This is a genomic window from Sphingobium psychrophilum (genome assembly GCF_012927105.1).
Lineage (GTDB): Bacteria > Pseudomonadota > Alphaproteobacteria > Sphingomonadales > Sphingomonadaceae > Sphingobium > Sphingobium psychrophilum.
Genome location: NZ_JABBFV010000007.1, coordinates 1 through 56924, shown reverse-complemented (window position 1 = coordinate 56924; position 56924 = coordinate 1). Strand labels below are relative to the sequence as shown.

51 protein-coding genes, 5 tRNA genes and 3 pseudogenes (1 of these 59 running past the window's edge) are annotated in these 56924 nt (G+C 64.5%); 33 read left to right on the top strand and 26 right to left on the bottom strand.

Translation table 11 applies throughout. The features are described 5' to 3' along the window. From lon to HHL08_RS11430, 6 genes are all read left to right on the top strand, one after another. Positions 1-63 carry the end of an endopeptidase La gene (lon, locus tag HHL08_RS11455; protein WP_169573305.1) on the top strand. The gene continues 2334 nt to the left of window position 1, outside the view, so only the last 63 of its 2397 coding nucleotides appear in the window; its start codon lies beyond the left edge, outside the window; its stop codon occupies positions 61-63. A gap of 182 nt (positions 64-245) precedes the next feature. Then, complete coding sequence (locus HHL08_RS11450) at positions 246-518, top strand: HU family DNA-binding protein (RefSeq protein ID WP_024019962.1); 273 nt, start codon at positions 246-248, stop codon at positions 516-518. Positions 519-739: 221 nt separating this feature from the next. After that, positions 740-1306, top strand: coding sequence for a septal ring lytic transglycosylase RlpA family protein (locus HHL08_RS11445; RefSeq protein ID WP_169573303.1), 567 nt, complete (start codon positions 740-742; stop codon positions 1304-1306). Positions 1307-1398: 92 nt separating this feature from the next. Beyond that, positions 1399-1475, top strand: a tRNA-His gene (locus HHL08_RS11440). 120 nt (positions 1476-1595) lie between these two features. Next, positions 1596-1985, top strand: coding sequence for a phosphoribosyl-AMP cyclohydrolase (gene hisI / locus HHL08_RS11435; RefSeq protein ID WP_169573301.1), 390 nt, complete (start codon positions 1596-1598; stop codon positions 1983-1985). Next, entirely contained in the window at positions 1972-2502 is a 531-nt protein-coding gene (locus HHL08_RS11430; protein WP_169573299.1) for a hypothetical protein, read from the top strand. The genes hisI and HHL08_RS11430 overlap by 14 nt, the downstream gene beginning before the upstream one ends. Positions 2503-2506: 4 nt before the next feature. On the opposite strand, the gene HHL08_RS11425 is transcribed toward HHL08_RS11430, so the two are convergent. The 3 genes from HHL08_RS11425 to HHL08_RS11415 all read right to left on the bottom strand — a co-directional run bounded on the left by HHL08_RS11425 (position 2507) and on the right by HHL08_RS11415 (position 5624). After that, positions 2507-3121 (bottom strand): YitT family protein, encoded by a 615-nt coding sequence (locus tag HHL08_RS11425; protein WP_206377837.1) that lies wholly within the window; start codon positions 3119-3121, stop codon positions 2507-2509. A 99-nt stretch (positions 3122-3220) separates the two neighbouring features. Continuing rightward, complete coding sequence (locus tag HHL08_RS11420) at positions 3221-4360, bottom strand: aspartyl/asparaginyl beta-hydroxylase domain-containing protein (protein ID WP_169573296.1); 1140 nt, start codon at positions 4358-4360, stop codon at positions 3221-3223. Positions 4361-4400: 40 nt separating this feature from the next. After that, positions 4401-5624, bottom strand: coding sequence for an MFS transporter (locus HHL08_RS11415; RefSeq protein WP_408021771.1), 1224 nt, complete (start codon positions 5622-5624; stop codon positions 4401-4403). 170 nt (positions 5625-5794) lie between these two features. Between HHL08_RS11415 and HHL08_RS11410 the strand changes: the two genes are divergently transcribed. Next, positions 5795-6685, top strand: a complete 891-nt coding sequence (locus HHL08_RS11410; protein WP_169573292.1) for an EamA family transporter — start codon at positions 5795-5797, stop codon at positions 6683-6685. A 10-nt stretch (positions 6686-6695) separates the two neighbouring features. On the opposite strand, the gene HHL08_RS11405 is transcribed toward HHL08_RS11410, so the two are convergent. From HHL08_RS11405 to HHL08_RS11395, 3 genes are all read right to left on the bottom strand, one after another. Continuing rightward, positions 6696-7391: a L,D-transpeptidase family protein gene (locus tag HHL08_RS11405; protein ID WP_169573469.1), complete on the bottom strand. Its 696-nt coding sequence runs from the start codon at positions 7389-7391 to the stop codon at positions 6696-6698. Between the two features lie 74 nt (positions 7392-7465). Further along, positions 7466-9733, bottom strand: coding sequence for an NADP-dependent malic enzyme (locus HHL08_RS11400; RefSeq protein WP_169573290.1), 2268 nt, complete (start codon positions 9731-9733; stop codon positions 7466-7468). Between the two features lie 11 nt (positions 9734-9744). After that, positions 9745-10668 (bottom strand): LysR family transcriptional regulator, encoded by a 924-nt coding sequence (locus HHL08_RS11395; protein ID WP_169573288.1) that lies wholly within the window; start codon positions 10666-10668, stop codon positions 9745-9747. Between the two features lie 194 nt (positions 10669-10862). Between HHL08_RS11395 and HHL08_RS11390 the strand changes: the two genes are divergently transcribed. The 7 genes from HHL08_RS11390 (at position 10863) to HHL08_RS11360 (ending at position 19428) form a co-directional block, all read left to right on the top strand. Then, the gene (locus HHL08_RS11390) at positions 10863-12986 is read left to right on the top strand and encodes a malate synthase G (RefSeq protein WP_169573286.1); all 2124 of its coding nucleotides are present in this window, start codon (positions 10863-10865) and stop codon (positions 12984-12986) included. Between the two features lie 165 nt (positions 12987-13151). Continuing rightward, positions 13152-13778, top strand: a complete 627-nt coding sequence (locus tag HHL08_RS11385) for a glutathione S-transferase family protein (RefSeq protein ID WP_169573284.1) — start codon at positions 13152-13154, stop codon at positions 13776-13778. Further along, positions 13765-15024: a M24 family metallopeptidase gene (locus HHL08_RS11380; RefSeq protein WP_169573281.1), complete on the top strand. Its 1260-nt coding sequence runs from the start codon at positions 13765-13767 to the stop codon at positions 15022-15024. The genes HHL08_RS11385 and HHL08_RS11380 overlap by 14 nt, the downstream gene beginning before the upstream one ends. Before the next feature lie 11 nt (positions 15025-15035). Continuing rightward, positions 15036-15437, top strand: a complete 402-nt coding sequence (locus HHL08_RS11375; protein WP_169573279.1) for a hypothetical protein — start codon at positions 15036-15038, stop codon at positions 15435-15437. A gap of 71 nt (positions 15438-15508) precedes the next feature. Further along, positions 15509-18163 (top strand): alanine--tRNA ligase, encoded by a 2655-nt coding sequence (gene alaS / locus HHL08_RS11370; protein ID WP_169573277.1) that lies wholly within the window; start codon positions 15509-15511, stop codon positions 18161-18163. 10 nt (positions 18164-18173) lie between these two features. Continuing rightward, on the top strand, positions 18174-18419 hold the full coding sequence (locus tag HHL08_RS11365) for a hypothetical protein (protein ID WP_169573275.1): 246 nt from the start codon (positions 18174-18176) through the stop codon (positions 18417-18419). A gap of 64 nt (positions 18420-18483) precedes the next feature. Continuing rightward, positions 18484-19428 carry a glutaminase gene (locus HHL08_RS11360; protein WP_169573273.1) on the top strand — a complete coding sequence of 315 codons (945 nt, stop codon included), beginning with the start codon at positions 18484-18486 and terminating at the stop codon, positions 19426-19428. Positions 19429-19515: 87 nt separating this feature from the next. Here the strand turns inward: HHL08_RS11360 and HHL08_RS11355 are convergent, their stop codons facing one another. From HHL08_RS11355 to aroA, 7 genes are all read right to left on the bottom strand, one after another. After that, the gene (locus HHL08_RS11355) at positions 19516-21300 is read right to left on the bottom strand and encodes a cation:proton antiporter domain-containing protein (protein WP_169573271.1); all 1785 of its coding nucleotides are present in this window, start codon (positions 21298-21300) and stop codon (positions 19516-19518) included. 478 nt (positions 21301-21778) lie between these two features. Beyond that, a tRNA-Leu gene (locus tag HHL08_RS11350) sits at positions 21779-21864 on the bottom strand. 104 nt (positions 21865-21968) lie between these two features. After that, positions 21969-22259, bottom strand: coding sequence for an integration host factor subunit beta (locus tag HHL08_RS11345; protein ID WP_169573269.1), 291 nt, complete (start codon positions 22257-22259; stop codon positions 21969-21971). 178 nt (positions 22260-22437) lie between these two features. Next, positions 22438-24150 carry a 30S ribosomal protein S1 gene (gene rpsA / locus HHL08_RS11340; RefSeq protein WP_169573267.1) on the bottom strand — a complete coding sequence of 571 codons (1713 nt, stop codon included), beginning with the start codon at positions 24148-24150 and terminating at the stop codon, positions 22438-22440. A 170-nt stretch (positions 24151-24320) separates the two neighbouring features. Then, entirely contained in the window at positions 24321-24956 is a 636-nt protein-coding gene (cmk, locus tag HHL08_RS11335; RefSeq protein WP_169573265.1) for a (d)CMP kinase, read from the bottom strand. Beyond that, positions 24953-25216 carry a CBU_0592 family membrane protein gene (locus HHL08_RS11330; protein ID WP_169573263.1) on the bottom strand — a complete coding sequence of 88 codons (264 nt, stop codon included), beginning with the start codon at positions 25214-25216 and terminating at the stop codon, positions 24953-24955. The genes cmk and HHL08_RS11330 overlap by 4 nt, the downstream gene beginning before the upstream one ends. Beyond that, entirely contained in the window at positions 25213-26553 is a 1341-nt protein-coding gene (gene aroA / locus HHL08_RS11325; protein WP_169573261.1) for a 3-phosphoshikimate 1-carboxyvinyltransferase, read from the bottom strand. Before aroA ends, HHL08_RS11330 begins: the two co-directional genes overlap by 4 nt. Positions 26554-26701: 148 nt before the next feature. Here aroA and HHL08_RS11320 point away from each other — a divergent pair, with 148 nt between their 5' ends. The 4 genes from HHL08_RS11320 to HHL08_RS11305 all read left to right on the top strand — a co-directional run bounded on the left by HHL08_RS11320 (position 26702) and on the right by HHL08_RS11305 (position 27953). Beyond that, entirely contained in the window at positions 26702-27034 is a 333-nt protein-coding gene (locus tag HHL08_RS11320) for a TIGR02300 family protein (RefSeq protein ID WP_169573259.1), read from the top strand. A gap of 86 nt (positions 27035-27120) precedes the next feature. Then, positions 27121-27196: transfer RNA gene (locus tag HHL08_RS11315), tRNA-Ala, on the top strand. A 66-nt stretch (positions 27197-27262) separates the two neighbouring features. After that, a tRNA-Ala gene (locus HHL08_RS11310) sits at positions 27263-27338 on the top strand. Between the two features lie 93 nt (positions 27339-27431). Continuing rightward, positions 27432-27953 carry a GAF domain-containing protein gene (locus HHL08_RS11305; protein WP_169573257.1) on the top strand — a complete coding sequence of 174 codons (522 nt, stop codon included), beginning with the start codon at positions 27432-27434 and terminating at the stop codon, positions 27951-27953. Here HHL08_RS11305 and HHL08_RS11300 read toward each other — a convergent pair. Next, entirely contained in the window at positions 27941-30217 is a 2277-nt protein-coding gene (locus HHL08_RS11300; protein ID WP_169573255.1) for an ATP-dependent helicase, read from the bottom strand. The two genes, HHL08_RS11305 and HHL08_RS11300, sit on opposite strands and share 13 nt — an antisense overlap. A 105-nt stretch (positions 30218-30322) precedes the next feature. Here HHL08_RS11300 and HHL08_RS11295 point away from each other — a divergent pair, with 105 nt between their 5' ends. Both HHL08_RS11295 and HHL08_RS11290 read left to right on the top strand, forming a co-directional pair. Beyond that, positions 30323-30721 (top strand): GFA family protein, encoded by a 399-nt coding sequence (locus HHL08_RS11295; protein WP_169573468.1) that lies wholly within the window; start codon positions 30323-30325, stop codon positions 30719-30721. A 157-nt stretch (positions 30722-30878) separates the two neighbouring features. Then, positions 30879-31397, top strand: coding sequence for a Fe-S oxidoreductase (locus HHL08_RS11290; protein ID WP_169573253.1), 519 nt, complete (start codon positions 30879-30881; stop codon positions 31395-31397). 214 nt (positions 31398-31611) lie between these two features. Here HHL08_RS11290 and rsmD read toward each other — a convergent pair whose 3' ends face one another. Next, positions 31612-32151 (bottom strand): 16S rRNA (guanine(966)-N(2))-methyltransferase RsmD, encoded by a 540-nt coding sequence (rsmD, locus tag HHL08_RS11285; protein ID WP_169573251.1) that lies wholly within the window; start codon positions 32149-32151, stop codon positions 31612-31614. Further along, positions 32148-33107 (bottom strand): pseudouridine synthase, encoded by a 960-nt coding sequence (locus HHL08_RS25925; RefSeq protein ID WP_328804646.1) that lies wholly within the window; start codon positions 33105-33107, stop codon positions 32148-32150. The genes rsmD and HHL08_RS25925 overlap by 4 nt, the downstream gene beginning before the upstream one ends. A 601-nt stretch (positions 33108-33708) precedes the next feature. Here HHL08_RS25925 and HHL08_RS11275 point away from each other — a divergent pair. Next, complete coding sequence (locus tag HHL08_RS11275; protein ID WP_169573247.1) at positions 33709-34167, top strand: response regulator; 459 nt, start codon at positions 33709-33711, stop codon at positions 34165-34167. Positions 34168-34246: 79 nt separating this feature from the next. Further along, entirely contained in the window at positions 34247-35575 is a 1329-nt protein-coding gene (locus HHL08_RS11270; RefSeq protein WP_169573245.1) for an AmpG family muropeptide MFS transporter, read from the top strand. Here HHL08_RS11270 and HHL08_RS11265 read toward each other — a convergent pair. The 7 genes from HHL08_RS11265 to HHL08_RS11235 form a co-directional block, all read right to left on the bottom strand. Then, positions 35560-36000 (bottom strand): DUF6628 family protein, encoded by a 441-nt coding sequence (locus HHL08_RS11265; protein ID WP_169573243.1) that lies wholly within the window; start codon positions 35998-36000, stop codon positions 35560-35562. The genes HHL08_RS11270 and HHL08_RS11265 overlap by 16 nt on opposite strands. Positions 36001-36065: 65 nt before the next feature. Beyond that, positions 36066-37400: a bifunctional folylpolyglutamate synthase/dihydrofolate synthase gene (locus tag HHL08_RS11260; RefSeq protein ID WP_169573241.1), complete on the bottom strand. Its 1335-nt coding sequence runs from the start codon at positions 37398-37400 to the stop codon at positions 36066-36068. 34 nt (positions 37401-37434) lie between these two features. Further along, complete coding sequence (accD, locus tag HHL08_RS11255; RefSeq protein ID WP_169573239.1) at positions 37435-38283, bottom strand: acetyl-CoA carboxylase, carboxyltransferase subunit beta; 849 nt, start codon at positions 38281-38283, stop codon at positions 37435-37437. Then, on the bottom strand, positions 38280-39089 hold the full coding sequence (trpA, locus tag HHL08_RS11250; RefSeq protein ID WP_169573237.1) for a tryptophan synthase subunit alpha: 810 nt from the start codon (positions 39087-39089) through the stop codon (positions 38280-38282). The genes accD and trpA overlap by 4 nt, the downstream gene beginning before the upstream one ends. Positions 39090-39091: 2 nt before the next feature. Then, positions 39092-40333, bottom strand: a complete 1242-nt coding sequence (gene trpB / locus HHL08_RS11245; RefSeq protein ID WP_169573235.1) for a tryptophan synthase subunit beta — start codon at positions 40331-40333, stop codon at positions 39092-39094. Between the two features lie 100 nt (positions 40334-40433). Continuing rightward, positions 40434-41078, bottom strand: coding sequence for a phosphoribosylanthranilate isomerase (locus HHL08_RS11240; protein WP_169573233.1), 645 nt, complete (start codon positions 41076-41078; stop codon positions 40434-40436). 48 nt (positions 41079-41126) lie between these two features. Then, positions 41127-41999, bottom strand: a complete 873-nt coding sequence (locus HHL08_RS11235; RefSeq protein WP_169573231.1) for a lysophospholipid acyltransferase family protein — start codon at positions 41997-41999, stop codon at positions 41127-41129. A 52-nt stretch (positions 42000-42051) separates the two neighbouring features. On the opposite strand from HHL08_RS11235, the gene HHL08_RS11230 reads away from it, so the two are divergent. Beyond that, positions 42052-43167: a glycosyltransferase gene (locus HHL08_RS11230; RefSeq protein WP_169573229.1), complete on the top strand. Its 1116-nt coding sequence runs from the start codon at positions 42052-42054 to the stop codon at positions 43165-43167. A 44-nt stretch (positions 43168-43211) separates the two neighbouring features. Here HHL08_RS11230 and HHL08_RS11225 read toward each other — a convergent pair whose 3' ends face one another. Together HHL08_RS11225 and gyrA are read right to left on the bottom strand one after the other, a co-directional pair. After that, entirely contained in the window at positions 43212-43559 is a 348-nt protein-coding gene (locus tag HHL08_RS11225; protein ID WP_169573227.1) for a DUF952 domain-containing protein, read from the bottom strand. Next, a complete protein-coding gene (gene gyrA / locus HHL08_RS11220) occupies positions 43556-46234 on the bottom strand; it encodes a DNA gyrase subunit A (protein WP_169573225.1) in 2679 nt (892 codons plus the stop codon). The genes HHL08_RS11225 and gyrA overlap by 4 nt, the downstream gene beginning before the upstream one ends. A gap of 280 nt (positions 46235-46514) precedes the next feature. Between gyrA and HHL08_RS11215 the strand changes: the two genes are divergently transcribed. Together HHL08_RS11215 and HHL08_RS11210 are read left to right on the top strand one after the other, a co-directional pair. Beyond that, positions 46515-47789 (top strand): hypothetical protein, encoded by a 1275-nt coding sequence (locus HHL08_RS11215; RefSeq protein ID WP_206377836.1) that lies wholly within the window; start codon positions 46515-46517, stop codon positions 47787-47789. Between the two features lie 92 nt (positions 47790-47881). Beyond that, the gene (locus HHL08_RS11210; protein ID WP_169573223.1) at positions 47882-49132 is read left to right on the top strand and encodes a tetratricopeptide repeat protein; all 1251 of its coding nucleotides are present in this window, start codon (positions 47882-47884) and stop codon (positions 49130-49132) included. Positions 49133-49159: 27 nt separating this feature from the next. Here the strand turns inward: HHL08_RS11210 and HHL08_RS11205 are convergent, their stop codons facing one another. Beyond that, positions 49160-49633 carry an Lrp/AsnC family transcriptional regulator gene (locus tag HHL08_RS11205; protein ID WP_066602894.1) on the bottom strand — a complete coding sequence of 158 codons (474 nt, stop codon included), beginning with the start codon at positions 49631-49633 and terminating at the stop codon, positions 49160-49162. 202 nt (positions 49634-49835) lie between these two features. Between HHL08_RS11205 and HHL08_RS11200 the strand changes: the two genes are divergently transcribed. From HHL08_RS11200 to HHL08_RS11165, 8 genes and pseudogenes are all read left to right on the top strand, one after another. After that, the gene (locus HHL08_RS11200) at positions 49836-51560 is read left to right on the top strand and encodes a sensor histidine kinase (RefSeq protein WP_328804645.1); all 1725 of its coding nucleotides are present in this window, start codon (positions 49836-49838) and stop codon (positions 51558-51560) included. 74 nt (positions 51561-51634) lie between these two features. Beyond that, positions 51635-52672, top strand: coding sequence for a polysaccharide deacetylase family protein (locus HHL08_RS11195; protein ID WP_169573221.1), 1038 nt, complete (start codon positions 51635-51637; stop codon positions 52670-52672). A gap of 24 nt (positions 52673-52696) precedes the next feature. Then, positions 52697-52773, top strand: a tRNA-Ile gene (locus tag HHL08_RS11190). A 199-nt stretch (positions 52774-52972) separates the two neighbouring features. Then, positions 52973-53788, top strand: a pseudogene (locus tag HHL08_RS11185) (IS3 family transposase); the annotation flags it as partial. Positions 53789-53874: 86 nt separating this feature from the next. Further along, a complete protein-coding gene (gene tnpA / locus HHL08_RS11180) occupies positions 53875-54234 on the top strand; it encodes an IS66-like element accessory protein TnpA (protein WP_169573219.1) in 360 nt (119 codons plus the stop codon). Next, positions 54231-54473 (top strand): annotated as a pseudogene (tnpB, locus tag HHL08_RS25610) (IS66 family insertion sequence element accessory protein TnpB); the annotation flags it as partial. The gene tnpA and the pseudogene tnpB, both read left to right, overlap by 4 nt. Before the next feature lie 66 nt (positions 54474-54539). Beyond that, positions 54540-55102: pseudogene (locus HHL08_RS11175) on the top strand (IS66 family transposase); the annotation flags it as partial. 841 nt (positions 55103-55943) lie between these two features. After that, entirely contained in the window at positions 55944-56858 is a 915-nt protein-coding gene (locus HHL08_RS11165) for a hypothetical protein (protein WP_169573216.1), read from the top strand. Positions 56859-56924 lie beyond the last annotated feature (66 nt).

Below are 56924 nucleotides of genomic sequence, written 5' to 3'. Positions count from 1 at the left end.
GACCTCGCCGCCCAGCCGAGCAATGCGCCGGGCCGGGACAGCGATCCCGCGCTGCGGCATTAAGTCAAGCCGAAACCGGCGGATAGCCGTCGGTTTCGGCATATTTTGCGCAGGTGGACGCAAATTTCGATCGAAGCGATGGACTTTGTCGCTTTCCCTTTGACAGGCGCAGAAATCCGCGCCTTATTGCGCCGCCTACGCCGCGATTCCTAAATCAACCAACAGCACAAGGGGGTTCCCAAGGCATGAACAAGCAGGATTTGATCAGCGCAGTCGCTGAAAGCAGCGGCCTCAGCAAGAATGACGCGACGAAGGCTGTGGAAGGCGTTTTCGACGCCATCACCGGCGCTCTGAAGAAGGGCGACGAAGTGCGCCTCGTCGGCTTCGGCACTTTCTCGGTTTCGCAGCGCAAGGCTTCGACCGGCCGCAATCCGCGCACCGGGGAGACGATGACGATCAAGGCTTCGGCGCAGCCGAAGTTCAAGGCCGGCAAGGGCCTGAAGGATTCGGTCAACTAACGGACGTGGCGCCTGCCACATGGCGGGCGCCCACCGTTAGATGACCTACCGGCATCGCGGCCGGAAAGTTTTTCAGGAGAGTGATGCGGCGACAGGAAGGTCATCTTCCACGACGTAAGATGCCGAAAGGCGAAGGGGCGAAGAGGCATCATGTCTTTTCGCCTCTTTCTTTTTGCCCGCCCGGCCTCGACCGGCTCGCCGGCCGGCGATAGGAAGGCGGTATGACGGGACGCGCGGACAGGACGATCTGGACCATTTGCGGGCTGGCGGCCTTGTCCGCCTGCGCTGGCGGCGATTATCGGCCGGTGCGCGATACCCCGGTCAGGATCGGCCCGCCTTACAAGGTGCGCGCTACCACCTATGTCCCGGCGGCGGACCCGACCTATGACATGTTGGGCTATGCCAGCTGGTACGGATCGGAATCGGGCAATCGCACCGCCAATGGCGAACGATTCCGCGCCAAATGGATCACCGCCGCGCATACCAGCCTGCCGCTGCCCAGCTATGTCGAGGTGACCGCGCTCGATACCGGGCGCACCATCGTCGTCCGCGTCAACGATCGCGGCCCTTTCGCCGGGCGCGGTCGGGTGATCGACCTGTCGCGCGGCGCGGCCGAGGAACTGGGCATCCGCGCCCAGGGCCATGCCGCGGTGCGCGTCCGTTTCGTCGTTCCGCCGGAAAAGGATCGGGAACGGCTGCGCAAGGGCAAACCCGCATCGGATCGGCCGAGAGTGGGGGAACGCGCGCTCGTGCGGCTGCGCGCCCAGATGCTCGCTGCGGGCCTGTAACGGGCGGGAAAAATCCTGATCGGCATTTGTCCGCTTGACGGCCGGTAATGGGCCGCATATGTGGCCCTTCTCTCAAGGGGTCACCCCTTGTGGCGGTCGTAGCTCAGTTGGTTAGAGCGCCGGTTTGTGGTACCGGAGGTCGCGGGTTCGGATCCCGTCGATCGCCCCATTTTCTGATATTTCCCCGATCACAGGGGCATATTATCGCGCCGGGACGGTCCCGTTTTGGCGTTATGGGATACGCAAAAAGCGGTTCCCACTTGTCTGCGCGATGCTCTATAGCGCGCCCATGACCGATGCGCGCGACCAGGGGCTGACCCTCAATCCTAAATATGACGATCATGGCCTGATCACCGCTGTCGTAACCGACGCGGCGACAGGCGAAGTGCTAATGGTCGCGCATATGAATGCGCAGGCGCTGGCGCTGACGGTCGACACCGGCCTCGCCCATTTCTGGTCGCGCAGCCGCCAGGCGCTGTGGAAGAAGGGCGAGACGTCCGGTCATATGTTGCAGGTCCGCGACATCCGCATCGATTGCGACCAGGATGCGGTCTGGGTGAAGGCCGTGCCGGCCGGTCCCACCTGCCATACCGGTGCGCGCTCCTGCTTCTTCCGCCGGGTCGGGCCGGATGGCCTGACGCCCGTCGCGGTCGACCTGTCCATCGATGCCTCGGGCTAGCCTCGCACTCCTTCTTTTGCTGGCGGCATGCCAGCGCGCGCCGACGGCCGCCGACGCCGCATCGGAACCGGGCGGCGCGCCTGCGTCCGGGCTGGAGCGCGCCGCGATCGAAAGCGGGGCGATCACCGACACGGGCAAGACGTCGCCCGTCGGCCTATATCAGCGCAGCCATGAAGCCGGGCGCGACCTGCTCTGCGTCATGCCGGCCAAGGATGCGGCCTTTCGCTTCGGGTTGCAGGCCAATTTCGGCGAGGACCAGAGCTGTCGCGGGCAGGGGACGGCGCGCCGGGCGGGCGACAAGCTGATCCTTAGCTTCACGGGCGGCGACCGCTGCATCGTGGTGGCCCAATATGATGGCGACCAGGTGGCGCTGCCCGGCGTGGTCGATATGGCCTGCGCGGACCTGTGCGAAGGGCGTGGCACGCTGGAGGGGGTCAGCTTCCCCCGGATCGCCAATGACGCCGCCAGCGCCCTGCGTGCGCGCGACAGCGACGACAAGGCGCTCTGCGAGGGATAACTGGTCAGTGGCCTATATAGCGGCCCGGCCGGTGGTTGACGATCAGCACCGCGTTGATCGCGGCGGCGGACAGGATCGACAGGCCGAACCGTTCGACGCTGAGCACCGGCAGCGACGCCAGCAGGATCGCAATATCGCACAGCATTTGGGTCCGCCCGGCGTTCCAGCCGCGCGAGCGTTGCAGGATCAGCGCGATGACGCCCACGCCGCCCACGCCCGCGCCATGGCGGGCAATCGCCAATATGCCGAAACCGATGATCGATCCGCCGAACAGGGCGGCGAAAAAGGGACTGATCCGCGCAATCTGCAGCGCCGCTGGCATCGCGAGGCCTACGCCCATGATCGCGACATTGGCGAACAGCGTCTTCAACCCGAACGCCACCCCCATCGCCCGCCCGGCGAAGAGGAAGAAGGGGATGTTGATGAGCAGGAACAAGGTCGCCGGCGACCAGTGGACCAGATAGGAAAGCAGCAGCGCGATGCCGGCCATCCCGCCCGTCACCAGATTGGCCGCCTTCAGCATCATCAGCCCCAGCGCGATGAAGGCGCAGCCGATGGCGATGGCATAGCCGTCTTCGGCCAGGCTGTGGGGACGGGGAGAAGGGGCGCTGATGGTCATGCGGGCAGGGTTCCTGGGATCGTGCCCGGCCATCCTCTTGCCCGTTGTCAGCTCTTGTCAGTGCTTATGCGCCGCTGATAGCGGGGCGGCGCGTCGCGTTCAACCGCCGGTATCGACCTGCGCCGGGCCAAAGGCGTCGATCGCCTGGAACAGCCGGGTCAGCGCCTCGCGCTCCTCCGCGCCGATCTCCGGTCGCCACATTTCGAACAGCAGGACGACGCGGGTGTCAGCGCTGCGATTCCACGCCTCATGCTCGACGCTGTCGTCGAAGATCAGCATCTCGCCCTGGCGCCAGCTGCGCGTCTCGGCTCCGACGCGCAACGCACAATCGTCCGGCGTCAGCAGCGGCAGGTGGCAGATCAGGCGGGTGTTGAGCAGACCATGATGCGGCTGGATATGGGTGCCGGGCTTGAGAAGCGACCATAGCGCCATCGGCGATCGCCCGGCGATCACCGGCATGGGGGCGAGGGAGAGGGCGTCCATCACCGCGGGGCATCGCCGCGCATTGTCCGCGACCGGCGCGCCGCCCTGCCAGAAATAAAGCGCGCCCCAACTGGGATCGTCGCGCAGCGGATTGTTGGGCGCGGGGCGATTGGCGGCGGTCTGGACATAGGGCGCGAAGTCCGCCTCCTGCGCGCGCACCGCCTGCAATTCCGCAACGATCGCGTCGGTCATCGCCTCCATCGGCGCGACCCAGTCGAACTCGGCCCGTTCGTAGAAGGCGCGCTGTGGCAGGCCGGGAAAATAGAACATGCTGGGCTGTTGCAGATACAGGTCGCGCTTGCCCAGCAGCAGGTCGGTGGCGTGGGCGATGCGGGGCAGCGGCGGCAGGTCGGCAATCGCGGCGGTCAGATGATCCTCGAACCGCTTGCTCGACTGGACGATGCTGGCCTGCGCCTGTTGCAGCAATGGCTGGAGTTGCGGTGGCGCACCGGTCGCGGCCGCCTGCGCCAGCGCGGCGCGGAACCAGGTGATGGCGTTGCGCTCATCGTCGCGCCGTATCGCATTCTGCCCCATGGCCAGCAGGGCGGGCAGGTTGCGCATGTCGCCGTCCAATATCCGCCGCAGCGCGGCCGCTTCGCCGTCAAGATCGCCGGCGCGACTATGCGCCTGCGCTAGCAGCATTGCCGGCGGATCGGCCATATCGCGCAATGTCGCCAACGCGCCGTCGGCATTGCCGCGTCGCAGGGCGGCTACCGCCGCCTCCGCCAGTCTCGTCTCTCTCGCCATATCGTTCATGCCACCGCCATATCCGGGGGCGATGCGCCGCGAAAGCGGCTTATTCGGCGGCGGCGGGGATCATGCCGGGCCCGCGGCGTTCCAGCGTGATCGCCAGCACGAAGACGGCCAGGCCGCCCAGCGCCAGCGCGGCGCCGATCCAGCCCGTCGACACGAGCCCATAGCCCGCCGCGATCGACAGGCCGCCTAGCCACGGTCCCAATGCATTGGCCATGTTGAAGGCGCTGTGGTGCAACGCCGCCGCCAGAGTCTGCGCTTCGCCCGCCACATCCATCAGCCGTGCCTGTAATGGCGTGCCAAGGCCGCCGCCAATGCCGATCAGGAAGATGTTGAGGCTCAATGTCCAGATATTGCCGGCCATCAGCGGGAACAGCGCCAGCGACGCGGCGCTCCACAGCAGCACGCCGATCACGGTGCGGTTGCGCGCCTTGTCCGCCAGCCAGGCCACCACCAGATTGCCCAATGTCATGCCGATGCCGAATATCGCCAGGATCAGCGGCACATAGGTTTCCGACACATGGGTAACCTCCATCATGGTCGACGCGACATAGGTGTAGACGGCGAACAGGCCGCCAAAACCGATCGCCCCCGTCAACAGGGTCAGCCATACCTGCCCCTTGCCCAGTGCCGTCAGCTCGCGCACCGGGCTGGCCTTGATGTCGCCGGCGTCGCGCGGGGCATAAAGCGCCACCAGCGTCACCGTCGCCACGGCCAGCGCCGCCACGACGAAGAAGCCGGAACGCCATCCCAGCACCTGCCCCATCCAGTTTGCGACGGGAACGCCGATCACTGTGGCCAGGGTCAGGCCCGACATGACCTTGGCGATCGCCAGAGTGCGCTTCTCGATCGGCACCAGATTGGCGGCGACCAGCGCGGCGACACCGAAATAGGCACCATGGGGCACGCCAGACAGGAAGCGGAACAGCAGCATCCAATAATAGCTGGGCGACAGGGCGGACAGGCCGTTGGCGATGGCGAACATCGCCATCAGCCCGATCAGCAGCGTCCGGCGCGGCAGGCGCGCGCCCAGGGCGGCGATCACCGGCGCGCCCGCCACCACGCCCAGCGCATAGGCGCTGATGGCATGGCCGGCGGTCGGCAGGTCGATGCCCAGGTCGCGCGCGAAGAACGGCAGCAGGCTCATCGACGCGAATTCGGTGGTGCCGATCGCGAACGCGCCGACCGCCAGGGCGAACAAGACGAGCGCGGGCTGCGCCTGTTGGGGAAGCGCGGTCTGGGAAGGGGCGCCCATGGCAAGCTCCATGCTGCAATGCAAAAATATGCGGAAGTCCCGCAAATGGGACTCGTGACAGCGGTGGTCAACCCTGCATTCGTATGAGTTTTCTGCATCTGCGTCGCCGCAGCAAGCAATCGTTCCCGCCTGGAAGAGCAAGGTGCTCGCACGCGGCGGCGGATCGGCTATAGGCTGGGCCGATGAACAGGGATGGCGGACAGGACAGGGACAGGGCAGCGCTGCTGGGGGCAGGCGCGGTGCTGGCGTCGCTCATCTCGGTCAATTTCGGCGCGGCCTTCGCCAAGACGGTATTTCCGTTGCTCGGCGCGGCCGGCGTCGCAGCGCTGCGCATCAGCCTGGCGGCGGCCTTGCTGTGGCTGCTGCGCAGGCCGTGGCGTCGGCGCGTGCCCGCGGGCGCGGGGTGGTGGCTGGCCGGTTATGGCGCGACGTTGGGCCTGATGAACCTGTGCATCTATCTGGCGTTCGAGCGTATTCCGCTGGGCGTGGCGATTGCGATCGAGGTGGCGGGGCCACTGGGGGTTGTGCTGTTCGGGTCGCGTCGGCCACGCGATTTCTGCTGGCTGGCGGCGGCGGTCGCTGGCCTGCTGCTGTTGCTGCCGCTCCGCAGCGACGCGCCGCTCGATCCCGTCGGCGTCGGCTTCGCCTGTGCGGCGGGCCTGTGCTGGGCGCTCTATATCGTGGCGGGCAAACGGGTGTCGGGCGCGGTCGGCGGCGATGCCGTCGCCTGGGGGATGCTGGCCGCGGCGATCCTCGTCCTGCCGCTGGGCGTCGCCCATGCGGGCGTGGCGCTGCTATCGCCGGGCATCCTGCTGATCGGGCTGGCCATCGCCATCCTGTCGAGCGCCTTGCCCTATTCGTTGGAGATGGAGGCGATGCGGCGCCTGCCCGCCCATGTGTTCGGCCTGCTAGTGAGCGCGTCGCCGGCCGTCGGCGCGCTGGCCGGCTTCCTCATATTGGACGAGCGGCTGACCCCGCTCCAGTGGATCGCGATCCTCTGCATCATGGCGGCGTCGGCCGGCAGCGCCCTGACGGCGGGCCAACAGCCCGCGATCGAAGACGCGCCGCAATAAGCGGGAAACTCTACCCGCTCACCTGCGCCTGGCTGACGTCCAGCATCTTGCCGTCGGTAATAATCACCATGTCGCCCAGCTTGGTGACGCCGAACAGCTTTTCGGCGAACTCTTTGGGCACGCCGATGCAGCCATGGGTGCCGCGGCCCCATTGCACGTCGCTGCCATGGATGAAGACGCCGTCGCTGGTCAGGCGCTGGGCGAAGGGCATGGGCGCATTGTCGTAGGTGCGCGAAAAATAGTCGGCATGTTTCGCCATGATCGGGAAGGCGCCCTTGGGGCTGGGCTTGTCGGTCGCGCCATAAAGGATAACCGCCGCGCCAATCTCATAGCCCGCGCGAAACACCGACAATGTCTGGGCGCGCAGGTCGACGGTTACGATGATCGGGCCGGTGGTGGGTGCGCCGGCTTCGTCCCAGGCATAATCGCCATGGCGGAACGGCCCGTCGATCTTGAGCACGCGCTTGACCCGCAGCGCGCCGGGATCGACCGCCATGCCCTGGTCGCTGCGCCGCTCGACCGGCTTGGCGGGGGGGGATGGCACCTGCGCGGTTGGCTGCGCCTGGGCCGTTGTGGTGGGCGTTGCATCGTCGCCGGCCGGTCGGTCGATCCAGTGCGTCGCCAACAGCGCCGCGCCGGCCAGGCCCAGCCCGATCGCCAGCTTGGGTCCAGCGCTTTTCGCCAGTGATTTCAGGAAACCCGCCATTGTCGTCCTCATGCGTCCAATCCGGCCCAGCATAGGGGCGAAAGGTTAGAGCATTCTGAAGTCGGCTGGAATTTTCAGCGTTCCCGCGCCACTTCCGCCGCCGCGATCGCGGTCAGGTTCAGGATGCCGCGCGACGTGACGCCGGGCGTCAGCACATGGATCGGCTTGGTCAGGCCCATCAGCATCGGCCCGACCGTGGGCGAACTGGAGGAGGCCGACAGCGCGGTCAGCGTGATGTTCGCCGCGTCCAGGTTCGGCATGACCAGCAAATTGGCCGGGCCTTCAAAACGCGAATCGGGGATTAGCCGCTCACGCAACGCCTGGCTGAGCGCCGCGTCGGCATGCATTTCGCCGTCCACGGCCAATTCGGGCGCGGCGTCGCGCACGATCTTGAACGCCTTGCGCATCTTGCGCGCGCTGTCGGTATGCGAAGCCCCGAAGTTGGAGTGCGACAACAGCGCGACGCGCGGCGTCAGGCCGAAATGCTGGATCTCTGTCGCCGCCAGAAGGGTCATTTCGGCGATCTGTTCAGGCGTGGGGTCGGGCACCATATGGGTGTCGGTGATGAACAGCGCGCCCGCATCCAGAATCAGGCCCGACAGCGCATAAACGCGGCTGTGGCCGGGCGTGCGGTCGATGATGCGCAGCACATGTTCGACCTGGCCCCAATATTCGGACCGCCCGCCGACCAGCGCGGCGTCCACGCGGCCGGTCTGCAACAGCATGGCGGCGGTCACGGTCGGACGGCGGTAGACGTGGCGCAATATTTCGTCCGCCGGCACACCTCTGCGCGACGCGACCGTGCGATAGGCCTCGACCAGTTCGCCCATCACCAGATGGTCGGTTTCCGGGTCGATCACCTCGACATCGCGGTCCAGGTCGAAACTCAGCCCCAGTTCGGGCAGCTTCTGTTCCAATATGCGGCGACGCCCGACGATGGTCGGGCGAACGATGCCTTCGTCCAGCGCGTCGCGGATGGCGCGCAGCACGCGGTCGTCCTCACCCTCGCCATAGACTATGCGGCATTCGGTGCCGCGCGCGGCTTCGAACACCGGCAGCATCAACTGGCCCGACCGGGCGCTCTGGCGCGACAGGCTGCGCTTATACTCGTCCAGGTCCAGCGTCTTCTTGGCGACGCCGCTCTCCATCGCTGCCCGTGCGACTGCGACTGCGATCTCGCCGATCAGGCGCGGGTCGAATGGGGTGGGGATGATATAGTCCGGGCCGAACACCAGCCTGCGCCCGCCATAGGCCTGCGCCACGCTGTCATGCGCGGGCATCCGGGCCAGGTTGGCGATGGCGTCGGCCGCCGCGACCTTCATCGCTTCGTTGATCTGCGTCGCGCCGCAATCCAGCGCGCCGCGGAAGATATAGGGGAAGCACAGGACGTTGTTGACCTGGTTGGGATAGTCCGACCGGCCGGTGGCGATGATCGCGTCCGGGCGCACTTCGCGCGCGGCCTCCGGGCGGATTTCCGGCTCCGGGTTGGCCAGCGCGAAGATCAGCGGATTGGGCGCCATCATCGGCAGCCATTCCGGCTTCAGCACGCCCGGCGCGGACAGGCCCAGAAACAGGTTCGCGCCCGGCAGCACGTCGGGCAGGGTGCGCGCGTTGGTGGTGCGGGCATAACGCGCCATATTGGGCAACATGCCCTCGCGACCCGAATGGATCACGCCATCCTTGTCGGTCATGGTGACGTTTTCGACTGGCAGGCCCATCGATACCAGCAGGTCGACGCAGGCGAGCGCCGCCGCGCCCGCGCCCGACGTCACCAGCTTTGCATCAGCCAGCGTCTTGCCCTGCAACACCAGCGCGTTGCGCACGGCGGCGGCGACGACGATGGCGGTGCCATGCTGGTCGTCATGAAAGACCGGAATGTTCATCCGGGCCTTCAACCGCGCCTCGATCGCGAAACATTCGGGCGCTTTGATGTCTTCCAGGTTGATGCCGCCGAAGGTCGGCTCCATCAATGCGACGGCTTCCACGAAGGCGTCCGGGTCGGTGGTGTCCAGTTCGATGTCGAACACGTCGATATCGGCGAATTTCTTGAACAGGACGGCCTTGCCCTCCATCACCGGCTTGGACGCCAGCGCCCCGATCGCGCCCAGGCCCAGTACGGCGGTGCCGTTGGAGATGACGGCGACCAGATTGCCGCGCGCGGTATATTCCATCGCTTTGTCGGGATCGGCGGCGATCTCGATACAGGGCGCGGCGACGCCGGGCGAATAAGCGAGCGCCAGGTCGCGCTGGTTCACCATGCGTTTGGTCGGCTCTATGCGGAGCTTACCGGGCTGGGGATAGCGGTGATAGTCGAGGGCGGCGCGGCGGGTGTTATCGTCCATGGAAATGGGCCTTAGTGACTGCGTTTCGCTAGGGCAACCGCCGATAGCTCCCAAGGGGGCGTGGGGGCATATAGTCCGACAAGAAAATCGACGAAGGCGGTAATGGCGCGCGGCGGATTGGCTTGCGGCAATTGCACCGCGAACAGGCCGACTTCGCTCGATCCTTCATGCGTCGGCATGATCTGGCGCAGTTCATCCTGCGCCAGCGCCGCACTGATATCCCAGAGCGATCGCAGCGCGATGCCGCCACCCGCCAACGCCAGTTCGCGCACCAGTTCGCTGCTGTTGGTGCGCACATGGCTGTGCCCCTCGACCACCACCGGCCCCTTCGGTCCCACCAGCCGCCAGGGCATTTGTCCGTCTGCGGCCAGCAGGCGATGGTTTTTGAGGTCGGCGATCGTGTCCGGCATGCCGAACCGTTCCAGATAGGCGGGCGCGGCGCACAGGATGCGGCGATTGGTCGCCAGTTGGCGCGCGGTCAGGGCACCCCCCGGATCGGCGGTGATGCGGATAGCCAGGTCCGCGCGGCTTGCGATCAGGTCGCTGAAATCGTCCGACAGGTCGATGCTCAGTTCCACCCTGGGATGCGCGTCGATGAAGCGTTGAAGATAGGGCGCCAGGTGCATTCGCCCGAAGGATGTTGGCGCGGTGATGCGCAACGGCCCGCTCGCCACCGCAGACGCGCCCGACACGCGCCGCTCCGCCTCGTCCAGCGCCGCCAATATGCCGCGCAGGTCGGCATGGAGCCGCTCGCCCGCCGGTGTCAGCGCCAGCCGCCGCGTGGTGCGATGCACCAGCTTCGCGCCCAGCCGCTCCTCCAGCCGCGCCAGCCGCTTGGACATCATCGCGGGCGAAATATGCAGCCGCCGCCCGGCCGCCGCCAACCCGCCTTCGTCCACGATCGCCACGAACAATTCATGGTCGGGGTCCATCATATTCGTTCACCACAAGAATTACTGTATTCGTATAATAGCGTCTACACGGCATAATGGGAATCGGATAATGTCACTTATGCATTGTCATTCCCGCGTAGGCGGGAACCCATCTCCCAACGTTGCGACTGTCGCGAGCGCCGGAGATGGATCCCCCGCCTGCGCGGGGATGACGGAACAGGTTGAAGGAATGGCAGATGACCGACCGCATGATCGACAAAGCCGGCCTTCAGGTCGCGCAAGAACTGGCCGATTTCATCGACGGGCGCGCATTGCCCGGCACCGGCATCGCGCCCGACGCCTTCTGGGCTGACGCCGCCGCCATCTTCGCCCGTTTCGCCCCCGAAAACGCCGCTCTCCTGCGCAAGCGCGACACGCTCCAGGCGCAGATCGATAGCTGGCACGAACAGCGCCGGGGCCAGCCGCATGACGCCGCTGCCTATCAGGCGTTCCTGCGCGACATAGGCTATCTGGTCCCCGAACCCGCGCCTTTCGCCATCGGCAGCGAAAATGTCGATGACGAAGTTGCGCGTATGGCCGGACCGCAGCTGGTCGTCCCGATCCTCAACGCCCGCTTCCTGCTCAACGCCGCCAATGCCCGCTGGGGCAGCCTGTATGACGCGCTTTATGGCACCGACGCCATTCCCGGCGCGGCCTCCGGCAAAGGCTATGACGAAACCCGCGGCGCGCAGGTCATCGCCTGGGCCAAGGCGTTTCTGGACGATGCTATCCCGCTGGCGAATGGCGGCTGGGCGGACCTGTCCAGCGACGCCATCGTTCTGCGCGATTCGACCCAGTATATCGGTGCCAGCGAGAAGGGCCGCCTGTTCCGCCATAACGGTCTGCATATCGAAGTCGTCTTCGACAAGTCGCACCCGATCGGCGCGACCGATCCAGCCGGCATATCCGACGTCATCCTCGAATCCGCGCTGACCGCCATCTGCGATCTCGAAGACTCCGTCGCCGCCGTCGATGCGGCGGACAAGGTCGCGGCCTATGCGAATTGGCTGGGCCTGATGCGTGGCGACCTGACCGAGACGTTCGAGAAGGGGGGCAAGACCATGACCCGTGCCCTCAACCCCGACCGCAGCTACGCAGCGCCCGACGGCGACAGCTTCACCTTGCCGGGCCGCAGCCTGCTGTTCGTCCGCAATGTCGGCCATCTGATGACCAACCCGGCCATTCGCTTGGCGCAAGGCGACGAAGCGCCCGAAGGCATATTGGACGGTATCGTCACCAGCCTGATCGCGATCCATGATTTGAAGCACGCTGCTGGCAAGGGGGGCGGCAACAGCCGCGCGGGCAGCGTCTATATCGTCAAGCCCAAGATGCACGGGCCGGAAGAAGCCGCCTTCACCAACAGCCTGTTCGACGCCATCGAGGACATGCTGGGCCTTGCCCGCCACACGATCAAGGTCGGCGTCATGGATGAGGAGCGCCGCACATCGGCCAACCTCGCCGCCTGCATCGAAGCCGTCCGCGATCGCATCGTCTTCATCAACACCGGCTTCCTCGACCGCACCGGCGACGAGATGCACACGTCGATGCAGGCTGGTCCCATGATCCCCAAGGGGGAGATGAAAACGAGCGACTGGATCGCCGCCTATGAGGATCGCAACGTCCAGATTGGCCTGGCCTGTGGCCTGTCGGGCCGGGCGCAGATCGGCAAAGGCATGTGGGCCGCGCCCGATCGCATGGCCGACATGCTGCAGCAGAAGGTCGGCCACCCCAAAAGCGGCGCCAACACCGCCTGGGTGCCTTCGCCGACCGCCGCGACGCTGCACGCGACCCATTATCACCGCATCGACGTCTTTGCCCGGCAGGCAGAGCGCAAGGCCGAAGGCATCGCCTCGCTCGACCGCCTGCTGACCATCCCCGTCGCGGTCGGCCGCAATTTCTCGGAAGAGGAAATCGCGCAGGAACTGGACAACAACGCGCAGGGCATCCTTGGCTATGTCGTCCGCTGGATCGACCAGGGGATCGGCTGTTCCAAGGTGCCCGACATCCACGACATCGGTCTGATGGAGGACCGCGCGACCTTGCGCATTTCCTCGCAGCATATGGCCAACTGGCTGCTGCACGGCATCTGCACCGCCGATCAGGTCGACGCCGCGCTTGCCCGCATGGCGGCCAAGGTCGATGCGCAAAATGCGGGCGATCCGCTCTATCAGCCAATGAGCGGCCGGGAAGCGGAGAGCCTCGCCTACCAGGCCGCCCGCGCTTTGGTGTTCGAAGGGGTCGATCAGCCCAATGGCTATACCGAACCGCTGCTCCACGCCTTCCGCGCGGAACAGAAGGCGGAGGCGCTGGAAGACGCATAAACCACCTCCGTCCGCTTCGAGCGAAGTCGAGAACTGTCTAGGACCCACTTCTCGTTTCTCGACTACGCTCGAAACGAACGGCTATGGGCTTTTGGGTATATGGCTGCCTTGGCAACCCACCCATGCTGCGTTACGCCCTCCCCGGCGGGCAGCATGGGAGCCATCATGACGATCCTCGTCCATCATCTGAACAACAGCCGATCGCAGCGCATCCTCTGGCTGCTGGAGGAACTGGGCGAACCCTATGAGGTCCGCCGCTACGAGCGCGATCGTAAGACGATGCGCGCGCCCGACAGCCTGCGCGCCATCCACCCGCTCGGCCGCTCCCCGGTGGTGGAGGTGGACGGCCACCGCCTGATCGAAACCGGCGCGATCATGGAGCATCTGGTCGCCCGCGCCGGCGGGCGTTTCGGTGCGCCTGCCGATGCGGAAGGCGCGATCCGTTATCGCCAATATATGCACTATGCCGAAGGATCGATGATGCCGCCGCTGCTGGCGCTGCTCATCATCGGCAAGCTCGGCCTGCTCGGTCGCCCCGCACGGCCCACGGTGCAGAGGATGCTGGACGATCATCTCGACTGGCTGGAAACGGAACTGGCGAGCCGTCCCTATTTCGCGGGCGAGGCCTTCACCGCCGCCGACATGATGATGAGCTTTCCGCTGGAAGCGTCCCGCGCGCGTGGCGGCCTGAACGAATCACGCCCCAACATCATCCGCTGGCTGAGCGAGATGCACGCCCGACCCGCCTATCAGGCCGCGCTTAAGACCGGAGGCAAATATGCCTACGCCTGACCGCCGTACCCTGCTGCGCTACGCCGCCGCGACCCTCGCCACCGCCGCAATAAGCCCGCGCCTCTTTGCGCAGGACAGGGCGGCCGAAGCGCTGAAATCCCTCACCACCACCGTCACCCCGATCGGCAAGGCCGAACGCGCCGACCGCCTCGCCCGCGCGCAGAAAGCGATGCAGCGCCAAGGCATCGACGCGCTGCTGATCGAGCCGGGCGCCAGCCTCGTCTATTATAGCGGCATCCGCTGGCATCGCTCCGAACGGCTGACCGCGCTGGTCATCCCCGCCACCGGCACGCCGCTGGTCGTGTGCCCCTTCTTCGAAAAGCCCTCGATCGACGAATCGCTGGCCATCCCGGCAGAGGTGCGCGTCTGGCAGGAGCATGAAAGCCCCTATGCCCCGATCGCCGACTTCCTGACCGCCAGGGGGCTGGCGAAAGGCCGCATCGGCATCGAGGAAACGGTCCGCTATTTCGCGGTCGATGGCCTCAAGGCTGCGCTGCCCGCCGCGACGTTGGTGAAAGACCCCGTCACCCGCGCCATCCGTATGCGCAAGACGGCCGCCGAAATCGCCCTGATGCAGACCGCCGCCGACGTTACGATGGCCGCTTATCGCTGGACCTACCCCCAGGTGAAGGCGGGCATGATCCCCGCCGACATCGGCGCGCTAATGAGCGCGGCGACGAAGCAGCTTGGCGGGCAGGTGGAATTCAACCTAATCCTGCTCGGCGAAGCGGCCGCCTATCCGCACGGATCGGGCAAACCGCAGGCGGTGCGCGCGGGGGAGGTGGTACTGATGGACTGCGGCTGCACGGTCGAGGATTATCAGTCCGACATCAGCCGCACCTGGCTCCACGACGCCGCCCCCACCGCGCAGCAGCGCAAGGTTTGGAGCGACGTAGCCCACGGCCAGACGATCGCCTTCACAGCGGCGAAGCTCGGCGTCCCGGCGGGATCGGTCGATGACGCGGTGCGCGGCTGGTATGAGACTCAGGGCTACGGCCCCGGTTATGCGCTCCCCGGCCTGTCCCACCGCACCGGCCACGGCATCGGCATGGAAGGGCATGAGCCGGTCAACCTGGTCCATGGCGAAACCACGAAGCTGGACGTCGGCATGTGCTTCTCCAATGAACCGGGGCTATATCTGCCCGGCGTGATGGGCGTGCGGATGGAGGATTGTTTCCACATGACCGCGCAGGGACCGGCGTGGTTTTCGAAGCCGCCGGTTTCGATTGAGGCGCCGATTGGGTGATAGGCGTAGGGATGTCGCGTCCGGCGTTCAGAGCGTGGTTTACACTTGCGACCTTTTTCAGCGCCGGCATTTTTCCGACAATGCTTTACGCCGTGACCATCGGCCAATGGGGTAGCAATCTGATTTGGGGTAGCATCTACGGAGTAGGCTGGTGCCTCGCCACTAACTTCTGGAGTGCCTTGGGTCCACAATGGGTAATGGCAATTGGCGTGCTATACGGCTTGTTGATGGTGCCAATACTATATTGGTTTAGCGGTTGGCTATGGGCAGCGTTGGATGGAAGCGGTCGGAAATGGGCGTTCGGCCTTTTGCTACTATCGCTGAGTATCATGCTGCCCGGCGACGTGATGCTTCGCCTGTGGAATTATGTGCATGTACCCGATCTGCAAACGCATTTCGCAACGGGCTATTGAGCATCCCTATATCTCTCCCACGACCAAATCCCCGACTTGTGCGGCGGGCCGCTTCCCACTAAATCGCCCCCATGACCTCGACCAACGACATTCGCCGCTCCTTCCTCGACTATTTCGGGGCCAACGGCCACACCATCGTTCCGTCCGCGCCCTTGGTGCCGCACAACGACCCGACGTTGATGTTCGTCAATGCGGGCATGGTGCCGTTCAAGAATGTCTTCACTGGCCTGGAAACGCGCCCCTACAAGACCGCGACCTCGTCCCAAAAGTCGGTCCGCGCTGGTGGCAAGCATAATGATCTCGACAATGTCGGCTATACCGCGCGCCATCACACCTTCTTCGAAATGCTGGGTAATTTCAGCTTCGGCGATTATTTCAAGGAACAGGCGATCACCCATGCCTGGACCCTGCTGACGAAGGAATGGGGCCTGTCGCCCGACAAGCTGACCGCGACCGTCTACCACACGGATGACGAGGCGTTCGACCTGTGGAAGAAGATTGCCGGCCTGCCCGATCACCGCATCATCCGCATCCCGACCAAGGATAATTTCTGGGCGATGGGGGATAGCGGGCCGTGTGGTCCCTGTTCGGAAATCTTCTACGACCATGGCGACCATATCTGGGGCGGCCCGCCCGGTTCGCCGGAAGAAGATGGCGACCGCTTCGTCGAGATCTGGAACCTCGTCTTCATGCAATATGAGCAGGAAGCGAACGAGATCGTCAGCGAACTGCCCAAGCCCAGCATCGACACCGGCATGGGGCTGGAGCGCATCGCCGCCGTCATGCAGGGCGTGCATAACAATTACGACACCGACACGTTCAAAGCGCTGATCGCGGAATCCGGTGCGATCACCCGCACCGCGACGGATGGCGAGCATCAGGCCAGCCACCGCGTCATCGCCGATCACCTCCGCTCGACCAGCTTCCTGATCGCGGACGGCGTGCTGCCGGCAAACGAAGGCCGCGGCTATGTCCTGCGCCGGATCATGCGCCGCGCCATGCGCCATGCGCACATCATCGGCGCGAAAGACCCGCTGATGTATCGGCTCGTTTCCAGCCTCGTATCCGAAATGGGTGGCGCTTTCCCCGAACTGGTCCGCGCCCAGCCGTTGATCGAGGAAACTTTGCTGCGCGAAGAAACCCGCTTCCGCAAGACGCTGGAAAACGGCCTGCGGCTGCTGGACGATGCGACCGCCGGGCTTGGCGAAGGCGCGGCGCTGCCGGGGGACATCGCATTCAAGCTGCATGACACGTTCGGCTTCCCCTATGACCTCACCGAAGATGCGCTGCGCACCCAGGGGCTTACCGTGGACCGCGCCGGTTTCGACGCCGCCATGGCGGAACAGAAGGCCGCCGCCCGTGCCGCGTGGAAGGGATCGGGCGAAAAGGCGTCGGACGACATCTGGTACGACATCGCCGAAAGTTTCGGCACGTCGGAATTTACCGGCTACAGCGGCACGCAGGGCGAAGGCGAAGTGCAGGCCATCGTCAAGGACGGCGTGCGCGTCGATAGCGCCACGGTCGGCGATAGCGTGGCGATCATCACCAACCAGACGCCCTTCTACGGCGAAAGCGGCGGCCAGAATGGCGACGCGGGCACCATCACGTCGCTCGGCGGCCTCGTCGCTGACATAGCGGACACCTCAAAGCCGCTGGGCCGTCTCCACGCGCATCAGGCGACCATCACCGCAGGCAGCGTCAAGGTCGGCGACACAGTTCAACTGACCGTCGACGTCGAACGCCGCGACCGCATCCGCGCCAACCACAGCGCCACCCATCTGCTGCACGCAGCCCTCCGCAAGGAATTGGGCGGCCATGTGACGCAGAAGGGCAGCATGGTTGCGGCCGAACGGCTGCGCTTCGACTTCTCGCACCCTGAGGCCCTGACCCATGCCCAGATCGCCAAGGTAGAGGCGGATGTGAACGCGCAAATCCGCCACAATGAGGAGGTCACGACCCGCCTCATGACGCCCGACGACGCGATTGGCGCGGGCGCGATGGCGCTGTTCGGCGAAAAATATGGCGACGAAGTCCGCGTTCTTTCCATGGGTCGGGGTGACGAGCACAGCTATTCGGTCGAATTGTGCGGCGGCACCCATGTCCGCGCGACCGGCGATATCGCCTTGTTCAAGATCGTGTCGGAAAGCGCCGTCTCCAGCGGCGTCCGCCGGATCGAGGCGTTGACCGGGGAAGCCGCGCGCCTGTGGCTGGTCGATCGCGACGACAAGCTGCGCCAGTCGGCCGCCGCGCTCAAGACCTCGCCCGAAGATGTTCTGGCCCGCATCACCGCGCTGGTCGAACAGAGCCGCAAGCTGGAACGGGAACTGGCCGAAGCCAAGAAGGCGCTGGCGCTGGGCGGCGGTTCGGGCGCGGCCCCGGCCGGTCCTGAACAGGTCGGCGCTGTCAGTTTCCTGGGCCAGGTCATCGACGGCCTGGACCCCAAGGAATTGCGCGGCATCGTGGACGGCAACAAGAAGACCTTGGGCAGCGGCGTGTCGGCGATCGTCGCGGTCGTTGACGGCCGCGCCACTATCGCAGTCGGCGTGACCGACGACCTGACCGCCAGCATCAGCGCCGTCGATCTCGTCCGCGTCGGCGTCGAAACGCTCGGCGGCAAGGGCGGCGGCGGCCGTCCCGATATGGCACAGGGCGGCGGCCCGGACGGAGACAAGGCGGCAACCGCTATCGACGCGGTTAAGGCCGCGCTTGCCAAAGTGCCGGCCTGATCCGGGGCGGATGGCGGGTTTATCTGAAGTCGCCGCGCTTCATGCCGTCACCAATAGAATATGGGCGAGGCTGCCGAATTTCTGGTCCGGGCCGCTTGCCGCCCATCTGTTCCGCAAGATGAATGTTGGCACCGGCACCACCTGCACACACACGGTTCGCGTCATTTTCGGCGGCGGGGGCCGTACGACGCGACCGATCAATTTTTGCGGCAAGAATATTCTTTACGTCAGCAATGATGATATCTGGATCGAATGAGGATTGCCAAAAAGGGCGCCGGTGACGTGACGCCTGCGGCGCTGCGGCTGGACTGGGGACAAGCATGAAGCCGGCGCTTTCAACCATCATCGCCGATATCGTCGCCCAGATGGGTGAAGCGACCGATCGTGGCAAGGTCGCTGACTACATCCCCGAACTGGCCAAGGTTGATCCTGCCCGGTTTGCGATCGCCATCGCGACGGCGGATGGCGATTTGCTGATGGGCGGCGACGCCGACATCGGCTTTTCGATCCAGTCCGTGTCGAAGGTATTCGCCCTCACCCTGGCGCTTGGCAAGGTCGGTGACCAGCTCTGGGATCGGGTCGGGCGCGAACCGTCGGGTAACGCCTTCAACTCCATCGTCCAGTTGGAGCGGGAGCAGGGCATACCGCGCAACCCCTTCATTAACGCGGGAGCGATCGTCGTGTCCGACGTCAATCTGGGCGGCCACCAGCCGCGCGTCGCCATCGGTGAGATGCTGCGCTTCATGCGCTACCTGAGCGGCGATGACAGCGTCGCCATCAATGAGGATGTCGCCGCGTCCGAAACCGCGACCGGCTTTCGCAACATGGCGCTGGCCAATTATATGCGCGCCTTCGGCAATGTCCGCCATCCGGTCGATCTGGTGCTGGGCACCTATTTCCACCAATGCGCGATCGAGATGAACTGTTGCCAACTGGCGCTGGCGGGCCGATATTTGATGCTCGACGGCCGGCACCCGGACGGGGGCAGGGTGGTATCACCCAGCCGCGCGCGGCGCATCAACGCGCTGATGCTGACCTGCGGCCATTATGACGCATCGGGCGACTTCGCCTTCCGTGTCGGCATCCCAGGAAAATCGGGCGTGGGCGGGGGCATCCTGGCCATCGTGCCCGGCCGGGCGTCGATCGCGGTCTGGTCGCCGGGCCTCAACGACAGCGGCAATAGCTGCCTTGGCACCCAGGCGCTGGAATTATTGGCGCGTCGCACCGGCTGGTCGGTGTTCAGCCCGCCGGAGGAGGGGGATTAGGCCAAACCGTGTTCCCGCGCAGGCGGGAACCCAGTCCCGCCGTTTGAACTGGGTTCCCGCCTCCGCGGGAACACCACCCACTAAGCCTCAGCCAACCTCATCGGGCCGCAGCCGCCGCAGCTTGGGCGCGGTTTCCATCTGCGCCGCTTCCTTGATGCCGACCCGCAAATCCTCGCGCATCTGGTGGATCGACGCGATCACCGGCCCCATGGCGACGCCCAGGTCGACCAGCGCCGTCTCGGCCAGTTGCAGCGAGCTTTCCAGCGTTTCGGGCACCGCATCGCTCGCTCCGGCCTTATAGAGTTGGGCGGCATGGTCGGTATCGCGCGCGCGCGCGATGATCGGCAGGTCGGGCACCCATCCGCGCACCCGCTTGGTCACGCGCACCGACAGGACCGGGTCGTCCATCGTCAGGATGAGGGCACGGGCATGGCCCAGCCGCAGCCGGTCGAGCATCTCCACCCGCGCCACGTCGCCGAACAGGATGGGATAGCCCAGCCGCCGTGCCTCCGCCACGACGTCAGGGTCCGATTCGACCACGACGAAACGCTGCTTGTGGGACTTGAGCAGGTCGCACACCATGCGGCCCACGCGACCAAAGCCGATGACCACCGCCGCGGCCTCGATATGGTCCTCTGTCGCTTCGATCCGCTCTTCGCCGATCGCCATTTCCAGCCGCCGGGCGACGTCATGGCCGATCCGCGCCAGCAGCGGCGTGATGGTCAGCCCAATGGCGGTCACGATCTGCCAGAAGGCGGCGGTGGACGGCAGGATCAATTGCGCCGCCGCGGCCGCCGACAGCACGATCAGGGTGGTTTCCGATGGGCTGGACATCAGCACGCCCACCTCCAACGCCACGCCCTTGCGCGCGCCGGAGAAGTAGAGCAGCGCCGCGGTCACCAGCGTCTTGGCCAGCACCACGCCGACCACCGCCATCATCAGGCTGGGCCAGTTGGCCAGGATGACGCGAATGTCCAGGCTCATGCCCACGGTGATCAGGAATACGCCCAGCGCCAGCCCCTTGAACGGGGCGGTCATCACCTCGACTTCGCTATGATAGTCGGTTTCGGCGATCAAGATGCCTGCGAGCAGCGCGCCGACGATGGGCGACAGACCCGCAATCGATGTGGCCAGGCTGGACACGATCACGACAAGCAGGCTGGCCGCCAGGAAGACCTCCGGGCTTTTCGTGCGCGCGGCCTGGCTGAACACATGGGGCAGGACGATCCGCCCCAGCACCAGCATCACCGCGATGGTGATGCCGCCCTTCATCAGCGTGCTCGCCATCGCGTTCCAGGCGCCGTCGGGACTTGCGGCGACGGACGGGGCGAGGGCGCCCAGCATGAAGATGATCGGCACCAGCGCCAGATCTTCGAACAGCAGCATGGAGAAAGCCGCGCGCCCGACCGCGCTCTGGGTGCCTACCATCGGCAGCACGACCGCCGTGGACGACAGCGCCAGCGCCAGACCCAGGCCGATCGCGCCAGCGGTCGGTTGTCCCAGCAGATAAAGGCCCATCGCGATCAACGATGCGCCGCCGATCAGTTCGGTGGCGCCCACGCCGAACACTTGGGCGCGCATCGTCCATAATCGCCGGAAACTCAGTTCCAGCCCGATCGAAAAGAGCAGCAGGATGACGCCCAGTTCCGCGAACGGCTCGATCGCTTCGCCGTTGGAGATGGTGACATGATAAAGCCAGGGATATTGGCTGACCAGTGATCCCAACCCTGCCGGACCGACCGCCAGGCCGACCAGGATGAACCCGATGACCGGACTGATGCGGAATCGGGCAAAGCCTGGAATGACGAGGCCCGCGGCCCCCAGGATGACGAGGGAGTCGCTGAAACTATTGGGATCAAATGCACCGGCCATGGCGGCATCATCGTGGCTGCGCGATGAAATGACCAGCGCGGACTCGCGAAAAACGCAAGAAAGCCGGTCAAATTCTAAGCGCTGGACGTACCATGCATAATGGTGCGCAGCGATAGATGCACTTATGTGCGAGGTGGACCGGGCTTGCACAACCGGCACACCGAATATGTGTTGGAAACCGTATGCCGCTGCCGGGCGGACCGCTAGGACGGAATCCATTTACGCGCCTCCGATTAGGACAGGTTCGACAGTGACGGCTGACGCTCCGGCGGAGCGGGAGGGGGCGCGGCAGGATGGAGAGAACTTTGGTGCGTCAACGGTCGCGGTTGGAACGCCTCTGGTCGTTCCAAATCGGTCACCATCCTACTGATGATGAAGTCGCAGCCGGTTGGGGCGATTAATGATGTGTCGGAATAGCTTGTCGAAACGCATAAATCTGGAGCCGCGATGCGGGTCGGGAAAGTCTTATGCGTCAAAGTGGTGCGGACGGCGGGACTTGAACCCGCAATTCCAGGGGAAGGCGGATTTTAAGTCCGCTGCGTCTACCGATTTCGCCACGTCCGCCCGATTGAGGGTCGCGTTTCCCCTGACGGCTGGCGCCCGGCAGGTCAAGCCATCGATCGTCTCAAGCGACCGATCGTCCCAAGCAATCCCGGCCGCAGGTGGACTCAGGCGTCGTCCTTGCCATTTAGCCGTTCGCGCATTTCCTTGCCCGGCTTGAAATAGGGCACCCGCTTGGCGGATACCGGCACCTGTTCCCCGGTACGCGGGTTGCGCCCGGTGCGTGCATCGCGCGCGCGGGTGGTGAATGCGCCGAATCCGCGCAGTTCAACACGACCACCGGTGGAAAGCCGGTCGACAATCTCCCTGAAGAAGAGATCGACGATCTTTTCCACTTCCGGCAGGCTGAGCCCCGGATTTTCCTCGGCCAGCTTCTGGATCAATTCCGAACGGATCATTGGTTCTCCAGCGCCCCTCTGCTGTGCCCCATGCCATGCATAGAGGTTCCGCAAGGCGTTGACAATCGGGCACATCAAGATCGTTACGTTTCCAAAAGGATGATGGCATCACGGACATGAAAAAGCCCGCCGGACGTGGGTCCGGCGGGCTTTTTTATTTTTCGGAGGAGAGGAAGGTTTAGCCTTCGGTCTTCGCCTTGAGCGCTTCGCCCAGGATGTCGCCCAGCGATGCGCCGCTGTCGGACGAACCATACTGCGCCACGGCCTGCTTCTCTTCGGCGATCTGCATCGCCTTGACCGAGAAGGTCGGCTTCTTGGCGCGGTCGAAACCGGTCACCATGGCGTCGAACTTCTGGCCGATCTGGAAGCGTTCCGAACGCTGTTCGTCACGGTCGCGACCCAGGTCGCTGCGCTTGATGAAGCCGGCCGCGCCGTCTTCGCCAGCCTGGACTTCCAGGCCGCCGTCGCGGACTTCAAGGACGGTCACGGTAACGATCGCGTTCTTGTTGAGGCCGGCCGATGCGGCGGCGGTGCCACCAGCGGCAGGGCCGCCACGCTCAAGCTGCTTCATGCCCAGGCTGATGCGCTCCTTCTCGACGTCGATGTCGAGAACGACGGCCGAAACGGCCTCACCCTTGCGATGCAGCGCCAGCGCGTCTTCGCCCGAAATGCCCCATGCGATGTCGGACATGTGGACCATGCCGTCGACGTCGCCGTCCAGGCCGATGAACAGGCCGAACTCGGTCGCATTCTTGACTTCGCCTTCGACGGTCGAACCGATCGGGTGACGCTCGGCAAAGCTGTCCCAAGGATTGCTCTGGGCCTGCTTGAGGCCGAGCGAGATGCGGCGCTTTTCGGGATCGACTTCGAGGACCAGGACTTCGACTTCCTGGCTGGTCGAAACGATCTTGCCGGGGTGGACGTTCTTCTTGGTCCAGGACATTTCCGACACATGGACCAGGCCTTCGATGCCGGCTTCCAGTTCGACGAACGCACCATATTCGGTGATGTTCGTGACGCGGCCCGACAGCTTGGCGCCGATCGGATACTTGGCGGCGGCACCTTCCCAAGGATCGCTCTCAAGCTGCTTCATGCCGAGCGAGATGCGCTGCGTGTCGCGGTTGATGCGGATGATCTGGACACGGACGGTGTCGCCGATGTTGATCATCTCATTGGGGTGGTTGATGCGCTTGTACGACAGGTCGGTGACGTGCAGCAGGCCATCGATGCCGCCCAGGTCCACGAACGCACCATAATCGGTGATGTTCTTGACGACGCCTTCGATGATCTGGCCTTCGGCCAGCGTCTGGATGAGGCCCGAACGCTGTTCGGCGCGGGTTTCTTCCAGAATGGCGCGACGCGACACGACGATGTTGCCGCGGCGACGATCCATCTTCAGGATCTGGAAGGGCTGCGGGATGTCCATCAGCGGGGTGACGTCGCGGACGGGGCGAATATCGACCTGGCTGCCGGGCAGGAAGGCCACGGCGCCGTCCAGGTCGACGGTGAAGCCACCCTTGACGCGGCCGAAGATGACGCCTTCGACGCGGGCGCTCTCGGTGAACTCGGCTTCCAGCTTGTCCCAGGCGGCTTCGCGACGGGCGCGGTCACGCGACAGCATGGCTTCGCCATGGGCGTTTTCGACGCGGTCGACATAGACTTCGACTTCGTCGCCGACCTTCAGGTCAGCCTTCTGGCCTGGCGCTGCGAATTCGCGCAGCGGCACGCGGCCTTCGGACTTCAACCCCACGTCGATGACGGCCAGGTCGTTTTCGATGGCGGTAACGGTGCCCTTGACGACGCGGCCTTCAAAGCCGCCGTCTTCACCACCGAGAGAATCATTGAGAAGCGCGGCGAAATCGTCGCGCGTGGGAAATGCCGTAGAGGCCATGGTTAGTCCTTCACTCGTCATTGCTGGCCAACCGGTTGTATCCGATGGTCTTTGGCCAAAGCACGCACAGGACCGAATATCCTGAGCGTATCCCGCGAGTTAGAGGACAAGGGAACGCGCTGCCTTGAAAAGCGAAAAGGGCGCCCGGAACAACCGCGCGCCTTGACGGGTCAACTTCTGGAGCGACCTTCAAGCTGGGCGTCCACAAGCGCAACAGCCCGCTGGACGGCCGCGTCTATAGTCAAATCGCTCGTATCTAGCAAGTCCGCGCCTTGTGCGACTTTGAGTGGCGCATGGTCACGACTCATGTCGCGGGTGTCGCGCGCCTGGATGTCGGCGATCAGGCTGTCCATGTCGGGGTGGCCGCCATGGCTCAGCGCGTCCTTATAACGGCGCTCGGCGCGGACATGGACGCTGGCCGTCACGAAAATCTTGGCATCGGCATCGGGCGCGATCACCGTGCCGATATCGCGCCCGTCCAATATGGCGCCGCCCGGCTGGGTGGCGAAATCGCGCTGCCGCGCGATCAGCGCGTCGCGCACGCTCTGGTGCACGGACACGCGCGAGGCGAGGGAGCCGACCGCTTCGCTCCGCAGCGCGGGGTCGACCAGGATCGCATCGTCAAATCCGGCCGCGGCCAGCGCGTCCGCCTCATGATCGGGATCGCCGCCGGCCTTCAGCACCGACAGGCCGACCGCGCGATACAGCAGGCCGGTGTCCAGCACCGGCAACCCATAATGGCGACCCAGCGCCTTGGCGATGGTCCCCTTGCCCGATGCGGCGGGGCCATCGACGGCGATGATCATGGCTTTTTCTTCCTTAGCGCGTTGCCTAGTCCGAGCAGCGCGATCGCTGCCCAAACCACTTCCAGCGCCATCGACGCCAGATTGAAATGCACCGTCAGCGACCAGATGAGCAGCAGCGCGCCCGCCAGGTTCATCAGGTTGAAGATGACGAAATTCAGGGTGCGCGCCATATTGCTATACGCATAGGCGACGACCATCAGCGCGCTGCCGATCAAGCCGACGACATTTGCCCAATCCCAGTCAAAGGCGTCGAATGTCATGCCATTCCTCCCAATTGTTGAAGCAGCGGCAAGAAGGTCGGAAAGCTGGTCGCCACCGGCCGCATGTCGTCGATGGTGACGCCATTTTTCGACACCAGGCCAGCGACGGCGAAGCTCATCGCGATGCGATGGTCCAGCCGTGTCGCGATCGGCCCGCCGCCGGTCAGCGGCGCGCCGCCGCTGCCTTCGATCACGATGCCGTCCTCCAATTCCTCGACGCTCACGCCGATCGCGCGCAGCCCCTGCGCCATCGTGGCGATGCGGTCCGATTCCTTGACGCGCAGTTCGTCCAGCCCGCGGAAGATGCTGCGCCCCCGTGCGAAGGCGGCGGCGACGAAGGCGACCGGATATTCGTCGATCATGCTGGGCGCGCGCGCCGGGTCCGGCTCCACGCCTTTGAGGATCGATGCGGTGACGATAAGGTCGCCGACCGGCTCGCCGCCGACTTCGCGGGCATTGATGACCTCTATCGATCCGCCCATTTCGCGCAGCAGGTCGATCAGGCCAGCGCGCGTCGCGTTCAGGCCGACATTGGCGATCGTCACCTGCGATCCGGGCACCAGCAGCGCCGCGACCATCGGGAAAGCGGCGGAGGAGGGGTCGCCCGGCACGACAATATTTTGCGGCTGCAATTCCGCCTCGCCGACCAGGGTGATTATCCGGGTGCCGTCCGCTTCGATCTCGACGCTCAGGTCCGCGCCGAATCCCTTGAGCATCCGTTCGCTATGGTCGCGGGTCGGGATCGGCTCGACGACGCGGGTTATGCCGGGCGTATTGAGACCGGCGAGCAGGATGGCCGACTTCACCTGCGCCGATGCGACGGGCAGGCGATAGTCGAGCGGCACCGCGGGGCAGGCGCCCTTCATCGTCAATGGCAGGCGGTCGCCGGGGCTGGACGTGAAGCTCGCCCCCATGCGCGACAGCGGCTGCGTAACCCGCGCCATCGGGCGCTTGCTGAGCGATGCGTCGCCCACGAAGGTCGCGGTCAGGTCATGGCTGGCGAGCAGACCCATCAGCAATCGCGTCGATGTGCCGCTATTGCCCATGTCGAGTGCCGTCTCCGGCTGCAACAGCCCGCCCACGCCGACGCCATGGATGTGCCACACGCCCTCGGCATCGCGTTCGATCTGCGCGCCCATCGCCCGCATCGCAGCAGCGGTCGCCAGCACATCCTCGCCCTCCAGCAGGCCTTCGACCCGGCTGTGGCCGATGGCCAGCGCCGACAGCATCAGCGACCGATGGGAAATGCTCTTGTCGCCCGGCACGGTCACGCTGCCCGCCAGCGACGGCGCGGCGGTGAAGGTCATCGGGGTGGGCTGGTCGTCTATATGAGTCACGGGGTATCCATTATCGTGGAACCGAAAAAATGCGCCCGGCTTTTGACAGCGCGATCCTGCTATGGCAAGGCGCGCCACGTTTCGCGGGCAACAAGCGTTGCGCCGTGTGATTATCTGTTTGAGCATCGAATAAAGGAACAGGCCGGACATGGTGAAGGCTGAATGGGGCACGAAGCGGACCTGCCCGAAATGCGCGACTCGCTTCTACGACCTGGGCAAGGATGATCCGGTAACCTGCATCAACTGCAGCAGCGCCTGGGAACCCGAACCCGTACTGAAGTCGAAGCAGCCGCTCCCCTATGAGGAAGCAGCGCCCAAGAAGGTGATCGAGACGGCCGACGGCGAGCTGGAAACGGCCGACGACGATCTGGATATCGATGTCGATGACGACGGCGATTCGCCGGATAATGACGTCGATCTGGGCGGTGATGACGACCTGGGTGTCGAAGCCGCCAGCGATGACGACAGCGACGACAATTAACTGAAATTTGTTCTTGCCAAGGAGATTGCTGCCACCTAATGGCAGCGACCTCCGAGGTGCCGGACCCAACGGCGCTTCATTGGTACGGGGCCTTAGCTCAGCTGGGAGAGCGCCTGCATGGCATGCAGGAGGTCAGCGGTTCGATCCCGCTAGGCTCCACCAATTTTTCGGCCGACGGCATTGCCGGACATGGCCTGACCCTATGGATGCGGCCGGGCCGCCCATGATGGGGCCTTAGCTCAGCTGGGAGAGCGCCTGCATGGCATGCAGGAGGTCAGCGGTTCGATCCCGCTAGGCTCCACCAGTTTATCACAAAATTCTCGTGCGGTTCGTGATGTTGCGCGTTCGTTGCGCTTCAGACTCGCCAACGCGCCGCTTTCCTGCCATCGCGGGCGGCATGAAGAAAGAATTGGCCATGCAGGCCGCCGAACAGGGCGATGATGACGCGATCCGCGCCATCCTGACGCAATTATGCGATGTGACGCAGATGGGCTTTGCGGCGGTGGCGCGCGTGACCGAGGATCGCTGGATCGCCTGCCAGGTGCTTGACAAGATCGACTTTGGTCTGGAGCCCGGCGCGGAATTGGATATGCAGATGACGATCTGCAAGGAAATCCGCCAGACCGAAAATTATGTGGTCATCGACCATGTCGATGCCGACATCGCTTGGCAGAAGCATCCGGTGCCGATCTTCTACGGCTTCAAAAGCTATGTGTCCTTCCCGGTCATCCTCGCGGACGGCAGCTTCTACGGCACGCTCTGCGCGATCGATCCCGCGCCGCGCCTGGTCAGCGAGCCAGCGACGATCGCGGCCATAGAAGGATTCGCACGCGACGTCGGCGTGCTACTGTCCGCCCGCATCCTGACGATCCGTATGACCGGCACGGCGAAGGACGCCCGACGCCCTCAAGCGGGCTGAACGAAGCTGTCCATCACCCGCTTGCGCCCGGCCGTCTCGAAATCGATCTCCAGCTTGTTGCCCTCGATCTCCGCCACGGAGCCATAGCCGAATTTCTGGTGAAATATGCGCAGGCCCACGCGCATGTCGTCGCGACCCTTATTGCCCAGCGACACGGCCGACGCCCGCGCCTCGACGATCCGCACCGGCTCCCGGCTGAACTGGCCGGTCGTTTGCGCCCGTTGCCAGCCGGGACCGCGCCCTTCACCGCGCCCGACATGCGCAAACGGGTCGTCCCGTTCCGACCAGTTGGCGCGCCATAGCGACGCGCCGCCGGTCATGCTGCTTTCCGATTCGACATGTTCGGGCGGCAATTCGCCCACGAAGCGCGACGGGATGCTGCTGGTCCACTGGCCATAGATGCGGCGATTGGCGGCATGGAGGATTGTGCAGCGCTTGCGCGCCCGCGTGATCGCCACATAGGCGAGCCGCCGTTCCTCTTCGAGTGAATTGAGGCCGCCTTCGTCCAGCGCCCGTTGCGATGGGAAGATGCCTTCCTCCCATCCCACCAGAAATGTCGTGTCATATTCCAGCCCCTTGGCGGCGTGGATGGTCATGATCGTGATCTTGGCGGATTCCGCCTTCGCCTCATTGTCCATGACGAGAGAGACATGCTCCACAAACGCCCCAAGCGTCTCATATTCCTCCATCGCGCGCGCCAGTTCGGACAGATTTTCCAGCCGCCCGGCGCTTTCGGTCGTGCGCTCGGCCTGCAACATCGCGGTATAGCCGCTCTCGTCCAATATCTGTCGCGCCAGTTCGGCATGGGGCAATTGCATCGCCCGGTCGCGCCAGCGCGCCAGATCGCCGATGAAGTTGCCCAGCGACCGGCGCGCCTGCGGCGTCAACTCGTCGGTGTCCAGGATTCGCGCGGCCGCCAGCGCCAATGGTATGCCCTCCGCCCGCGCCAGCCGGTGCAGCTTCTCCACCGCCTTGTCGCCCAGCCCGCGCTTGGGCACATTGACGATGCGCTCAAACGCCAGATCGTCGGCAGGCTGGTTCACCAGCCGCAGATAGGCCAGCGCATCGCGGATTTCGGCACGCTCATAGAAACGGAAGCCGCCGACGATGCGATAGGGCAGGCCGATCTGGATGAAGCGATCTTCGAACTCGCGGGTCTGGTGCTGGGCGCGGACCAGGATGGCGACCTCGTCCAGCGATCCGCCGCCCCGCTGGACTTGCTCGATCTCCTCACCGACGCGCCGGGCTTCTTCAGGCCCGTCCCACACGCCAATGACCTGCACCTTTTCGCCCACATCGATGTCAGTCCACAGCGTCTTGCCGAGGCGATTGCCATTCTCGGCGATCACCCCGGACGCTGCGCCCAGGATGTGCGGCGTGGAGCGATAATTCTGTTCCAGCTTTATGATCGTCGCACCCGGAAAATCCTTTTCGAACCGCAGGATATTGGCGACTTCTGCACCGCGCCATGAATAGATCGACTGGTCGTCGTCGCCCACGCAGCACAGATTCTTGCGCGTCTGCGCCAGCAGCCGCAGCCATAGATATTGGCTGCTATTGGTGTCCTGATATTCGTCCACCATGATATAGCGGAACCGCTCCTGATACTGCGCCAGCACATCGCGATGCTTCTTCAATATCGTCAGAACATGCAGCAGCAAGTCTCCGAAATCGCAGGCATTTACCTGACGCAACCGCGCCTGATAATCGGCATAGAGCTTCTGCCCCTTGCCATGGGCATAGCCTTCCGCCTCGCCCGCGCCGACATCGTCGGGGGTCCAGCCCTTATTCTTCCACTGGTCGATCAAACCGGCCAACTGACGCGCGGGCCAACGCTTCTCGTCGACCCCTTCGGCCTGGATGAGTTGCTTGAGCAGCCGCAACTGATCGTCGGTGTCGAGAATGGTGAAATTGGATTGCAGACCGACCAGTTCGGCATGGCGGCGCAGCATCTTGGCCGCGATCGCATGGAAGGTGCCAAGCCAGGGCATCCCCTCCACCGCGTCGCCGATCATCCGGCCGACCCGCGCCCGCATCTCGCGCGCGGCTTTGTTGGTGAAGGTCACCGCGAGAATTTCGGACGGCCAGGCCCGCCGCGTGCCGATCAGATGCGCCAGCCGCGCAGTCAGCGCCGCGGTCTTGCCGGTGCCCGCGCCTGCCAGCACCAGCACGGGCCCCTCGGTCGTCAGCACCGCCTCTCGCTGGGGCGGGTTCAGCCCGTCGAGATAGGGCGGATCATTGGGGGAGGGGGTAGGAACGGTCATGGCTGGACAACTAGGCATGGGGTGGAGCGGGGGCAAGGGGCGCGGCTCTTGCGGTGAGAGGGCTTCTATGAGAACAAAAGGCGAATCATGCAAGGGAGCAAGCCGATGGTGACGGGACGATGCCAATGCGGGGCGATACGCTATGAAGCGACCGGCGAACCGGCCTATAGCGCCATTTGCCATTGCAGCGACTGCCGCGCCAGCGCCGGCGCGCCGATGGTCGGCTGGGCGCTGTTCCCGCAGGACGCCGTGACGATCACCGGCGATCCGGTCCGCTACCAGTCTTCCGACAATGCGACCCGGCATTTCTGCGGCACATGCGGCACCGGCCTGTTCTACACCAATCCGGTGGTCTTTCCCGGCGCGATCGACATCCAAAGCGCGACGCTGGACGATGCCGCCGCCTTGCCGCCGGGGGGACATGTCCAGATGGCCGACGCCGTGCCATGGATGGCGTCGGCGCACGAACTGCCTAAATATGATCGCTATCCCGAAGGCCCCTGACCCGACAGGCCTCGACGGCCGATGCGGTTCATCTGGCCGCGCCTGAGCCACGTTTTGCCGCCTCGGTGGAACGGGGACGTCCTGTGTCCGGTTCTTGCCATGCTCGTCTGAGAATGAGCGACCTGCGGGTCGAAGAACATAGGAAAGGATGATCCCGATGAAATCCATCATGCTGGCCGGCGTTGCGATGCTGAGCTTCACCACTTTGGGCGGTATGGCCGTCGCGCAAGACACGCCCGCGCCGAGCAGCCAGCCGCCCGGTGACGCCATGACGCCGCCGCCCGCCGATGCGCCCCCACCCGCCGATCCAACGGCAACGCCCCCATCTGCACCCGCCGAACCCTCTGCGCCAGCAATGCCGGCCACGCCCAGCGATCCGGGCTTGGCGACCCCGCCAGCGCCTGCCGCTCCCGCCACGCCTGCAACCCCGCCGCAGGACGACCCCAATGCCGGTCAGCCGACGGGCGCCGTCCCGGCCGATCCGGGCATGGTGCCTGCGCCAGCAGGTGTTCCCAAAGACCCAGCCGCGCCCGTTGGCTCCTCCGCCAATCCGGTTACCATGGGCGGCAACGTCACGCCCCCGCCAACTGAAGCGAAGGATTATCCGGTCTGCACGCGCACGGTACAGGACAGTTGCGTCAATCGCGGCGAAGCGAAGAAAAGCCGCCAGCGCTGAATGGCTGCGTAGGTCGGGCGGGTGGCGTCCATCACCACCCGCCCCGCCCGGTTGCGGCCTATTTTATGAGCGCAAAATCGATCGATAATCGAAACAGGATACGGTTAATATATTGATATAATTAAATAATTACCGTGGAGAATGGCGAAAACGCTATTTAACTGTCGCACTCGCTGTCTCTATTGGCCGCTGGGACAGGCGCAAAACCAGGCGCTCAGTCCTCCATCCGCAGCAGCGTGATCCGCGCCTTGCCGCAGTCGCGCACCGTGTCGATCGTAAAGCCCTTCACGACCACATCCTCGCGCTTATCGGTTTCGATGCTGATCCAGCTGGCAGCGTTGGTCCAGCCCAGCCGCCCCAGCTTGTCGAGCGCCACCTGGCCCGCGCCGGTGCCATAGGGCGGGTCCATGAAAATGAGGTCGAGCGGCTTGGCCGCCGACCCCAGCGACAACACGCTGGACGGCCGTATGTCGGGACGAATGCCCAGCCGGTCGCCATTGGCGCGGATCGCGTCCAGCGCCGGCTTGTCCTGCTCGACGAACAGGCAGGACGCCGCGCCCCGCGACAGCGCCTCAAAGCCCAGTGCGCCCGATCCGGCGAAGAAATCGCCCACGGCCAATCCCTCAAACGATCCCAGCCGACTGGTCAGCATCGAAAACAGCGCCTCGCGTGTCCGGTCTGCCGTCGGCCGGGTGGCGTCGCCCTTGGGCGCGGTCAGCGGCCGGCCGCGCCATTGGCCCGATATGATCCTCATTTCAGGTCCTTCAGGCTTTTACGGAACAGCTCCAGTTCATTCTGCCGCACCTCCTCCACCGCGCCGACCGGCAATTCGCCCAGATGGAAAGGGCCATAGCTGGTGCGGATCAGCCGGTTGACCTTCAGGTCCAGATGTTCGAGCACGCGGCGCACCTCCCGGTTCTTGCCTTCGGTCAGGGTCATTTCGATCCACTGGTTGCGTCCGGTGCGCCGCTCCAGATTGGCCTCGATCGCGCTATAGCGGATGCCGTCGATTTCCAGCCCGTCGAACAGATCCTCCAACTGCTGCTGGCTCACCTCGCCAAAGGCGCGGGCGCGATAGGTGCGCGGCACGCCGGTCGCGGGCAATTCCATCTCGCGCTTGAAACCGCCATCGGTGGTCATCAGCAGCAGGCCTTCGGTGTTCATGTCCAGCCGGCCGATCGGCATCAACCGCGGCAGGTCCGCGGGCAGCCGGTCGTAGATGGTCGGCCGCCCCGCCGGATCGCGCTCGGTGGTCAGGAAACCGGCCGGCTTGTGGAACAGGAACAGGCGCATGGGTGCAGGCGCGGCGATCGCGACTTCATCGACGGTCACGCCATGCAGCGACGTCAGCAGCGTCGCGGGCGTATCGATCACCACGCCATCCTTGGCGACGCGGCCTTCCTCGATCATCCGCTCAATCTCCCGGCGGGAGGCGACCCCGGCGCGGGCCAGCAGCTTGGAAATGCGCTGCGGCTCGCCCTTGCCGTCGCTGGCCGCCGCCGCGCGGGCCGGGTGGGGATTGGTGGTCTGGGTCGGTCCTATGCCCCTGGGCTTGCGCGGCGGATAGGATTTGGCCGCGAACCGGGGCGCATCGCCCCGCGCCCGATCGGGCCGGGCACGATCAGGCCGACCGCGCTCCGTGCGGGGGCGATCGCTCCGATCGCCTTCGCTGCGGGCTACGCGCGGCTTGTCGCTGGCATCCTGTGGCACCGCGCCACGTGCAGGGCGTGCGCTGGTGGCATCGCGTGCTCCTGCACTCGTTGCAGGCCTTGACCCGGCACCGTCGGCCTTAACGCGGTCGGGACGAACCCGATCACTGCCCCGATCACTGCCCCGATCACTGCCCCGATCACTGCGCGGCCGGTCGGCCCGGCTATCGTCTGTCTTGTCGAAACGCGACCTGGCGTCGCCCCGCGGTCCCGCAGTCGGGCGCGCATCGCCACGGCGGCCATCGCTCGGCCGTCCATCGCCCTGACGCCTCTCATCCTGTCGCTTCTCATCCTGCCGCGGCGCTCCGCCGCGTCCGGCTGGCGCGCCAGGACGCCCGCCCGATCCGCTCCGGCCGGGGCCGGTGGGGCGTTTTGGGCCGCCTGGTCCTGCCCTGCGGGGCGGTCCTGATTTTTTCGGCGGTTCCAAGGGCGGGTTCCTTTTCATGGGTACTGGCACTTCCCATATGGGTGTAAAGCCAGCAACAGGCTGAAATGTGCCGCTCCGGCGCTTGGGTGAGGGGGTTTGTTCCTCCCATCGGGCAACCGGGTGCGGGGGCGCGGCGTTTCATCGGGTGCATGGCGGAATCAGGGCGGATCGGCAAATGTTTTTCGGGCTTCTGAAAGAGGCAGGCGCGCGCCTGTCGCGTCGCAAGGCGATCCGCACCGTGCTGGTGGTGGAGGATGAGGCGCTCGTCGCCTTCGACAATGAACATGCGCTGGCGCAGGCGGGCTATCGCATTGCGGCTACGGTCGACGATCATGACCATGCCGTGCGGGTCATGGACGGTGGCGGCGTCGACCTGGTGATCGCTGACGTAGCCTTGCATGGCGAGAAAACGGGCATCGACGTCGCCCGTCACGCTGCCGCGCTGGGCCTGCCGGTCCTGTTCGTCACCGGGCGCTGCCCGATCGAGGCGCAGGCGCTGGCGGTGGGCTGTCTCGCCAAACCCTATGCCCCGCGCGATCTGATAGCGGCGATCGGCGTGATCGACGCCGCGCTGCGCGGCGCAAGGCGGCCCAAGCTGCCGCCGGGGTTCAGCCTGTTCCTGCCCGCGGACTGATCGCGGCACAGGACACTTGCCTGGCGGCGATCAGGCCATATGGTGGCGCGCAATTGGACCACCGGGGACGCACGCCATCATGACCGACGCCATACAGGGCCGCAGCCGCTGGCTCGACGCCGTGAAACCCTATGCGGAAAAGGGGCCATTGGCGGCCTTCTTCCTGGGGGTCTCTTCAGGCTTTCCTTATGCGATGATCGGCGCGACGCTGACCACGCGACTGGCACAGGATGGCATCGACAAGAAGGCCGTGACCGCCTTCACCCTGGCCTTTCTCGTCTATAATCTAAAGTGGCTTTGGGCCTGGGTGGTCGATGGCGTGCGCCTGCCGATCATCGGCCGGTTGGGGCAGCGCGTGTCATGGCTGTTGCTCGCGGGCGTTCTGGTCATGGCGGCGGTCGCCAATCTGGCCCTGGTCGATCCGACATCCAGCCTGTTGCAGACCGCCTATGCCGCCATCCTGGTCGGTGCAGCCGGCGCGACCTATGACATCGTGATTGACGCCTATCGGATCGAAACTTTGAAGCCCGAACAACTGGGCGTTGGATCGGGCATGTCGCAATATGGCTGGCGCATCGGATCGGTGGCGGCTGGCTCTCTGGCGCTGATCCTCGCGGCCCGCATCGGCTGGCAGGGCGCTTATCTCGCCTGCGCCGCCTTTGCGCTGCCGGCAATGCTCACCGGCCTTATCCTAGGCGAACCGGAACGGCATCGCGATCCCATCGCCCGGCGCGGCATGGGGGAGGTGATGGCGTCGATCACCGGGCCGCTGCTTGAGTTCTTCCGGCGCAAGGGCGCATTCCTCGTCCTGCTCTTCATCCTGCTGCACAAGATCGGCGACACGCTGGCGAACCTGACCTTTCGCCTGCTGTTCGACGATATGGGCTACACCAACGATGAAATCGTCATTTATGACGTCGGCATCGGTTTCTGGGCCTATCTGATCGGCATCTTCATCGGTGGCATCCTTTATGCCCGGATGGGCATGAAGCGATCCGTGCTGTTCAGCCTGATCCTGATGGGCGTGTCCAATTTCAGCTTCGCCGCGCTCGCCGCGCTGGGGAAGAGCAATTGGGGCATGGCTGGCGCCATCGGGTTCGAAAATATCGCCAGCGGAATCGGCGGCGTCACCGTCGTCGCCTATTTCTCGGCGCTCTGCGACCTGCGCTTCACCGCCGCGCAATATGCGCTGATCTCGGCGGCGGCCAGCATCGTCGGCCGCTTCCTGACCGGCACGACCGCAGGCACCCTGATCGAGCGGTTCGGCTATGTTGATTTCTACCTGCTGACGACCGCGCTCGCTATGCCTGGCATCCTGCTGTTCTGGCTGATGATGCGCGCGGGTCTGATCGACGCGAGCGTCGGCACCGCCGCCACGACCGATCCGGGGGATCAGCCCGCCGCGTAGAGATCCAGCGGCCGCCCCAGGTCGCTATGCGCCTGCGCCACCGCCTGCAGGCAGGTGAGTGCCCCCAGCGCATGATCGTTGCCCAGCAATTCGCTCACCTGTTCATAGGCCGCGTTGGGATCGCGCAGCGCGTCGCCCGTCGCCTGCATCATCAACGCCTCGTCGGCGGTCATGCGGGCGCAGCAGCAGGGCGCGACCAGGATCTTGCGGCTCGACGCGCGGGCCAGTTCCAGCATCATCGCGCGCATCAGCACCAGTGGCCGGCGATAACTGCGGCCGAACGCGCCCAGCATCGCATTGGCGGCATGGGCGTCATTCACCCCCGCGGTCGCCATCCGGCGCATGACGAACAGGAACAGGCGATTGCCATAGCCGCCCGGAATGGGCCGGGGCAGGTCGATGGGGGAAGTCTCTCCATAAGCCATAGAATCGCACCTTCTGCATGGGTCAGAAGCTCATCCTACGCTATTGGAGTCAGTCGCAAGTATAATCAGTCGGGCAGTTGTTCGTTCAGGCGCAAAATTTCGCCGGCCAGATAGAGCGAACCGCCGATCAGCAGCTTGGGCGCGGTATCGCCGAACGCCGCGCATTCTGCCGCGATACCGTCGATCGCCTGGCGGGCATCGGCATGGGCGGTGCAGCCGATGCCCCATTGGGCGGCGATGGCGGCGAAGCGCTCGGCCGGATGATGCTCATGGCCCGGCACCGGCAGGGCGTGGATATGCGCGACCTTGCCCGCGAAGGGCGCGAGGAAGGCGTCCACTTCCTTGTTCGCCAACATGCCGATCACGAGTTGGAGCTTATGCCCCTCCAGCCGCTCGGCGGTGAAGAAGGCGCCGATCGCCTCGCCCGCGCCGGCATTATGGCCGCCATCGAGCCAGGCCGTGGCGTCCTGCGGCAGGGCGTCTAGCAACGGTCCCCGATCCAGCCGCTGCAACCGCGCGGGCCAATGCGCCCATAGCGGCGCGGCCTTAAGCGCGGCTTCGGACAAGGGCACCGCGCTTTGATGGCGCAGCATGGCGAAGGCGAGCGCGGCATTCTGCACCTGATGCGCCCCGGCCAAGCGTGGCAGCGGCGTTTCCAGCCGACCCTGCTCGTCGCGATAATGCATCCGGTCGCGATAGATGGCCGCGTCCCAGCCATCGCCCTGTCCGATCCAGCGCGTGGACGCGCGGGCGGCGGCGTCCATCATCACCGGGAAAAGCGATTCGGCGTATCGCTGCGTCACCAGCGCCGCGCCCGCCTTGGCGATGCCGGCCTTTTCCGCGGCGATCTGGGCCAGCGTGTCGCCCAGAAACGCCTGATGGTCGATGCCAAGCTGGGCGATGCCGCACACCGCCGGGTCGACGATCACATTGGTCGCGTCTAGCCGCCCGCCCAGACCCACTTCGACGATGCAGGCGTCGGCCGGATGTTCGGCAAAGGCCAGGAAGGCGGCGGCCGTCGTCACCTCGAAGAAGCTGGCGTTCACCCCTTCGGCGATATCCAGAACCCGCTCCAGATAGCGGGCCAGCAGCACATCGGAAATCAGCTGGCCCGACACCCGGATACGCTCGTTGAAGCGCACCAGATGGGGGGAGGTAAAGACATGGACGGTCTTTCCGTCCGCTTCCATCGCCGCGCGCAGGAAGGCGCAGGTCGACCCCTTGCCATTGGTCCCCGCAACATGGAAGACGGGCGGCAGCGCGCGATGCGGATCGTCCAGCCGCTCCAGCAGCGCGGTGATGCGCTCCAGCCCCAATATGTCCGCGCCGGGAGACAGCGACCAGAGCCGGTCCAGTTGCGCCTGCACCTGTGCATCGTCCGAAACCGCATGGTCGGCCATGGCGCGCTTGTCCCCTTTTAGCGCGAGCGCTGGTTCAATCCGCCGCGCGGGGCGTCAGATAGCCGATGACTCGCGCCAGCGTGTCGCGCAATTCGCTGCGATGGACGACCATGTCGATCATGCCATGGTCCAGCAGATATTCGGCGCGCTGGAAGCCTTCGGGCAGTTTTTCGCGGATCGTGCTTTCGATCACGCGCTGGCCGGCAAAACCGATCAGCGCATTGGGTTCCGAAATCTGGATATCGCCCAGCATGGCGTAGCTGGCCGTCACGCCGCCGGTGGTCGGATCGGTCAACACGACGATATAGGGCAGGCCCGCTGCGTGCAGCTTTTGGATCGCCACGGTCGCGCGCGGCATCTGCATCAGGGACAATATCCCCTCCTGCATCCGCGCGCCGCCGGCGGCGGTGAAGATGACATAGGGGCATTTATGGGCGATCGCGTCATTGACGCCCTGGATGAAGGCCGCGCCCACGCCCATGCCCATGGAACCGCCCATGAAGGCAAAATTCTGCACGCCCATCACCAAAGGCACGTCATCAATTGCGCCGCGCGCGTTGATGAGGGCGTCCTGGTCCCCGGTCGCGGCGCGGGCGGCCTTGATCCGGTCGGGATAGCGCTTGGAATCTCGGAATTTGAGCGGGTCTTCCTGCACATGGGGCGTCGGCAGCAGGATGAAGCCGGCGTCCAATATCTGCTCGAACCGTTCCGACGGGCCGATCCGGCCATGATGGTCGCAGCGGGGGCAGACCGACAGATTCTCTTCCCATTCCTTGATGAAGATCATCTCATGGCAGGACGAGCATTTGTGCCACAGCGTTTCAGCGGTGCTTTCCTTCTTTGTGAAGGGCAGGGCGTTACGAACGCGGTTGATCCAGCTCATGCGGCTGTCTCCCGAATGTGAAGGGCGTCGCGCAGCGCGGCGACGAAGGTCTGGACGAAGGGCGCGGCGGCGTCGCCATGCGACCCGATGATATCGACGATGGCGGAACCAACGACCACGCCGTCGGCGATCCGACCAATGGCGGCGGCCTGCTCCGGACCGCGCACGCCAAAACCGACCGCGATCGGCAGGTCGGTTGCGGCCTTGAGCTTTGCGACCGCTATTTCGATCGATGCTTGGGCTGCCGACTGTTTGCCGGTGATGCCTGCGACCGAGACATAATAAAGGAAGCCGCTGGCGCCGTTCAACACGGTCGGCAAGCGCGCCGCATCGGTCGTGGGGGTGGCCAGGCGAACAAGATGGACACCAGCCGCGCGCAGGGCAGGGCCGATCTCGGCATCTTCCTCTGGCGGCGCGTCGACGCAGATCACGCCATCGACGCCGGCGGCCTTGCATTGGTCGGCGAACCAGTCACCGCCGCGGATCAGCATCGGATTGGCATAGCCCATCAGGATCAGCGGCGTATCGGGGTGACGCGCGCGGAAGTCGGCGGCGAGGGCGAAGATATGCTTGGTCTTCGTGCCCGACCCCAGGCTGCGCAGGTTCGCCAGTTCGATCGCGGGGCCATCGGCCATCGGATCGGTGAAGGGCATCCCCAGTTCGATGATGTCCGCGCCGCCCGCGACCAGCGCATCGAGTATGGCTGGTGTCGCGGCGACGTCCGGGTCGCCAGCGGTGACGAAGGTGATGAGCGCGGCGCGACCCTGCGACTTGCATACGGCGAAGCGGGAAGCCAGACGATCCATATTCACATCTCCACTCCCAGCGCGTCGGCGACGGTGAAGATATCCTTGTCCCCCCGACCCGACAGGTTGATGACGATGATCTTGTCTGCGTCCAGCGTCGGCGCGATCTGCTCGGCCGCGGCAACCGCATGGGCGGACTCAAGCGCGGGGATGATGCCTTCCAGCTTGCTGAGCGTCTGGAAGCTGGTCAGAGCCTCGTCATCCCTGATCGGCATATATTGCACCCGGCCAATCTCGTGCAACCAGCTATGTTCCGGCCCGATGCCGGGATAATCGAGGCCGGCGGAAATGCTGTGCGCTTCCGTGATCTGGCCGTCTTCATCCTGTAACAGATAGGTGCGGTTGCCATGCAATATGCCTGACACGCCGCCAGCCAGCGACGCGGCATGCTTCCCGTCCAGCCCTTCGCCGGCCGCTTCGACGCCGATCATCGCGACTTCCAGATCGTCCAGAAACGGATGAAACAGGCCGATGGCGTTGGAGCCGCCACCGACCGGCGCGATCAGCATGTCGGGCAGGCGGCCTTCGGCCTCCATGATCTGTGCGCGGGTTTCCTTGCCGATGATCGACTGGAAATCGCGCACCAGTTCGGGATAGGGGTGCGGACCCGCAGCGGTCCCGATGATGTAGAAAGTGTCATGCACGTTCGACACCCAGTAGCGCAGCGCGTCGTTCATCGAATCCTTGAGCGTCGATGACCCCGAATGGACCGGGATCACTTCTGCGCCCAGCAGCTTCATGCGGAAGACGTTGGGCTTCTGCCGCTCCACATCCTTGGCGCCCATGAAGATCTTGCATTCCATGCCGAACAGGGCGGCGACGGTCGCGGTGGCGACGCCATGCTGGCCCGCGCCCGTTTCGGCGATGACCTTCTTCTTGCCCATGCGCCGGGCAAGCAGCGCCTGGCCGATGCAATTGTTGATCTTGTGCGCCCCGGTGTGGTTCAGTTCTTCGCGCTTGAGGTAGATTTTCGCGCCTTTGCCCGGCTGCGCCTTGGCGCGCAGCGCCTCGGTCAGCCGCCCCGCATAATAAAGCGGGTTGGGGCGGCCGACATAGGAGCGCATCAATTCTGCGAACTCGGCGTCGAAGGCGGGATCGGCCTTGGCGGTCTTGTAGACCTTTTCCAGTTCCAGGATCAGCGGCATCAGCGTTTCGGCCACGTAGCGGCCGCCGAACGCACCGAAATGGCCATTGGCGTCGGGCTGCGATCGCAGGCTGTTGGGCAAGCTAATGATGTCGGTCATGGTTTCAGTCTTTCCGGGGACAGAGTTGGGCGTTCGCTTCGATGAAAAGGAAGCGATCAGCGCCATCGTTGTCCGATGCGCATCACGAAGGATGTCTGCGTCAACATGCGGACACCGCTTTGCAGAAGGCCATGATCTTGTCCACACTCTTGATGCCCGGCGCGCTTTCGACGCCGGAAGAAACATCGATCAGGGGCGCGCCGCTGATACGGATCGCTTCCACCACATTGTCGCTCGAAAGACCGCCAGACAGCCCCCATAGGGCCGGGATGGCCAGGCCGCGCAGCAGCGTCCAGTCGAAGCGAAGCCCCATGCCGCCGGGCAGCGCCGCGCCGTCTGGCGTCTTGGCGTCGAACAGCAACAGGTCGGCCGCGCCCACATAGGCGGTGGCGCCATCGATATCGGCGCGGGTCTTGACCGCTATCGCCTTCCACACCGGCAGGCCGAACCGCTGGCGGATGGCGGCGACGCGCTGCGGGCTCTCCTTGCCATGCAATTGCAGCGCGGTGAGCGCCCCGGTGCCGACCAGTTCGCCCAGCATCTCGTCGGTCGGATCGACGACGACGCCGACCTTTTCGATATGGGCGGGGGCATGGGCGGCGAGGCCGCGAATCTGGTCGGCCTCGACATGGCGCGGGCTTTTGGCGAAATGGACAAAGCCGATATGGCTCGCCCCAGCGCTGACCGCCGCGCCCACCGTTTCGGGCGTGGACAAGCCGCAAATCTTGATCGTGAGTCGGGACATGTCCCGCGCTTTAGCGGCGATCCGTCGCCAAGTCACATGGCCGAGGGATCATAGCGGCAGGACTGGGCCATGGCCGGGCAAGGTCAGGTCCATATCGTGCAGCGCCAGCCATTCGTCGGCATGAGCGATAGAGGCCTTGCCCAGATAATCGTCCACGGTAGCGACGATCGCGTCATCGCTCATCTGCGCCGGATCGAGCGGCGGATGCCAGTGCAGGTCGAAATGCGGGCCGCCGGTGCGGGCGAGATAGAAGGGCGTGAAGCGCGCACCCGACTTGCGCGCCAGCCGCAGCGCGACCGACAGATTGCCCGATGGCGGCAGGGCGCGGCCAAAGCGCGGGAACCAGACCTGGCCATCGCGCCGCTCATCGACCAAAATATAGAGCATCGCCCGATCCTTGGTCAGGTGGCGCACTATTCCGCGTGCCGCGCCGCCGCTGCCCGTGATCGCCTCGCCCATATAGCTTTGCCGCGCGCGCTTGAGCTGCGCCGCCACTCTTTCATTGTCGGGCGGGTCATAGACGCCAAGCGGCGGTCGGTCGGTCGCGGCCTTCAGATGCGCGGCCATCAGATCCCAATTGCCGATATGGGTCGTCAGGAAAATCATCGGTCCGGGCATGTCCAGCACCGCCTGATAGCCCGCCGCATCCTGCACCCTGACATGGTGGGGGCTGACCAGCCGGTCGATATTGGCCAGTTCGCCCAGCGTCCGTCCGATATTTTCCCAGCGCCGCGTCAATATCCGCTCCCGCTCCGCCTCGTCCAGATCGGGCCGCAGCAGGGCCAGATTGGCGCGCGCGCGGGCATCGCGAAGTTTCATCCGGGGCCGCGCGACATGCGCCGAGAGCCATCCGCCGAGCCAGGACGCCAGTCGCGCGGGCAGCAAACGCAACAGGGTGAAGAGAAAGGGATTGGACAGCATGGTGGAGAGTCATACAGCAGCATAAGTGACGGTAAAGGGGCGTGCGAACATCATGATCTGGTTCTGGATCATCCTCCAGATGCTGACGCTGGCAGGCGTGCTTCATTACAGGCACCATCTGCCGATGGACCGGCAGGAAGAAGCGCCCGATGGCGTAGTCGTGATCCTTAGCGTCCGTGACGATTGGGATGGCGGCGATGCGCTGATCGCGCGGCTGAAGGCCCAAAGCGCGTCGTTCCGGCTTTTGCTGGCGACGTCGGGCACCTGCCCGGCGGCCGACGCGCTGGCGGCGCGCGAAGGCGACTGGGTGCAACTCGTCGCAGCGGGCATGGCACAGGGTGAGGGGCGCAAGGTCCACAAGCTGCGCGCGGCGCTGCGGGCTTTACGTGCCGACGATCGCTACCTGATCTTCATCGACGCCGATATCGAGCCGCCGGTGCGGCTGGTCGGGCGATTGCTCTTCCCACTGGTGCGGGGCAAGGCCGATATCGTCACCGGCTATCGCCTGCTGCTGCCGGAACGCGGGGCGATGGCGACGCTGGTCGGCGCGGTCGAGTTGCAGTTGGCGACGCTGCCGCGCTTCGCCAGCGCGACCATGCCCTGGGGCGGGGCGATGGCCTTGACGCGGGTTGTGGCGGACCGGCTGGATCTGGACGAGGCGCTGGCCGGTCGTCTGTCCGACGACATGACGATTGGCCTCGCAGGTTGGCGCGCGAAATTGCGGCTGCGGCCGGTGCGCGACCTGCTGGTTGCCAGCCCGCTGGAAGGGCGGATGGCCGACCTGCTGGATTTCGGCGTTCGCCAATATCGCCATATCGCCACCAACAGCATCGGTATGTGGGGCCTGGCGACCGGGGTGGTGGCGGTGCAGGCCGGGGCTTGGGCCTGGGCGCTGGGCTGGGGCGGATGGATCGCGGTGACGATCGGCTATGGCGCAGCGTGGAGCCGGGCGCTGGTGCGCCGCTCCATCATCGGCGCGGTGCTGGAGCCGGAACAGGCGGCAAAGGCACGGCGATCGCTGCTGTGGGACATGGCGGCACCGTTCGCGGTGACATGGGCGCATCTGGCGGTGCAGGCGATGGCGGTCATGTCCAACCATATCCGCTGGGGCGGCTGGGACTATCGCGTCCGGCGCGGCCGGGTGGTGCATATGGAACGCACCCGCTAATCAATCACCGTTAGAGCGAACAGATCGAAAGCCCGTTTCCGGGGTTAAAATCCCGCCGGAAACTGATGCCGCCCATCGTCGCCGATGCGCAGCACGACCTTGCCCGCGACCGCGCCGATCGGCAGGTCGGCATAAAGGTGCGGGAACAGCGCGCCGCCGCGCGATTCCTCCCATCGTACCGCGTCGCCGAACGGCGCCAGATCGATCATCAGCATGACCAGCCGATCCTGCCCGGCGAAATGCTTGGCCACCGTTTCGGCCGCCTGATCGCGGGTCGACATATGGATATAACCATCGCTCAGGTCGATCGGTGCGCCCTTGAACACGCCGTCGGCCTTGAACTGGTCATATTGCGCCGCCGTCAGCACCTTGTAGGCGAAAAGGTCGCTCATGCGTCCGGTGTTGCCTCGGTCGGTTCGGCCTCTTCGCTTTCCTCGATCTTGGCGGCGCTCACGACATGCTCGTCCTTGGCCACATCGAACAGGCGGACGCCCGCCGAATTGCGGCTGATGACGCGCAGGCTGTCGAGGCCCATGCGGATCAACTTGGCCTGGTCGGTGACCAGCATCAACTGGTCCGCCTGGGTGGCGGCGAAACTGGCGACGACCGACCCGTTGCGGGCGATATTGTCGATATTGGTGATGCCCTGACCACCACGGCCTGTGCGGCGATAATCATAAGCGGACGACAGCTTGCCATAGCCATTTGTGCAAACGGTCAGGATGAACTGTTCCGCCGCGGCAAATTGCGCGGCGCGTTCGGCCGGCAGGGTCGATTCCGCGTCATTATCCTTCCACGGCGCGGCGCGCAGATAGGCCTCGCGTTCGTCCGGGGTAGCGTCGAAGCCCTTGAGGATCGACAGGGAAATAACCTCGTCATCGTCCTTTAGCGTCATGCCGCGCACACCGGTCGAGGTGCGGCTCTGGAATTCCCGGACGTCGGTCGCGGCGAAGCGGATCGCCTTGCCCTGGCGGGTGGCGAGCAGGACGTCATCCTCCTCGGTCAGCAGCGCCACGCCGATCAGGCGATCGTCGCTGCCTTCGTCGAAGCGCATCGCTAGCTTGCCGTTGCTGGGCACGTTGGCAAAGGCATCCATGCTATTGCGGCGAACTGTCCCGTTCGCAGTCGCAAACATGACATGCAGGTCCTTCCAGCTATCCTCATCCTCGGGCAGCGGCAGCACGGTGCGGATGGTTTCGCCGGGGCCGAGCGGCAGCAGATTGACCATCGGCCGTCCGCGCGTCGCTGGGCCGCCTTCGGGCAGGCGCCACACTTTCATGCGATAGACCTTGCCGGCGGTCGAGAAGAACAGCACCGGCGTATGGGTCGACGTCACGAACATTTCGGTGACGGCGTCCTCATCCTTGGTCGCCATGCCGGACCGGCCCTTGCCGCCGCGCGCCTGCGCGCGGAAGCTTTCGAGCGGGGTGCGCTTGATATAGCCTTGCACGGTGACGGTGACGACCATCTCTTCGCGCTCGATCAGATCCTCGTCTTCTATCCCGTCGGCAGCGGCGGTGATTTCCGACAGGCGCGGGGTCGCAAATTCCTTTTCGATCGCCTCCAACTCTTCGCGCATCACCGCATAAAGCTTAACCCGGTCGCCCAGGATCGCCAGATATTCGGCAATCGCTTCGGCCAGTTCGGACAGTTCCTTGCCGATCTCGTCACGGCCGAGCGCCGTCAGGCGATGCAGGCGCAGGTCCAGGATCGCACGGACCTGAATGTCCGACAGTTTGTAGACGTCGCCATGGACGTCACTCTCGATTGCTTCGACCAGGCGCAGGTAAGGCGCGATCTCGCCGATCGGCCATTCGATCGCCAACAGCTTTTCGCGCGCTTCGGCGGGGCTGGACGATCCGCGGATGATCTTGACCATCTCGTCCAGGTTGCTGACCGCGACGACCAGGCCCAGCAAGATATGCGCGCGGTCACGCGCCTTGTTCAGTTCGAACTTGGTGCGACGGGTGATGACCTCTTCGCGGAACTTGACGAAAGCTTCGATAATCTCGCGCAGGCCCAGCAATTCGGGGCGGCCCCCGCGGATCGCCAGCATATTGGCCGGGAAGCTCGACTGGGCAGGCGTGTTGCGCCACAACTGGTTCAGCACGACTTCCGGCGTCGCGTCGCGCTTCAGGTCCATGACGATCCGCACGCCTTCGCGGTTCGATTCGTCGCGAATGTCGCTAATGCCCTCGATCCGCTTGTCCTTGGCGGCTTCGGCAATCTTTTCGACCAGGCCGTTCTTGCCGACCTGGTAAGGGATGGCGGTCAGGACGATGGATTCCCGGTCGCCGCGTCCACTTTCGATCACATGGCGCGAGCGCATCATGATGGAGCCGCGCCCGGTATGATAGGCGCTGCGCGCGCCCGACTGGCCCAGGATCAGCGGTGCTGTCGGGAAATCGGGACCGGGGACGATCGCGATCAGTTCGTCGGTCGTGATCGCCGGGTTATCGATATAGGCGAGGCAGGCGCGCAGCACTTCGCCCAAATTATGCGGCGGGATATTGGTCGCCATGCCGACCGCGATGCCGCCTGCGCCGTTGACCAGCAGGTTGGGGAAGCGCGCGGGCAAAACCTGCGGCTCGCTTTCCGACGCGTCATAGTTGGGCGTGAAGTCGACCGTGTCCTTGTCCAGATCGTCCAGCAACGCGGTCGCGACCTTCGCCAGGCGCGCTTCGGTATAGCGCATGGCGGCTGGCGGATCGGGGTCCATGGAACCGAAGTTACCCTGGCCGTCGATCAGCGGCACCCGCATCGACCAGTCCTGCGTCATGCGCGCCAAGGCGTCGTAGATCGAACTGTCGCCATGCGGGTGATACTTACCCATGACTTCACCGACCAAGCGCGCGGACTTGCGATAGGGGCGGTTGTAGACGAAACCCGATTCCTGGGCGGAGAAAAGAATGCGGCGATGAACCGGCTTCAACCCGTCGCGCACGTCCGGCAGGGCGCGCGCCACGATGACGGACATGGCGTAATCGAGATAGCTTGCCTTCATCTCCTCCACGATGGAGATGGGGCTGATGTCCGAAGGGTCGGCGAGGACAGTCTCGTCGGTCAATGCGATTCTCTTTTTTTCAGGATGGATTCTGTTGCTCAACCCCTAGCCGAGCGAAACAAATCTGTCACCCCTTGGCCAAGCCCGCGCGCCCGCATGTGCAACCAGGACGTTACAGGGAGCGGATGTGTTCGCAAGTGGAACGAAGTGGCTGTATAACGGTTGCAAAGTCCGACGATATCGGCTTGTTCAATGGCCATTCACGCGCCGACCCCTAATCGGCGCTCAACCGAGAAAAGTCGCCTGATGTCCCCCCATCAGGCGCTCAGAGGAGATGATGATCATGCGTTTTGTTACCCCGGTGGCGCTCGCGCTGGCTTTGGCGATGACCGGTGGCGCGATCAGCGCGCCTGCCTTCGCCGCGAAGAAGGAAGAAAAGAAGGCTGGTCCAAAGCTCAACGTGTCGCCTGACGTCATAAAGGCGCTGCAAACCGCGCAGAAGGCCGCAGAAGCCCAGGATTTCGCCGGTGCAAAGGCTGCGCTCGCCGAAGCGGACAGCAAGGCCACGTCCAATGACGACAAATATCAGATCGGCGCGATCAAGCTGAACACCTCGATCGGGGCCAAGGATACCGCATTGCAGGGCGAAGCGCTCAACCAGATGCTCGACAGCGGCCTGACCCCGCCCGAACAGGCTGGCCAGTTCAATGCGATCGCCGCCGATCAGGCGATGGCTGCCAAGAATTACGACGTCGCGATCCAGCGCGGCCAAGCGGCGCTTGCGGCAGGTTACAAGGCGGAATCGGTGCAGCCCACGATCGCCCAGGCCTATTTCGGGAAAGCCGGCACTGGCAATGGTTCGGTCGAGCCTGCGCGCGGCTTCAACCAACAGGGTCTGACGGCGCTGAAGGCCGCGGCCGACGCGATGAAGGCTGCGGGCCAACAGGTTCCGGCCCAATGGTATCAGATCGGTGTCAGCCGGGCCGAGGCGGCCAAGCTGCCGGACGTGACCGAATGGGCGAAGATGGCCTATCAGGCTGAACCCAGCGGCCAGAATCTGCGGACGCTGGTGCGCCTGTTCCAGCGCGCCAATCCCAATATTTCGAACCGCGAGAATCTCGACGTCCTGCGCCTTCTGTCGGTTTCCGGCGGTCTGGTCATTGCGGCCGATTATACCGAATATGCCGAAATGGCGTCGAAGACCGGCATCTATGGAGAGGTCAAGACCGCCATCGACGCCGGTCGGTCCAAGGGCGTGCTGAGCGCGACCCAGGGCGCTGACCTCTATCAGACCGCCGTGCCCAAGATCGCGGGCGACAAGAGCACGCTGGGCGCGGCGGAAGCCGATGCGCAAAAGGCCGCCAATGGCAAGATCGCCGCGGCCACTGGCGACGCCTATCTGGGCTATGGCGATTATACCAAGGCTGCCGCCATGTTCGAACTCGCCAAGCAGAAGGGCGGCGTGGAAGCGGACGAGATCAACTCGCGCCTTGGCATCGCTAAAACGCTGGGCGGCGACAACGCGGGCGCGAAGGCCGCGTTCGAAGCGGTGCAGGCCGGTTCGCGCAAGCAGGTGGCTGGCCTGTGGCTCGCCTATCTGGGCACCAAGGGCGCGTGATTACGCATGGGCGCGCGGTTGCCGCGCGCCCATGCGCTTTAACGACTATTATTCTGGAACGACTATTATTCTGGGGGAGGCCGGGGCGGCCCATGCGCATCGATATCAAGATTTCCCGTCTGCCGCTGGCGGCGCTGGCGGCTGCTTTCGCTATGGCGGCAACCCCTGTAGCAGCGAAAAAGAAAGTGCCGGTGGTGGCTGGCCCGCCGATCGAGATGTCCGACGCCTTTCGCGCCGAAGCGCAGGCTGCCGAAACCGCGCTGAAGGCGCGCGACGCGGCGACGGCCAGCGCGCGTATCGCATCGCTCAGCCCCACCAATGATTTCGAATCCTATGTAGCGGCGGGCATGCGCTTCCAACTCGCGGCGCAACGCCGCGATGTGCAGGCCGAACGCATCGCACTGACCGACATGTTCAAGACAACCGCTCTGCCGCGCAGCGAAGCGCCGCGGCTGCGCTATGTCGCGGCCTATCTGTCCTACATGGTCGGCAATTATACGGATGCCACCGCGCAACTCGATTACGCCAAGACCCTGGGTTATGACGGCATCGACGCGACCATGTTGCGCGCCGATATCGCCCTGCGCCGCAACAAGCCCAAGGAAGCCCGCCCCTTCGTGCAGGAGGCTATCGCCCGTCAGAAGGCATCGGGTCAGCCGGTGCCGCTGGCATGGATCGATCGGGCGATCTCCATGGCCTATCAGGCTGGCGACTGGACCGACGTCGGGCAACTCTATCGCGACCGGCTGAACCAGCGGGATGGCAAGGAGGAGTGGCGGTCAGCGCTGGTCAATTACCAGTCGGCGGCCGAACTGGAGCCGCAACTACAACTCGATCTTTATCGTCTGCAGGCGGCCAATGGCGCGATGGCGAGCGAGCGGGACTATCAGGCCTATGCGCAGGCGGCCGAGAAATCAGGCTATTATTCCGAAGCCAAGGCGATCATCGAATCCGGCCGCAAGGCGGGTAAGCTGACCTCCACCCAGAGCGTGACCAGCCAGTTGCTCAAGAGCGTCACGCCCAAGGCGACCAAGGAAATCGTCGCTTTGCCGGCCATGGCGAAAAAGGCTGCGGCGGCAGGCAACGGTAAGGATGCGCTGGCCGTCGCGGACAGCTATTTCTCGCTCGGCCAATTCCCGCAGGCGGTCGAGCAATATCGACTGGCGCTGACCAAGGGCGGGGTTGACGAAGGGCGCGCCAATGCGCGGTTGGGCGTGGCGCTGGCGCGGTCTGGCGACCTGCCCAACGCCCAGGCGACCCTGGCGCAGGTGAGCGGTCCTTGGAGTGCGATTGCGGGCTTCTGGACCGCCTGGGCGCAGCATCAGGATCGCAAGGCCGGCTGACCGTGCCGGCTTCCTGCCCGTCTGGGTTCAGACGGGCAGGGGAACGCCGGGCTGGTTCTTGGATGTGCGAATGGTCAGCGACGTCTTGACGCTGACCACATTGGGCGCCGGCGTTAGCTTCGACGTCAGGAATTGCTGGAAGCTTTGCAGGTCGCGCGCCACGACTTTCAGGATGAAGTCGATTTCGCCGTTCAGCATATGACATTCGCGCACTTCGGGCAGAGATGCGACATGGTCCTGAAACGCCTTCAGATCGGCTTCCGCCTGGCTTTTCAGGCTGACCATGGCGAACACGGTGATAGTATAGCCCAGCATCGCCGGGTCGACGACGGCATGATAGGATTTGATCGCGCCGGCTTCCTCCAGCGCACGCACGCGGCGCAGGCAGGGCGGGGCGGTCAGGCCGACTTTGCGCGCCAATTCCACATTGGTCATCCTGCCGTCCTGTTGCAGTTCGCCCAGGATCTGCATGTCGATGTCGTCGATATTGGGGCCGGCCATTATTTCGCTTATTTCCTGTCCTGTTTATGCGACCCATCATAATAATGTTTCAGGGCAATGCAATTGTCCCACTATGCGACGATCGCTTTCGTTCGCGGCATGGGGGCCTTTTCCTTTCCGCGTGGAGCGCCTATCGATGATCGGGGCTGTATCCGTGCGCTGCGGGACACAGGCTGATAACCCGCATGATTTGGGGATTTTGGTGCGTTTCGACGATCTGATGCAGACAGTGCTGGCGGCGCAGGACCGTAGCGGGCTGGGCGCGGTGACGTTGTGGCGTCAATGTGTCGATCTGCTCGCTCAGCGGGATCGGCCGGATCGGCCCGCCATGGCCATGCCGGAGCGTGGCGCGCTGCTTGACCGGCTATCCGCCCTGCGGCCGCAACTGACCGAAACGCAGCGAATCGCGACCGTCGTGGAACTGGGTGGCCGCCTGCGTTCGCCCAGCCTGGTCGCCTTCTTCGCCAATGATCGGCCCTCGATCGCCGCCGCCGCCACGGCGCGCGCGCAATTGCCGGAGGCGGCCTGGATCGACCTGCTGCCGCATTTGACGCCCACGGCGCGGGGTGTCTTGCGCGGCCGGCGCGATATCGGACCGGCGACCCGGCAGGCGCTCGAAGCCTTTGGCGCGCATGATCTGGTGCTGTCCACAGCGCGGCAGGATATGGTCGGCGACAGCGACATGATCCTGACGCCGGAGATGCTGGCGGAACCCGACCCATTGCCGGTCGAGCCAAAAGCATCCGCGACGGTGACGCCGCTGCGCCCACAGCCGGGCGACGAAGGTCAGATTCGCAACCTGGTCGATCGGATCGCGCGCTACACCAGCACGCGAAAGCCGCCGGAGGCCGCCAATGCCGACACTTTTCCGGTCAGGGAGGTCGCGCCCCGCGATTTCGCGTTCGAAACCGATGCAGAGGGCATCATCCTGTGGATCGACCAGGGACCACGCGCCGCGCTGATCGGCCTGACGCTAGGCGATGTCGCGCTCGAAGGCGGCAGCGGACCCGACGCCCATGTCACCGGTGCCTTCGCACGCCGCAGCGGCTTCCAAAATGGGCGCTATACGATCGTCGGCGGGGCCATGGCGGGCGAGTGGCGTCTGTCCGCAACCCCGTTTTTCGACACGCGCTCAGGCCGTTTCCAAGGCTATCGTGGACAGGCGCGTCGCCCGTTCCTGCACGAAGTCGCGAGCGAACCCAAGCCTGCGGCGATGGCCATTGCCGGGCTGTCGGCCGACTCGCTGCGACAACTTGTCCATGAATTGCGCACGCCCCTGAACGCCATATTGGGCTTTGCCGAGATCATCGAGCAGGAACTGTTCGGTGCGGCCGGCATCCAGTATCGCGACATGGCGGGCAAGATCGCGGTCGATGCGCGCCACCTGCTCGCGGCGTTCGACGATCTGGATCTGGCGGCCAGGGTATCCCGCGGCGACGGCGCGACTATGCCTCAGCTGATCGATCCGGCGCTGCTGATTACGCAGGTCGCCACACGCTTCCGCGACCAAAGCGCCATTGATATCGACATCGCTGTCGCGCCCGGACTGCCGCAGGTGCGGATCGATCCGGTGCAGGGCGAACGGATGGTGCAGCATCTGCTGCGCACCGCCATTTCGGTCGCGCCCGCCGCCGAAGCGGTGACCGGCGCCTGCTGGTTCCAGCCGGACGGCGCGGCCGGGCGCGTCGCCTTCGCCATCGATCGTCCCTCCACGTTGATCGGCATGGACGAGGCGCAACTGCTCGATCCCGGCTATGATTCCAGCGGCGATTGGGTCGATGGCCCTTTGCTGGGCCTGGGCTTTTCGCTGCGGCTGATCCGCGGTCTGGCTGCAACATGCGGTGGCGGACTGACGATCGAACCGGGGCGGCTGTTGCTCACCATCCCCGCGGTCGCGGTCGCCAGCGGTCTGGCCGATCACGCCTGACGGGCCAGGCCTGAAGCCAAGTCTGAAGGGGGGCAGGAAACCCTATCGCAACCATTGGGCGATAGGGATGCGACATGACCGTTCAACCTCATGATGGCAATCTGCTCCAGCCGCCGCTGGCGCAGGACATGATCGCCCTCGACCCCGCCTTTGGCACCCGTTTCACGCTGTTCGTCGATACCGAGGAAGAGTTTGACTGGGATGCGCCCTTCAGCCGCACCAGCAATCGCGTCACTGCGCTGGCGGGCATGGCGCGCGGCCAGGCCTATTTCGCGGCCGCCGGGGTCAAGCCTATTTATGTTACCGATTATCCGGTTATCGACAGCGATGCCGCCGCCGTGATGATGGGACAATGGCTCAGCGATGGCGCGGCCGATATCGGCGCGCATCTCCACCCCTGGGTCAATCCGCCGCATGTCGAGGATGTGAACGCCGCCAACAGCTATGTCGGCTTCCTGCCCGAAACGGTCGAGCGCGCCAAGCTGGAGGCACTGTGCCAGCGCATCGAGGAGCGGTTCGGCCGCCGCCCCATCGCCTATCGCGCTGGGCGCTATGGTGTTGGCGTCAGCAGCGCTCGCTTGCTGGAGGAGGCGGGTTTTCGCCTCGACAGTTCGGTGCGTAGTCGGTTCGATTACAGCCACCAGCATGGCCCCGATTTCCATGGCCTGCCGCAACATCCCTATTGGGCGGGGCCTACCCGGTCGCTTATCGAACTGCCGTTGTCCACCGCCTTTGCCGGATTGCTGCGCGGCGGCGGGGAGCGTCTGTACCGCGCCGCCCAAGCGATGGGGCCGCTGGCGGGCGCGCTGTCGCGCGCCCGGATGCTCAGCCGTATCCCGCTGACCCCCGAAGGCGTGCCGCTGCATGAGGCGATATCGGCGATCGACGCGCTGATTGATGAGGGCATGCGCGTGCTGAATTTCAGCTTCCATTCCCCCACGCTGGAGCCTGGACATACGCCTTATGTCCGTAATGAGGGTGATCGGACTGCCTTTTACCGCTGGTGGGACGGCGTGCTGGCGCATCTGGCCCGCCGCGGCGTTACCGCCGCCAACCTCGATCAACTCATTGCCGCAGTCCCTGTGCGGGGACGGGCTTGCCAAGCGGCGTGATGCTGCCTATCGGCAGCGCAGGTGGGGCCTGTAGCTCAACTGGTTAGAGCTGGCCGCTCATAACGGCTAGGTTGCGGGTTCAAGTCCTGCCGGGCCCACCAACGCTTCAATTCATAGAGCACATATGTATCAATAAACCCTGCAATTTTAAGGGTTTATTGGCCGATATTTATTCAGATCGTAGCACGACGTTTCACAATGTTGCGCGCGACTCGGGGTAAAATTGGGGGTAAAAGCTGATCTGCCCCCTGCTGAGTGGCCCGGAGACTATGATGGTCTGGACCACGAAAGGGAAGATGAATGCCGAGCAAGAAGCACAAGCCTGAAGAGATTATCGGCAAGCTGCGTGAAGTTGAGATCGTGCTGGCGCAGGGCGCGAGCACGGCCGAGGCGTGCTGGCGGATCGCGGTCAGCGAGCAGACTTATTATCGCTGGCGCAAGGAATATGGCGGCCTCAAGACAGACCAGGCTCGGCGGATGACCCGAAGGGCGGCGTAGCCAACGATCTGGAGAAGGAGAACCTGCGTTTGCGCCGGGCGATCTCCGACCTGACATTGGACAAGCTGATCCTGCAGGAGGCGGCCAGGGGAGACGTAGTCCAGCGCAGCTAAACTTCTGAGCCCCGCGCGGCGGCGACGCTGTATCGATCATGTGCGACGAGCGCTTCGGGTGTCCGAGCGACGGATCTGCCGGGTGCTGGGACAGCATCGATCGACGCAGCGCAAGGTGCCGCGCGGGGCGGATGACGAGCAGGCGCTGACGGAGGATATCATCGCGTTGGCGAAGCAATATGGTCGCTATGGCTACCGCCGGGTGACGGCATTGCTGTGCCATGCGGGATGGACGTTGAACCATAAACGGGTCGAGCGGATCTGGCGACGTGAGGGGCTGAAGGTTCCGCTGCGCCAGCCAAAGCGCGGACGCCTATGGCTCAACGACGGATCCTGTATCCGCCTGCGGTCCGAATATCCAGGTCATGTATGGGCCTACGACTTCGTCGAAGGGCGCACGCATGACGGGCGCAAGTTCCGCATTTTGACGATCATCGACGAGGCCAGCAGGGAGTGCCTGGCGCTGATCGTCGCGCGGCAGCTCAAGCATGAGGATGTTCTGGCAGTACGCCTCCGTTGAGAGTCGGCTTTCCCTGGGTGTGATAGACCGCTCTTAAGTTCTCTCATGAGAGTGGTCGTAGGAGCGGTTTTGTGGGTCAGATCACGGTTTTCGGCGGGCCTGAGCGTCGTCGACGCTGGCGTGATGACGAGTGGGCGAAGATTTTGGCGGAGGCATTCACGCGCGGTGCCTGCGTGGTACAGGTAGCCCGGCAGTATGATGTGTCGACGGCATTGGTCTACACTTGGCGCCGCAAAGCTGCAGTGCAGGACGCTTCGGCGTCGGCGGAGGTCGGCTTCTTCGAAGCCGTCGTGCTTGACGAGGCAGGCGGCTACCCGTTGCCATCGGCGCCAACTGTTGTGGTGGATTTGCCTGGCGGGCGCCGCGTGAACATCTTCGCTTCGGCGCCGCCCGATGTGGCCGCCGCTGTTCTGAAGGCGCTGATCCGATGATCCCGGTCCCGAGCGGCGGCAAGGTCTGGCTCGCGCTGGGGCATACAGACATGCGCCGGGGAATGAGGTCGCTGGCCTTGCAGGTTCAGCAGTCGTTGAACAAGGATGTCCACGCTGGCGACCTGTATGTCTTCCAAGGCCGGAGCGGGTCGCTTTGCAAAATTCTGTGGCATGACGGCCTCGGGATGTCATTATATTCAAAGCGTTTGGAAAAGGGGCGTTTTGTGTGGCCCGCCGCAAAGGACGGGACGGTTGCGATATCTGCTTCCGCAATGGCTTGCCTGCTCGAGGGCAGGCAGCAGCTCAAGCGCAGGAAGAAGGGTACCGCGCCGCTCATCTCGCCGTTGGCGACCGAGGCGCTCGAAATCATCGATCAGCTCTTTGCCATCGAGCGCGGCATCAATGGCAAGCCTGCCGCCGAGCGCCTGGCCGTTCGTCAGGAGCTGTCCGCTCCGATCGTTGCCGAACTGGAGGGCTGGATGCACGAGACGCGCAGCAAGCTCTCTCGTCACGATGCCGTGGCCAAGGCCATCGCCTACCTCCAGAACGACTGGGCGGGCTTCACTACCTTCCTCGCCGATGGCCGGATATGTCTCTCGAACAACGCCGCGGAGCGCCAACTGCGCAGCGTTGCTCGAGGAAGGAAAACTTCGCTGTTCGTGGGCTCAGACCGTGGCGGCCAGCGCGCCGCGATGATGTTCAGCCTGTTCGGCACGGCACGGCACGGCTCAACGACGTCGATCCGCTCGCCTGGTTCACCGACGTCCTCGCCCGGATCGCCGACATCCCACAAAACCGCCTTCACAAACTCCTCCCTTGGCATTGGGAAGCTGCTCAGCAGCAGGCCCCCGAAGAAATCGCCGCCTGAACCCCGGCACCGCGACAACTCGCGGCGGCTATCGGATGCGGACCTATCAAACGCCAGAGTTTTTCGAGGTGTCCAGCTTTGCGGCGCCAAGTGTAGACCAATGCGTCGACACATCATACTGCCGGGCTACCTGTACCACGCAGGCACCGCGCGTGGATGCCTCCGCCAAAATCTTCGCCCGCTCGTCCTCACGCCAGCGTCGACGACGCTCAGGCCCGCCGAAAACCGTGATCTGACCCACAAAACCGCTCCTACGACCACTCTCATGAGAAAACTTAAAAGCGGTCTATCAAGCCCGGGGAAAGGCGACTCTCAACGGAGGCGTACCAAGCAAACCAGAATGACGCCAGATTATCCACCTACAAAATGTGGCAGTCGTGCCCCTATTCCAAACATCATTTTATCGATCAAAGGGCAGGTAGGGCGATGATCGGCAGATCAAATGGCAGAACCGAATATAATAAATGTCTTATCTCGTTGATGGATATAAATAATATGGATTATGAGAGCGCAGATGCGCCAAGCCCGATAAATAGCCAGATCGCTAAAGACATTGGAACGCCGAACAACATCCCTTTCAAGGTGCCGTCCATAAATCTCTCCTAAGCACGACCATTTTATCTCTTAATAATATCTCAGGCCGAACAAAGTTTCAATCCTGTCACATTAATCTGGCCCTAATCTGAGTAAGGGCGATACAGGTGATCGCGCCATGCTGATAGATTGTCGCCTAGCGATCAAGGGACTGGAAAATTCAGCGGTAAGGCCGGACGCCAAACATGGCCTGCGGCGTAAAAACAGTGTCTACTTGACCCACAACGGATAACGCAGGAAAGCCGCATTGCCGGGGGATGAAATGGTGGAAAAAGCAGATTCCGCGCTTCTTGTAACACATGTGGCCCTTCGTGAGGGGCAAAATGGTCTGGAGATCGACGAGCAGAGCGCGGCTGGCATTGCACAATGGTGCAAGCATTTTAAGCAGATTTCTTATTATGGAGTGCTGAGCCCGGCTGGTGGAGAAGGGGCAAGCTCCAACGCCTGGACCAATATGGAAGCGCTTGTCGCGGAAGGCAGGGTGGAGTTAAGGGCGCTGCCATGGGCGTACCGCCCCACCGACATGGCACGCCATGTTGGTGCGGTCCGCAATGAGCTGCGTGAAGCGATTACGCAACATCAGCATCTTTGCTTCACCTTAGGCAGTATCCTTGGAGATTGGCCGTCGCTCGGCGCCATTGAGGCGATCAGGCAGAAGAGGCGATATGCAGCCTGGATCGACCGGGTTGAACCCGCCATCATCAGGGCCAAGCTTGTCGGCTCGCCTGTCGAGCGTGTGGCGGCTGAAGCGATTTTGCCCGTTACCCAGGGGGTCATACGCTATATTCTGCGCAAGAGTGCAGTGGCACTCCTTCAGGGTGGAGACAGTTTCGATTTTTATGCACGTTCGGCGCCGGCACCGCACTGTACGTATGACACGCATACGCAACGAACCGATGAGATCAGCCTTGATGAGTTAACGCGCAAGCAGACGCGTATCCTGTCTGGCGCACCACTCAAGATCGTCTATGTAGGCCGCGTTGCGGCGATGAAGGGGCCGCGCGACTGGCTGTCCACGCTGGTAACTCTTCATAGGAAAGGCATCGCCTTTGATGCTTGCTGGATAGGGGATGGGCCTGATCTTCCTGCCATGCGTAAGGAAGTCTGTCAACGGCGGTCAGATTCCAGGCCATCGGGGCGGAGTAAAAGTAGGCCACTGTGATGCGGGCCTGACGATATGAAGAGGGCCCCGATCGGGGCCCTCTTCATATCGTTGTCGTCATTGATC

Coding starts and splice junctions, on each gene's coding strand:
- HHL08_RS11360 (WP_169573273.1), top strand. CDS start 18,484: ATGAAGCCGGCGCTTTCAACCATCATCGCCGATATCGTCGCCCAGATG.
- HHL08_RS11205 (WP_066602894.1), bottom strand. CDS start 49,633: ATGGCCGGCCCCAATATCGACGACATCGACATGCAGATCCTGGGCGAA.
- cmk (WP_169573265.1), bottom strand. CDS start 24,956: ATGATCATCGCCGTCGATGGCCCCGCCGCATCGGGCAAGGGGACCATC.
- HHL08_RS11345 (WP_169573269.1), bottom strand. CDS start 22,259: ATGATCCGTTCGGAATTGATCCAGAAGCTGGCCGAGGAAAATCCGGGG.
- HHL08_RS11410 (WP_169573292.1), top strand. CDS start 5,795: ATGAACAGGGATGGCGGACAGGACAGGGACAGGGCAGCGCTGCTGGGG.
- HHL08_RS11305 (WP_169573257.1), top strand. CDS start 27,432: ATGAAGAAAGAATTGGCCATGCAGGCCGCCGAACAGGGCGATGATGAC.
- HHL08_RS11450 (WP_024019962.1), top strand. CDS start 246: ATGAACAAGCAGGATTTGATCAGCGCAGTCGCTGAAAGCAGCGGCCTC.
- HHL08_RS11230 (WP_169573229.1), top strand. CDS start 42,052: ATGATCTGGTTCTGGATCATCCTCCAGATGCTGACGCTGGCAGGCGTG.
- hisI (WP_169573301.1), top strand. CDS start 1,596: ATGACCGATGCGCGCGACCAGGGGCTGACCCTCAATCCTAAATATGAC.
- HHL08_RS11380 (WP_169573281.1), top strand. CDS start 13,765: ATGCCTACGCCTGACCGCCGTACCCTGCTGCGCTACGCCGCCGCGACC.
- HHL08_RS11210 (WP_169573223.1), top strand. CDS start 47,882: ATGCGCATCGATATCAAGATTTCCCGTCTGCCGCTGGCGGCGCTGGCG.
- trpB (WP_169573235.1), bottom strand. CDS start 40,333: ATGACCGACATCATTAGCTTGCCCAACAGCCTGCGATCGCAGCCCGAC.
- accD (WP_169573239.1), bottom strand. CDS start 38,283: ATGAGCTGGATCAACCGCGTTCGTAACGCCCTGCCCTTCACAAAGAAG.
- HHL08_RS11445 (WP_169573303.1), top strand. CDS start 740: ATGACGGGACGCGCGGACAGGACGATCTGGACCATTTGCGGGCTGGCG.
- HHL08_RS11415 (WP_408021771.1), bottom strand. CDS start 5,624: ATGGAGCTTGCCATGGGCGCCCCTTCCCAGACCGCGCTTCCCCAACAG.
- HHL08_RS11320 (WP_169573259.1), top strand. CDS start 26,702: ATGGTGAAGGCTGAATGGGGCACGAAGCGGACCTGCCCGAAATGCGCG.
- HHL08_RS11390 (WP_169573286.1), top strand. CDS start 10,863: ATGACCGACCGCATGATCGACAAAGCCGGCCTTCAGGTCGCGCAAGAA.
- HHL08_RS11355 (WP_169573271.1), bottom strand. CDS start 21,300: ATGGCCGGTGCATTTGATCCCAATAGTTTCAGCGACTCCCTCGTCATC.
- HHL08_RS11405 (WP_169573469.1), bottom strand. CDS start 7,391: ATGGCGGGTTTCCTGAAATCACTGGCGAAAAGCGCTGGACCCAAGCTG.
- HHL08_RS11395 (WP_169573288.1), bottom strand. CDS start 10,668: ATGATGGACCCCGACCATGAATTGTTCGTGGCGATCGTGGACGAAGGC.
- HHL08_RS11420 (WP_169573296.1), bottom strand. CDS start 4,360: ATGAACGATATGGCGAGAGAGACGAGACTGGCGGAGGCGGCGGTAGCC.
- HHL08_RS11265 (WP_169573243.1), bottom strand. CDS start 36,000: ATGGCTTATGGAGAGACTTCCCCCATCGACCTGCCCCGGCCCATTCCG.
- HHL08_RS11400 (WP_169573290.1), bottom strand. CDS start 9,733: ATGGACGATAACACCCGCCGCGCCGCCCTCGACTATCACCGCTATCCC.
- HHL08_RS11240 (WP_169573233.1), bottom strand. CDS start 41,078: ATGTCCCGACTCACGATCAAGATTTGCGGCTTGTCCACGCCCGAAACG.
- HHL08_RS11430 (WP_169573299.1), top strand. CDS start 1,972: ATGCCTCGGGCTAGCCTCGCACTCCTTCTTTTGCTGGCGGCATGCCAG.
- HHL08_RS11290 (WP_169573253.1), top strand. CDS start 30,879: ATGAAATCCATCATGCTGGCCGGCGTTGCGATGCTGAGCTTCACCACT.
- HHL08_RS11260 (WP_169573241.1), bottom strand. CDS start 37,400: ATGGCCGACCATGCGGTTTCGGACGATGCACAGGTGCAGGCGCAACTG.
- alaS (WP_169573277.1), top strand. CDS start 15,509: ATGACCTCGACCAACGACATTCGCCGCTCCTTCCTCGACTATTTCGGG.
- HHL08_RS11275 (WP_169573247.1), top strand. CDS start 33,709: ATGTTTTTCGGGCTTCTGAAAGAGGCAGGCGCGCGCCTGTCGCGTCGC.
- HHL08_RS11425 (WP_206377837.1), bottom strand. CDS start 3,121: ATGACCATCAGCGCCCCTTCTCCCCGTCCCCACAGCCTGGCCGAAGAC.
- HHL08_RS11215 (WP_206377836.1), top strand. CDS start 46,515: ATGCGTTTTGTTACCCCGGTGGCGCTCGCGCTGGCTTTGGCGATGACC.
- HHL08_RS11365 (WP_169573275.1), top strand. CDS start 18,174: ATGGCGGGTTTATCTGAAGTCGCCGCGCTTCATGCCGTCACCAATAGA.
- rpsA (WP_169573267.1), bottom strand. CDS start 24,150: ATGGCCTCTACGGCATTTCCCACGCGCGACGATTTCGCCGCGCTTCTC.
- HHL08_RS11375 (WP_169573279.1), top strand. CDS start 15,036: ATGTCGCGTCCGGCGTTCAGAGCGTGGTTTACACTTGCGACCTTTTTC.
- HHL08_RS11270 (WP_169573245.1), top strand. CDS start 34,247: ATGACCGACGCCATACAGGGCCGCAGCCGCTGGCTCGACGCCGTGAAA.
- trpA (WP_169573237.1), bottom strand. CDS start 39,089: ATGGATCGTCTGGCTTCCCGCTTCGCCGTATGCAAGTCGCAGGGTCGC.
- HHL08_RS11330 (WP_169573263.1), bottom strand. CDS start 25,216: ATGACATTCGACGCCTTTGACTGGGATTGGGCAAATGTCGTCGGCTTG.
- HHL08_RS11295 (WP_169573468.1), top strand. CDS start 30,323: ATGGTGACGGGACGATGCCAATGCGGGGCGATACGCTATGAAGCGACC.
- HHL08_RS11225 (WP_169573227.1), bottom strand. CDS start 43,559: ATGAGCGACCTTTTCGCCTACAAGGTGCTGACGGCGGCGCAATATGAC.
- HHL08_RS11300 (WP_169573255.1), bottom strand. CDS start 30,217: ATGACCGTTCCTACCCCCTCCCCCAATGATCCGCCCTATCTCGACGGG.
- rsmD (WP_169573251.1), bottom strand. CDS start 32,151: ATGAGGATCATATCGGGCCAATGGCGCGGCCGGCCGCTGACCGCGCCC.
- HHL08_RS11235 (WP_169573231.1), bottom strand. CDS start 41,999: ATGCTGTCCAATCCCTTTCTCTTCACCCTGTTGCGTTTGCTGCCCGCG.
- HHL08_RS11195 (WP_169573221.1), top strand. CDS start 51,635: ATGACCGTTCAACCTCATGATGGCAATCTGCTCCAGCCGCCGCTGGCG.
- HHL08_RS11385 (WP_169573284.1), top strand. CDS start 13,152: ATGACGATCCTCGTCCATCATCTGAACAACAGCCGATCGCAGCGCATC.